This window comes from Gordonia sp. CPCC 205333, from assembly GCF_048537885.1.
In the GTDB taxonomy this organism is placed as follows: domain Bacteria; phylum Actinomycetota; class Actinomycetes; order Mycobacteriales; family Mycobacteriaceae; genus Gordonia.
Genome location: NZ_JBCLVI010000004.1, coordinates 288,357 through 345,571 on the forward strand (window position 1 = coordinate 288,357; position 57,215 = coordinate 345,571).

General features: G+C 62.2%; 55 protein-coding genes and 1 tRNA gene (2 of these 56 cut by a window edge). 29 read left to right on the plus strand and 27 right to left on the minus strand.

Annotated features, from left to right (window positions below):
* Window positions 1-1,423 carry the 3' portion of a PepSY-associated TM helix domain-containing protein gene (locus AAFP29_RS15855; RefSeq protein ID WP_419218357.1) on the plus strand. The gene continues 74 nt to the left of window position 1, outside the view, so only the last 1,423 of its 1,497 coding nucleotides appear in the window; its start codon lies off the left edge, out of view; it ends in the stop codon at window positions 1,421-1,423.
* Between the two features lie 158 nt (window positions 1,424-1,581).
* Here AAFP29_RS15855 and AAFP29_RS15860 read toward each other — a convergent pair whose 3' ends face one another.
* Window positions 1,582-2,676 carry a 3-deoxy-7-phosphoheptulonate synthase gene (locus AAFP29_RS15860; protein ID WP_419218358.1) on the minus strand — a complete coding sequence of 365 codons (1,095 nt, stop codon included), beginning with the start codon at window positions 2,674-2,676 and terminating at the stop codon, window positions 1,582-1,584.
* A 241-nt stretch (window positions 2,677-2,917) separates the two neighbouring features.
* Between AAFP29_RS15860 and AAFP29_RS15865 the strand changes: the two genes are divergently transcribed.
* The gene (locus AAFP29_RS15865; protein WP_419218359.1) at window positions 2,918-3,505 is read left to right on the plus strand and encodes a histidine phosphatase family protein; all 588 of its coding nucleotides are present in this window, start codon (window positions 2,918-2,920) and stop codon (window positions 3,503-3,505) included.
* A gap of 432 nt (window positions 3,506-3,937) precedes the next feature.
* On the opposite strand, the gene AAFP29_RS15870 is transcribed toward AAFP29_RS15865, so the two are convergent.
* From AAFP29_RS15870 to mca, 3 genes are read right to left on the minus strand one after another with little or no spacing between them, the layout of a single operon-like run.
* Window positions 3,938-5,902 (minus strand): thioredoxin domain-containing protein, encoded by a 1,965-nt coding sequence (locus AAFP29_RS15870; protein ID WP_419218360.1) that lies wholly within the window; start codon window positions 5,900-5,902, stop codon window positions 3,938-3,940.
* 49 nt (window positions 5,903-5,951) lie between these two features.
* Complete coding sequence (locus tag AAFP29_RS15875) at window positions 5,952-6,227, minus strand: hypothetical protein (protein WP_419218361.1); 276 nt, start codon at window positions 6,225-6,227, stop codon at window positions 5,952-5,954.
* Window positions 6,227-7,081 carry a mycothiol conjugate amidase Mca gene (mca, locus tag AAFP29_RS15880; RefSeq protein ID WP_419218751.1) on the minus strand — a complete coding sequence of 285 codons (855 nt, stop codon included), beginning with the start codon at window positions 7,079-7,081 and terminating at the stop codon, window positions 6,227-6,229. The genes AAFP29_RS15875 and mca overlap by 1 nt, the downstream gene beginning before the upstream one ends.
* A 32-nt stretch (window positions 7,082-7,113) precedes the next feature.
* Here mca and AAFP29_RS15885 point away from each other — a divergent pair, with 32 nt between their 5' ends.
* The 4 genes from AAFP29_RS15885 (at window position 7,114) to AAFP29_RS15900 (ending at window position 9,510) form a co-directional block, all read left to right on the plus strand.
* Entirely contained in the window at window positions 7,114-7,590 is a 477-nt protein-coding gene (locus tag AAFP29_RS15885; protein ID WP_419218362.1) for a DUF4307 domain-containing protein, read from the plus strand.
* Window positions 7,587-8,360: a queuosine precursor transporter gene (locus tag AAFP29_RS15890; RefSeq protein WP_419218363.1), complete on the plus strand. Its 774-nt coding sequence runs from the start codon at window positions 7,587-7,589 to the stop codon at window positions 8,358-8,360. The genes AAFP29_RS15885 and AAFP29_RS15890 overlap by 4 nt, the downstream gene beginning before the upstream one ends.
* A 154-nt stretch (window positions 8,361-8,514) precedes the next feature.
* Window positions 8,515-9,009: a transcription elongation factor GreA gene (greA, locus tag AAFP29_RS15895; protein ID WP_419218364.1), complete on the plus strand. Its 495-nt coding sequence runs from the start codon at window positions 8,515-8,517 to the stop codon at window positions 9,007-9,009.
* A 168-nt stretch (window positions 9,010-9,177) separates the two neighbouring features.
* A complete protein-coding gene (locus AAFP29_RS15900; RefSeq protein ID WP_419218365.1) occupies window positions 9,178-9,510 on the plus strand; it encodes a hypothetical protein in 333 nt (110 codons plus the stop codon).
* Between the two features lie 19 nt (window positions 9,511-9,529).
* Here AAFP29_RS15900 and AAFP29_RS15905 read toward each other — a convergent pair whose 3' ends face one another.
* Entirely contained in the window at window positions 9,530-9,886 is a 357-nt protein-coding gene (locus tag AAFP29_RS15905; protein ID WP_419218366.1) for a helix-turn-helix domain-containing protein, read from the minus strand.
* Between the two features lie 87 nt (window positions 9,887-9,973).
* On the minus strand, window positions 9,974-10,339 hold the full coding sequence (locus AAFP29_RS15910; protein WP_419218367.1) for a helix-turn-helix domain-containing protein: 366 nt from the start codon (window positions 10,337-10,339) through the stop codon (window positions 9,974-9,976).
* Window positions 10,340-10,477: 138 nt separating this feature from the next.
* Between AAFP29_RS15910 and AAFP29_RS15915 the strand changes: the two genes are divergently transcribed.
* From AAFP29_RS15915 to AAFP29_RS15925, 3 genes are all read left to right on the plus strand, one after another.
* A complete protein-coding gene (locus AAFP29_RS15915) occupies window positions 10,478-10,972 on the plus strand; it encodes a hypothetical protein (protein WP_419218368.1) in 495 nt (164 codons plus the stop codon).
* 76 nt (window positions 10,973-11,048) lie between these two features.
* Window positions 11,049-11,663 carry a ClpP family protease gene (locus tag AAFP29_RS15920; protein ID WP_419218369.1) on the plus strand — a complete coding sequence of 205 codons (615 nt, stop codon included), beginning with the start codon at window positions 11,049-11,051 and terminating at the stop codon, window positions 11,661-11,663.
* Window positions 11,660-12,247: a ClpP family protease gene (locus tag AAFP29_RS15925; protein WP_419218370.1), complete on the plus strand. Its 588-nt coding sequence runs from the start codon at window positions 11,660-11,662 to the stop codon at window positions 12,245-12,247. Before AAFP29_RS15920 ends, AAFP29_RS15925 begins: the two co-directional genes overlap by 4 nt.
* A gap of 26 nt (window positions 12,248-12,273) precedes the next feature.
* Here AAFP29_RS15925 and AAFP29_RS15930 read toward each other — a convergent pair whose 3' ends face one another.
* Entirely contained in the window at window positions 12,274-12,630 is a 357-nt protein-coding gene (locus AAFP29_RS15930) for a helix-turn-helix domain-containing protein (RefSeq protein ID WP_419218371.1), read from the minus strand.
* 141 nt (window positions 12,631-12,771) lie between these two features.
* Between AAFP29_RS15930 and AAFP29_RS15935 the strand changes: the two genes are divergently transcribed.
* Window positions 12,772-13,758, plus strand: coding sequence for an ATP-binding cassette domain-containing protein (locus tag AAFP29_RS15935; protein ID WP_419218372.1), 987 nt, complete (start codon window positions 12,772-12,774; stop codon window positions 13,756-13,758).
* A 2-nt stretch (window positions 13,759-13,760) separates the two neighbouring features.
* Window positions 13,761-14,600 carry an ABC transporter permease gene (locus AAFP29_RS15940; protein WP_419218373.1) on the plus strand — a complete coding sequence of 280 codons (840 nt, stop codon included), beginning with the start codon at window positions 13,761-13,763 and terminating at the stop codon, window positions 14,598-14,600.
* A 36-nt stretch (window positions 14,601-14,636) separates the two neighbouring features.
* Here the strand turns inward: AAFP29_RS15940 and AAFP29_RS15945 are convergent, their stop codons facing one another.
* On the minus strand, window positions 14,637-17,849 hold the full coding sequence (locus tag AAFP29_RS15945) for a BTAD domain-containing putative transcriptional regulator (protein ID WP_419218374.1): 3,213 nt from the start codon (window positions 17,847-17,849) through the stop codon (window positions 14,637-14,639).
* A gap of 34 nt (window positions 17,850-17,883) precedes the next feature.
* Here AAFP29_RS15945 and AAFP29_RS15950 point away from each other — a divergent pair, with 34 nt between their 5' ends.
* The gene (locus AAFP29_RS15950; RefSeq protein ID WP_419218375.1) at window positions 17,884-18,390 is read left to right on the plus strand and encodes an SRPBCC family protein; all 507 of its coding nucleotides are present in this window, start codon (window positions 17,884-17,886) and stop codon (window positions 18,388-18,390) included.
* A gap of 311 nt (window positions 18,391-18,701) precedes the next feature.
* Here the strand turns inward: AAFP29_RS15950 and AAFP29_RS15955 are convergent, their stop codons facing one another.
* The 3 genes from AAFP29_RS15955 to AAFP29_RS15965 all read right to left on the minus strand — a co-directional run bounded on the left by AAFP29_RS15955 (window position 18,702) and on the right by AAFP29_RS15965 (window position 22,607).
* Entirely contained in the window at window positions 18,702-19,874 is a 1,173-nt protein-coding gene (locus AAFP29_RS15955; protein ID WP_419218376.1) for a cystathionine gamma-synthase, read from the minus strand.
* Between the two features lie 27 nt (window positions 19,875-19,901).
* Window positions 19,902-21,305, minus strand: coding sequence for a cystathionine beta-synthase (locus tag AAFP29_RS15960; protein ID WP_419218377.1), 1,404 nt, complete (start codon window positions 21,303-21,305; stop codon window positions 19,902-19,904).
* 72 nt (window positions 21,306-21,377) lie between these two features.
* Entirely contained in the window at window positions 21,378-22,607 is a 1,230-nt protein-coding gene (locus tag AAFP29_RS15965; protein ID WP_419218378.1) for an SMI1/KNR4 family protein, read from the minus strand.
* Between the two features lie 125 nt (window positions 22,608-22,732).
* Between AAFP29_RS15965 and AAFP29_RS15970 the strand changes: the two genes are divergently transcribed.
* Together AAFP29_RS15970 and AAFP29_RS15975 are read left to right on the plus strand one after the other, a co-directional pair.
* A complete protein-coding gene (locus AAFP29_RS15970) occupies window positions 22,733-23,686 on the plus strand; it encodes an SGNH/GDSL hydrolase family protein (RefSeq protein ID WP_419218379.1) in 954 nt (317 codons plus the stop codon).
* A gap of 49 nt (window positions 23,687-23,735) precedes the next feature.
* On the plus strand, window positions 23,736-24,959 hold the full coding sequence (locus tag AAFP29_RS15975) for an acetyl-CoA C-acetyltransferase (protein ID WP_419218380.1): 1,224 nt from the start codon (window positions 23,736-23,738) through the stop codon (window positions 24,957-24,959).
* Window positions 24,960-25,028: 69 nt separating this feature from the next.
* Here AAFP29_RS15975 and AAFP29_RS15980 read toward each other — a convergent pair whose 3' ends face one another.
* The 4 genes from AAFP29_RS15980 to AAFP29_RS15995 form a co-directional block, all read right to left on the minus strand.
* A complete protein-coding gene (locus AAFP29_RS15980; RefSeq protein WP_419218381.1) occupies window positions 25,029-26,537 on the minus strand; it encodes an MDR family MFS transporter in 1,509 nt (502 codons plus the stop codon).
* A gap of 165 nt (window positions 26,538-26,702) precedes the next feature.
* A complete protein-coding gene (locus AAFP29_RS15985) occupies window positions 26,703-27,584 on the minus strand; it encodes a Bax inhibitor-1/YccA family membrane protein (protein ID WP_419218382.1) in 882 nt (293 codons plus the stop codon).
* Window positions 27,585-27,685: 101 nt separating this feature from the next.
* Window positions 27,686-28,396, minus strand: coding sequence for a TetR/AcrR family transcriptional regulator (locus tag AAFP29_RS15990; RefSeq protein WP_419218383.1), 711 nt, complete (start codon window positions 28,394-28,396; stop codon window positions 27,686-27,688).
* Window positions 28,393-30,612, minus strand: a complete 2,220-nt coding sequence (locus AAFP29_RS15995; RefSeq protein ID WP_419218384.1) for an MMPL family transporter — start codon at window positions 30,610-30,612, stop codon at window positions 28,393-28,395. Before AAFP29_RS15995 ends, AAFP29_RS15990 begins: the two co-directional genes overlap by 4 nt.
* Before the next feature lie 204 nt (window positions 30,613-30,816).
* Here AAFP29_RS15995 and AAFP29_RS16000 point away from each other — a divergent pair, with 204 nt between their 5' ends.
* The 3 genes from AAFP29_RS16000 to AAFP29_RS16010 all read left to right on the plus strand — a co-directional run bounded on the left by AAFP29_RS16000 (window position 30,817) and on the right by AAFP29_RS16010 (window position 34,691).
* Window positions 30,817-31,947 (plus strand): phosphotransferase family protein, encoded by a 1,131-nt coding sequence (locus tag AAFP29_RS16000; protein WP_419218385.1) that lies wholly within the window; start codon window positions 30,817-30,819, stop codon window positions 31,945-31,947.
* Window positions 31,944-33,059, plus strand: coding sequence for a hypothetical protein (locus AAFP29_RS16005; protein WP_419218386.1), 1,116 nt, complete (start codon window positions 31,944-31,946; stop codon window positions 33,057-33,059). The genes AAFP29_RS16000 and AAFP29_RS16005 overlap by 4 nt, the downstream gene beginning before the upstream one ends.
* Before the next feature lie 114 nt (window positions 33,060-33,173).
* Window positions 33,174-34,691, plus strand: a complete 1,518-nt coding sequence (locus AAFP29_RS16010; protein ID WP_419218387.1) for a multicopper oxidase family protein — start codon at window positions 33,174-33,176, stop codon at window positions 34,689-34,691.
* A gap of 5 nt (window positions 34,692-34,696) precedes the next feature.
* On the opposite strand, the gene AAFP29_RS16015 is transcribed toward AAFP29_RS16010, so the two are convergent.
* Both AAFP29_RS16015 and AAFP29_RS16020 read right to left on the minus strand, forming a co-directional pair.
* A complete protein-coding gene (locus tag AAFP29_RS16015; protein WP_419218388.1) occupies window positions 34,697-35,332 on the minus strand; it encodes a response regulator in 636 nt (211 codons plus the stop codon).
* Complete coding sequence (locus tag AAFP29_RS16020) at window positions 35,329-36,507, minus strand: sensor histidine kinase (RefSeq protein ID WP_419218389.1); 1,179 nt, start codon at window positions 36,505-36,507, stop codon at window positions 35,329-35,331. The genes AAFP29_RS16015 and AAFP29_RS16020 overlap by 4 nt, the downstream gene beginning before the upstream one ends.
* Window positions 36,508-36,552: 45 nt before the next feature.
* Between AAFP29_RS16020 and AAFP29_RS16025 the strand changes: the two genes are divergently transcribed.
* A tRNA-Leu gene (locus tag AAFP29_RS16025) sits at window positions 36,553-36,626 on the plus strand.
* Between the two features lie 980 nt (window positions 36,627-37,606).
* Here the strand turns inward: AAFP29_RS16025 and AAFP29_RS16030 are convergent.
* Complete coding sequence (locus AAFP29_RS16030) at window positions 37,607-38,845, minus strand: acyltransferase (protein ID WP_419218390.1); 1,239 nt, start codon at window positions 38,843-38,845, stop codon at window positions 37,607-37,609.
* 218 nt (window positions 38,846-39,063) lie between these two features.
* Here AAFP29_RS16030 and AAFP29_RS16035 point away from each other — a divergent pair, with 218 nt between their 5' ends.
* Window positions 39,064-39,642, plus strand: a complete 579-nt coding sequence (locus tag AAFP29_RS16035; RefSeq protein WP_419218391.1) for a beta-class carbonic anhydrase — start codon at window positions 39,064-39,066, stop codon at window positions 39,640-39,642.
* On the opposite strand, the gene AAFP29_RS16040 is transcribed toward AAFP29_RS16035, so the two are convergent.
* Window positions 39,639-40,838 carry a PQQ-dependent sugar dehydrogenase gene (locus tag AAFP29_RS16040; protein ID WP_419218752.1) on the minus strand — a complete coding sequence of 400 codons (1,200 nt, stop codon included), beginning with the start codon at window positions 40,836-40,838 and terminating at the stop codon, window positions 39,639-39,641. The genes AAFP29_RS16035 and AAFP29_RS16040 overlap by 4 nt on opposite strands.
* Before the next feature lie 349 nt (window positions 40,839-41,187).
* Between AAFP29_RS16040 and AAFP29_RS16045 the strand changes: the two genes are divergently transcribed.
* Window positions 41,188-41,814 carry a hypothetical protein gene (locus tag AAFP29_RS16045; RefSeq protein ID WP_419218392.1) on the plus strand — a complete coding sequence of 209 codons (627 nt, stop codon included), beginning with the start codon at window positions 41,188-41,190 and terminating at the stop codon, window positions 41,812-41,814.
* Between the two features lie 3 nt (window positions 41,815-41,817).
* Here AAFP29_RS16045 and AAFP29_RS16050 read toward each other — a convergent pair whose 3' ends face one another.
* From AAFP29_RS16050 to AAFP29_RS16060, 3 genes are all read right to left on the minus strand, one after another.
* Entirely contained in the window at window positions 41,818-42,534 is a 717-nt protein-coding gene (locus tag AAFP29_RS16050; protein ID WP_419218393.1) for a DsbA family oxidoreductase, read from the minus strand.
* An 86-nt stretch (window positions 42,535-42,620) separates the two neighbouring features.
* A complete protein-coding gene (locus AAFP29_RS16055) occupies window positions 42,621-43,130 on the minus strand; it encodes a mycothiol transferase (RefSeq protein ID WP_419218394.1) in 510 nt (169 codons plus the stop codon).
* Between the two features lie 138 nt (window positions 43,131-43,268).
* On the minus strand, window positions 43,269-43,889 hold the full coding sequence (locus tag AAFP29_RS16060; protein WP_419218395.1) for a TetR/AcrR family transcriptional regulator: 621 nt from the start codon (window positions 43,887-43,889) through the stop codon (window positions 43,269-43,271).
* A 74-nt stretch (window positions 43,890-43,963) separates the two neighbouring features.
* Between AAFP29_RS16060 and AAFP29_RS16065 the strand changes: the two genes are divergently transcribed.
* The 4 genes from AAFP29_RS16065 to AAFP29_RS16080 all read left to right on the plus strand — a co-directional run bounded on the left by AAFP29_RS16065 (window position 43,964) and on the right by AAFP29_RS16080 (window position 48,694).
* Complete coding sequence (locus AAFP29_RS16065) at window positions 43,964-45,709, plus strand: acyl-CoA dehydrogenase (RefSeq protein WP_419218396.1); 1,746 nt, start codon at window positions 43,964-43,966, stop codon at window positions 45,707-45,709.
* 33 nt (window positions 45,710-45,742) lie between these two features.
* Window positions 45,743-46,504, plus strand: coding sequence for an SDR family NAD(P)-dependent oxidoreductase (locus tag AAFP29_RS16070; protein WP_419218397.1), 762 nt, complete (start codon window positions 45,743-45,745; stop codon window positions 46,502-46,504).
* Window positions 46,505-46,662: 158 nt separating this feature from the next.
* Window positions 46,663-48,204, plus strand: coding sequence for a phospholipase C (locus AAFP29_RS16075; RefSeq protein WP_419218398.1), 1,542 nt, complete (start codon window positions 46,663-46,665; stop codon window positions 48,202-48,204).
* A gap of 19 nt (window positions 48,205-48,223) precedes the next feature.
* Window positions 48,224-48,694: an SRPBCC family protein gene (locus tag AAFP29_RS16080; RefSeq protein ID WP_419218399.1), complete on the plus strand. Its 471-nt coding sequence runs from the start codon at window positions 48,224-48,226 to the stop codon at window positions 48,692-48,694.
* Here the strand turns inward: AAFP29_RS16080 and AAFP29_RS16085 are convergent.
* Window positions 48,691-49,077: a hypothetical protein gene (locus AAFP29_RS16085; RefSeq protein WP_419218400.1), complete on the minus strand. Its 387-nt coding sequence runs from the start codon at window positions 49,075-49,077 to the stop codon at window positions 48,691-48,693. The genes AAFP29_RS16080 and AAFP29_RS16085 overlap by 4 nt on opposite strands.
* A 113-nt stretch (window positions 49,078-49,190) precedes the next feature.
* Between AAFP29_RS16085 and AAFP29_RS16090 the strand changes: the two genes are divergently transcribed.
* Genes AAFP29_RS16090 through AAFP29_RS16100 form a run of 3 tightly spaced genes read left to right on the plus strand, consistent with a single transcriptional unit; the run spans window position 49,191 to window position 51,377 of the window.
* Entirely contained in the window at window positions 49,191-50,162 is a 972-nt protein-coding gene (locus tag AAFP29_RS16090) for a pirin family protein (protein ID WP_419218401.1), read from the plus strand.
* Window positions 50,162-50,656 carry a MarR family winged helix-turn-helix transcriptional regulator gene (locus AAFP29_RS16095; protein ID WP_419218402.1) on the plus strand — a complete coding sequence of 165 codons (495 nt, stop codon included), beginning with the start codon at window positions 50,162-50,164 and terminating at the stop codon, window positions 50,654-50,656. Before AAFP29_RS16090 ends, AAFP29_RS16095 begins: the two co-directional genes overlap by 1 nt.
* Window positions 50,646-51,377, plus strand: coding sequence for a pirin family protein (locus tag AAFP29_RS16100; RefSeq protein WP_419218403.1), 732 nt, complete (start codon window positions 50,646-50,648; stop codon window positions 51,375-51,377). Before AAFP29_RS16095 ends, AAFP29_RS16100 begins: the two co-directional genes overlap by 11 nt.
* 192 nt (window positions 51,378-51,569) lie before the next feature.
* Here the strand turns inward: AAFP29_RS16100 and AAFP29_RS16105 are convergent, their stop codons facing one another.
* The 4 genes from AAFP29_RS16105 to AAFP29_RS16120 form a co-directional block, all read right to left on the minus strand.
* The gene (locus tag AAFP29_RS16105; protein ID WP_419218404.1) at window positions 51,570-52,496 is read right to left on the minus strand and encodes an LLM class F420-dependent oxidoreductase; all 927 of its coding nucleotides are present in this window, start codon (window positions 52,494-52,496) and stop codon (window positions 51,570-51,572) included.
* A 45-nt stretch (window positions 52,497-52,541) separates the two neighbouring features.
* Window positions 52,542-53,453 (minus strand): cation diffusion facilitator family transporter, encoded by a 912-nt coding sequence (locus AAFP29_RS16110; RefSeq protein WP_419218753.1) that lies wholly within the window; start codon window positions 53,451-53,453, stop codon window positions 52,542-52,544.
* Between the two features lie 116 nt (window positions 53,454-53,569).
* The gene (locus AAFP29_RS16115) at window positions 53,570-54,229 is read right to left on the minus strand and encodes an MspA family porin (protein ID WP_419218405.1); all 660 of its coding nucleotides are present in this window, start codon (window positions 54,227-54,229) and stop codon (window positions 53,570-53,572) included.
* Between the two features lie 36 nt (window positions 54,230-54,265).
* Window positions 54,266-54,946, minus strand: coding sequence for an MspA family porin (locus AAFP29_RS16120; RefSeq protein ID WP_419218406.1), 681 nt, complete (start codon window positions 54,944-54,946; stop codon window positions 54,266-54,268).
* 466 nt (window positions 54,947-55,412) lie between these two features.
* Between AAFP29_RS16120 and AAFP29_RS16125 the strand changes: the two genes are divergently transcribed.
* Both AAFP29_RS16125 and AAFP29_RS16130 read left to right on the plus strand, forming a co-directional pair.
* Window positions 55,413-56,843, plus strand: coding sequence for an LLM class flavin-dependent oxidoreductase (locus tag AAFP29_RS16125; protein ID WP_419218754.1), 1,431 nt, complete (start codon window positions 55,413-55,415; stop codon window positions 56,841-56,843).
* On the plus strand, window positions 56,840-57,215 hold the 5' portion of the coding sequence (locus tag AAFP29_RS16130; RefSeq protein ID WP_419218407.1) for a methionine ABC transporter ATP-binding protein. The gene runs 635 nt beyond the window's last position; the window shows 376 of its 1,011 coding nt (coding positions 1-376); the start codon lies at window positions 56,840-56,842; its stop codon lies beyond the right edge, outside the window. Before AAFP29_RS16125 ends, AAFP29_RS16130 begins: the two co-directional genes overlap by 4 nt.

Consider the following 57,215-nt stretch of genomic DNA (forward strand, 5'->3'; position numbering starts at 1 on the left):
AAAGCGAAATACTTCGATCGCGCCCATGTTGCGCCGGCTTCACTTCTACGCCGGCATCCTGGTGGCGCCATTCTTAGTCGTCGCGACCATCAGCGGCGCGATGTATGCGGTCGCTCCCACGCTGGAAAACCTGACCTATCGAAGCTACTTGCAGGCAGATACCGACGGGCCGGCCAAACCTGTTGCGGCCCAAGTTGAGGCCGCTCAGCGGGTACTACCCGATCTCACACCCACCGCGGTTCAACCCGGTATCGACGGACACACCACGCGGGTTCTGTTCGATGATCCGTCGCTGGGCGAATCGTTGCGACAGTCGGTATTCATCGACCCGGCGACCGCGAAGTCACAAGGCACTTTGCCGGTTTACGGGAGCTCAGGCGCCCTGCCGACCCGCACCTGGATCGACCAGTTGCACCGGAATCTCCACCTCGGCGAGCCTGGCCGCATCTACAGCGAACTCGCCGCGTCTTGGCTGTGGGTCATTGCACTGGGCGGTTTGGCACTGTGGGTCAATCGATTTCGCAAGCAGCGACGAGCCGGGACCGATGCTCGCCTACTCACTCTTAACCGGTCGGCATCGACGGTTACACCCGGCGCCAAGCTCAAGCGGACTCTGGATTGGCATGGGGTCGTTGGTATTTGGCTCGCCGTCGGGTTGGTCTTCCTGTCTGCCACCGGACTCACCTGGTCGCGATTCGCAGGAGAGAATGTCTCCGACATGCGGTCGTCGCTGAGTTGGAACTCGCCATCGGTGAATACCGAACTCACCGGCGGTTCGCCGACGGCGGCCGACGGGCATGAGCAACATGGCGGAATGGCGATGCCAGGCGAGACCACGATGTCGTCGGAGGTCCTGTCCACCAACATCTCCCGGATCGACGACGTCCTCGCGACCGCGCGCGCCGCTGGCCTCGACGGCGTCGTGGAGACGTCAATACCTGCCGATTCGGCAACCGCGTTCAGCGTCAAACAGTCTCGGGTTCCGTGGGTGTTCTCACGCGACGTCGTCGCGATCGACGGTGCGTCGAATACCGTCACCGATCTCTCTCGGTTTGCCGACTGGCCATTCGCCGCCAAACTTGCCGAATGGGGAATCCAGCTGCACATGGGCATCCTCTTCGGGATAGTCAGCCAACTCGCCTTGCTTGCCTTGTGTATCGCATTGCTGACGGTCATCGTTCGCGGATATGTGATGTGGTGGCGACGCCGTCCGACAGGTAAGGCCAACTCCGACAACGGTATTCGCGATTCAGTCGGCGCACCCCCGGCGTCGGGGGCGTGGCGCGACGCATCGTTGTGGGCAATTGCGGGCGTTGTCGCGGTCGCGGCATTGGTCGGCTGGTTCATCCCATTGCTCGGTATCTCACTGCTAACATTTCTGGTCGTCGACGCAGGGGCGCGAGCGGTCAAGCGATTGGGATAGGCCTCGTCGGCTGACCCACCGCCATCCCGACCTCACCTCGTCTTCTCGCATTCACCTCATCCACGGATGGGGTGAATGCGAGAAAAGCGGGTGAAGTTCCCAGCGGGCGGTATGGTGACCAACCCTGACGAGTGGCACTTCGGCAGCGTGAGCGAGTACTACTGGTGCCCGGCGCGCGCCAGTTTACGAAGCACAACCGTGGTCGCGTCCCAATCCATGCACTTGTCGGTGACCGACTTGCCGTAGATCAACGGCTGCGCGTCGGGCGACTGCGCACCGGCCTCTAGGAAGCTTTCCAGCATCACCCCGCTGATGGAGGTGTTGCCGGCACTGATCATGTCAGCGATCTCGCCCGCGACTTCCGCTTGCCGGAGATGATCCTTGCCGGAGTTCGCGTGCGAGCAGTCGACCATGACCCGTTGCGGCAGATCGGTTTTCGCAATAACCGCGACAGCTTGCGCAATTGAATCGGCGTCGTAGTTCGGGCCGGCGGTGCCACCGCGTAGGATGACGTGGCAGTCTTCGTTGCCAGCCGTCTCCACGACCGCACCCTTGCCGAAGTCATCAACTCCGAAGAAAACATGTTGTGCGGCAGCAGCATTCACACCGTCCACAGCCACCTGAATATTTCCGTCGGTACCGTTCTTGAAGCCAACTGGCATTGAAAGACCCGATGCGAGTTGACGATGTACCTGTGACTCCGTCGTACGCGCGCCGATGGCTCCCCACGCCACGGCGTCGGCGATGTACTGCGGACTGGTGGGTTCAAGGAACTCGCAGCCGACCGGCACGCCAAGGTCGATGATGTCGAGTAGCAATGAGCGTGCGGTACGCAGGCCTCGTTCGACGTCGAACGTGCCGTCCATACCCGGATCGTTGATCAGGCCTTTCCACCCAATTGTGGTGCGCGGCTTCTCGAAGTACACGCGCATCACGATCTTCACGCTGTCGGCGTACTCGGCGGCCAGCGGTGCCAGGAGTCGCGCGTAGTCGAGAGCGGCGATCGGGTCGTGCACCGAACAAGGGCCGACGACGACTAGCAGTCGGTCGTCATGACCGGCGAGGATCGCGGCGATTTCTTCACGGTCACGCTGCACGGCGAGCGCACGACGCGCAGTCAGCGGAAGTTCGCTGCGAAGAGTGTCCGGAGACGGAATCGCCCGGAAGGCGCGGATACGCCGATCAGATGTCGATGCGGAATCGAGAGTGGCCGTCGTATGCGAGTGATCGGACGCATCGGAGGTGGTGGTCACTGAAATGCCTTTCGTGGTTGTGCCGGATCTTGAGTCGGTTCCGGTGTCACCGCGAGAATTCCCCTGGTAGCCCGGAAACAAGAAAGCAGCAACCGAATGGTCGCTGCTTGGGGCTCCGGGGTTTGCGTGCGCCTGTCAGCGCTTCATCGTCGGCTCACCCGGAGCCTCGATAAAACGCCAATACGCGCGCGCTGTGCTGGTCACGCCGACCATGCTAACACGGCCAACTAGGATCAATTGAATGAAGTCCCTCACAGGTCATCGCATCCTTTTGATCCGTCATGGACAGACCGAGTGGGCGTTGAGTGGGCGACACACCGGTCGCACCGAAGTTGATCTCACATCTATCGGCGAAGCTGCGGCGCGCGCTCTGGGTCCCCGGATTGCCGCGCACCGACTAGACGATCCCCTCGTGATCTGCTCGCCGCGGCTGCGCGCACAACGCACCGCTCAACTCGCGGGGCTCACCCCCGATGAGACTACGGAGTTGGTCGCCGAATGGGATTACGGCGACTACGAAGGCCTAACCCGGATGCACATCCAGGCCGAGCTGGATCCGACGTGGACTATTTGGACACATGGCGCGCCCGGCGGAGAATCCCTGACCGCCATGACATCCCGCGTGGACAGTGCCATCAACCGAATCGCTGCCGTCCTGGTCGACCGCGACGTGATCGTGGTGTCCCACGGGCACTTCTCGCGGTCGCTTATTGCCCGATTCCTCGGCCAGGCAATCGAATTCGGCGCATGCTTAGCCCTTGCCCCGGCCGGCATGGCGCTACTTTCAGATGCCGAGCCGAAACGGACCTTGGACGAGTTGTCGAGCTAAGGGCCGACGCCGGAGTCGCGGGTCGAGCGCCATCCCCGCTGGTCGAGTGCCCGGTGAGGCGCCGCTCCACCGCTGGTCGAGTGCCCGGCGAGGCACCGCTCCACCGCTGGTCGAGTGCCCGGCGAGGCACCGCTCCACCGCTGGTCGAGTGCCCGGCGAGGCACCGCTCCACCGCTGGTCGAGTGCCCGGCGAGGCACCGCTCCACCGCTGGTCGAGTGCCCGGCGAGGCACCGCTCCACCGCTGGTCGAGTGCCCGGCGAGGCACCAGCCGAGCCGGGTGTATCGAGACCACCCACCCAACACCCCTACCGCACAACACCATTCACCTCACCAGGTCTCGATACAGGCGCGTCTCGCTAGCGCTCGACGAGCCCACTCGACCAACCACCAATAGCCGAGCCGGGTGTGTCGAGACCACCCACACCCACCCCCTACAGCAATCCAACCAAGTCATCGATCGACCGCACCGGCAGCGAGCAGGCCGTGCCCTTGCACACCATGACGGTCCCCGACGGCTGGTTTGCCGAAACTCCGGCCCCCGCCTCGGTCACCAGCATTCCTCCTCGTCCCAATGACCTTGCCGCGGATAGCAATTCGCTCGACGTCGCGGTGACATGGATCGGTCCACTGAGTCGCGCCTGCGTCACCGCCAGCCAATGCCCCGCCGCGCGTGGCGCTTTGGCGAGTAGCACCGCCGCGCGCCGCAATGTCGCATCGGCGAGTTCGAGATAGACGCCCGCTTTCTCCGGCGGAGCCAGCATCGACGCCGTCAACAGCGCCTCTGCCATCAGCGATCCGCCCGACGGCGTCGCGCCGTCGGCGGGATCCCGTGGCCGCGTGATGAGCCCGGCGACACCGTCAGGCGCGTCAAACCAGGATCCGTCCGCCGCCGGATCCTTGAATAGTTCAACAGCCTTGTCCAGCAATGTGATCGCCGCATCGAGCCAGCGCCGCTGTCCGGTGGCCGCGGACAGGCTCAGCAGGCCGGTTACCAATGCGGCGTGATCGTCGAGCATCCCCGGCGTAGTCCCAACGACACCGCCGAGCGATGTACGCCGCAGTTCACCGTCGACGACGTGCCGCGTCAGAATCTCGCCGGCGCACCAGGCAGCGAGATCTATCCAGTCCGGCCGAGCAAGAGCCATGCTGGCCTCGACGAGGCCGGTGATTGCCATACCGTTCCACGCGCTGACGACCTTGTCGTCCCGGCCCGGCTGCGGCCGACGCTCGCGGGCGACGCTCAACCGGTGGCAAACCGATGCGAATCGCTCAGCGTCGTCGGGATCGACGGGCAACTGCAGGGTCGACGTGCCGTGTTCGAAGGTCCCGGCATCGGTGACAGCGAAAATCTTTGCGGCCCAGTCCGAATCGTCACCAAGGAGGTCGTCGAACTCTTGCCGGGTCCAGACATATGTCGCGCCTTCGACGCCGTCGGTATCCGCGTCGAGTGACGACGCGAAGCCGCCAACGACGCGCAGATCCGAAACGAGAAAATCCACTGTCTGTCCGACTACCTTCGCCGCCAGCTCCGCGGCAGCCGAACCGACGCAGGCGAGATGAGCATAGACACGTAACAACTGAGCGTTGTCATAGAGCATTTTCTCGAAATGCGGTATCGCCCAGGCAATGTCGACCGTATACCGGGAGAATCCACCACCGAGCTGATCGTAGATTCCGCCGCGTGCCATCGCCTGTGCCGTCCGCTCGACGACGCCGAGCGCATGTACATCGCCAGTGCGTTCGTGGTGCCGCAGAAGGGCTTCGAGTTGCGCCGAAGGGGGAAACTTGGGTGCACCGCCGAATCCGCCGTGGACGCGATCCTCCTGCGCGACCAGCGTGCTCGCCGCCTGCACTGCCAGCTCGTCGTCGAGGACCGTATCGGCATCGGGCAGGCCACTCGACGCCGCACTCAGATGACCTGCCAGTTCCTGGCCCACTCGCGCGACTTCTTCTCGCCGATTGATCCAGGTGTCGGTGATCGCAGTCATCAATTCGACGAAGCCCGGTTGCCCATTGCGCGGGCGCGGTGGGAAGTAGGTGCCGCAGTAGAACGGTTGGCCTGTGGGCGCGAGGAAGCAGGTCATCGGCCAGCCGCCCTGTCCGGTCATCGCGACCGTGGCGTTCATATAGATCGCATCGATGTCGGGACGTTCCTCCCGGTCGACTTTGATGCACACGAACTCGGCGTTCATCTGGGCCGCGATCTCGTCGTCTTCGAAGCATTCGTGCGCCATCACATGACACCAATGACAGGCCGCGTACCCGACCGAAAGGAGCACGGGAACATCGCGCGCTATCGCGTCTGCGAAGGCGTCCTCGCCCCACTCACGCCAATGGACCGGATTGTCGGCATGCTGGCGGAGATACGGACTGGTCGCGTTTGTCAGCCGATTCATGTGTCCACCATCTCACGGACAAGTCGGCTCCAACGCAGTCGTTAGGGCGTCAGTCTGACGGCCGCTTCTGCAAATCCGGCACCGGCGTCGACGACTCGTCACTCACCGAATCGGTGCCCTCGTCGAATGCCTGATCAGCCTCGGGGTGTTCGGTGTCGAATGTTTCGGGCAGCTTGCGCAGTTGCTTGTTCATCGACCAGATCAGGAAAGCGGTGCCGGCGAGCAGCAGAAGGATGATCAGCAGTCCCAGCGGCGAGGCTTTGCCAAACTCCGGCCCTTTCGGGTCGACGGCCAGCACGGCCACCCTTTCCAGCGTGCCGTACATTACTCCTCGATCCCGGCGAAGAGGTCGGTCTCGGGGATCGACGTCTTCACCCGTGTCTTCGCCAACTCGAACTCCTCGGTGGGCCACAGACGTTGCTGCCACTCCAAGGGTACTGCGAAGAACACTCCGTTTGGATCTATCTGTGTCGCGTGCGCGCGCAAAGCGTCGTCACGCTGGCCGAAGTAGTCACCACATTCGACCTGAGTGGTGATCCGTCCCATCAGATCCCCGAACGCACCGCGCTCGTCCAGGCGGGCCAGCCACTCCTTGAATGGATTCTCCATATCGTTCTTCTCGAACTCGTCGGAGAATAACTGCATCCGATTCCGGATGAAGCCGTGCGTGTAATAGACCTTCGATACCGACCACGGCTCGCCGGTACCCGGGTACGCGTCCGGGTCACCAGCCTTTTCGTACGCCTCCATCGACACCTCGTGGCATCGAATGTGGTCCGGATGCGGGTATCCGCCATGCTCGTCGTAGGTGATCATGACGTGAGGTTTGAATTCGCGCACCACTTCAACGAGCGCCCGATTGGGTCCCTCGATCGGGATCGCGGCGAACGACCCCTCCGGCAGCGGCGGCAATGGATCACCTTCGGGCAGGCCGGAATCGACAAACCCGAGCCATCGCTGCGATACGCCAAGCGCCTTGGCCGCGGCAGCCATTTCGTCGCGACGGACCTGGCTGATGTTCTCTTTGATGCCCGGCCGGTCCATCGCCGGATTCAGGATGTCGCCCCGTTCGCCGCCGGTTAGCGTGACGATCAGAACTTCGTGGCCTTCTGCGGCATATCGCGCCGTCGTCGCGGCACCCTTGCTGGATTCATCGTCCGGGTGCGCATGCACTGCCATCAATCTCACCACCTCATGGTAGGTATTGACGCGTGAACAGTTCAGACGGGGGCACCGAGCAGCCCGCCACCGAGGACTCCAAACCGCGCAGCGGCCCTCGCGCCACCTACCCGGTTGAGCGTTCGCGGTCGAGCCGCAAACGCTGGTTTTACGTGCTGTCGGTTGTGGTGGTCGCCGCTGGGTTGACCATCGCCTACATCGGATATCGCCAGTTCGGCGATCCCAAAGTGTCGGGACAGGCAACCGGCTATCAGATCACCAGCAGCAATTCCATCGAAGTGCAGTTCACCGTCACCCGACAGGATCCGGGGACGGCTGTCGCGTGCGTGGTACGTGCGCGAGCCAAGGACGGCGGCGAAGTTGGACGCCGTGAGGTGCTGGTGCCAGCCGGCGAGTCGACGCAGGTCGGCGCCGGGAGTCAGGTCCTCACGTCCCGGCCGCCAGTGATCGGCGAGGTCTTCGGCTGCACGACGACGGTCCCGCCATACCTTTCGGAGCCGGCGCGATGACGTCGATGACCAAAGGCGCCGTGCCCCCGAGGCCGCGCGTCGCATTCGCCGATACCTCGGGCCGCTACTTCCCCATGCTCGTCGCGCTATTCGTCGGGGTCATGCTCATCAGCAATATCACCGGCACCAAAGGCGTCGTTCTTTTCGACGACTGGCTGCACTTGGACCTCGGCCCATTCCACCTCAATGGATTGGTCACCGACGGTGCCTTCTATCTGTTCCCACTTGCATACGTACTCGGTGATGTCATCAGTGAGGTATACGGCTTTCGGGCGATGCGGCGCACCATTTTTGCCGGATTCGCAGTGCTTTTGCTTGCGTCCCTGTGCTTTTGGCTGACCATCGAGTTGCCGGCAGCCGACTTCTACGAGGGCCAGGAGGCATTTCGGACCGTCGCGGGCGTCGTGCCGCAATTCTTGCTCGCAGGTCTGCTCGGTTACCTGGTCGGCGAATTTCTCAATTCGATCGTGCTCGTGAAAATGAAAGAGCGCACCGGCGAGAGACGTTTGTGGGCGCGGTTGATCTCATCGACCGTCGTAGGTGAGTTCGCCGATACCCTCGTATTCTGTTCCATCGCGGCCACCGCGCTCGGCATCTCCACCTGGTCCGACTTCTGGAACTACACGATCATCGGGTTCGTATGGAAGACGCTTGTCGAGCTGGTTGTCATGCCGGTTACCTATGCCTTCGTCGGATGGCTCAAGCGAGCCGAGCCGTCCTATCAGGAAGCATTACGCGCAGGCAACGACTCGGTAACGGAAGTGCCTTAAAGCACACGCGCTGGTATCCTGGACGGAAACACGACTCCGCTCGGGGTCGTGTTGCTGCATTTGGGGCGCACCCGGTGGGGTCCGCAAGGGCACTTTCGGGTCGCCGACGCATGCTGGGACAACTCACAGCATGCTCAACCGCAAAGGAGTACCAATGACCGACACACAGGTGACGTGGCTGACGCAGGAATCGCATGACCGGCTCAAAACCGAGTTGGATTCGCTGATCGCCAACCGCCCGGTCATTGCCGCCGAGATCAACGAGCGTCGCGAAGAAGGCGACCTCAAGGAGAACGGCGGCTACCATGCCGCACGTGAAGAGCAGGGACAGCAGGAAGCACGCATCCGTCAGCTGCAAGAACTCCTGAACAATGCCAAGGTCGGCGAAGCACCTACCCAGTCCGGCGTCGCGCTGCCCGGCTCGGTCGTCAAGGTCTACTTCGACGGGGACAAGTCCGACACCGAAACCTTCCTCATCGCCACCCGCGAGGCCGGCGCACAGGACGGCGAACTCTCGGTGTACTCCCCCAGCTCCCCACTGGGCGGCGCATTGATCGATGCCAAGGTGGGCGACACGCGGAAGTACAAGGGCCCCAACGGAAAAGAGTTCGCCGTGACCCTCGTGAGCGCGGAGCCGTACCACAACTGACCGCACCGTAGTCATCACCCACGGCGACCAGCGCCTGTCCGAATCAATCGGGCGGCGTAGGTCGCCGTGAGTCGTTCCCGGCGGGCAATCCAGTCTGATGACTGGGACTCACCAACTTCACAGACTCTGGCAAGTCCGACAGCAGATTTCACGGGCAATGTATGAGTTATGAAACTTCGACTCAACCGCAGCAGCATCCATCCCAACGCGCAAGACGCACCAGTTCCCCTGGTAGTGATCGGCTCCGACCCTGCCGTCGCCGACTACGCCAGACACCTGTTCGCCGTCGGAACACCTTTCGGCGTCGTCAGCGATAGCTACTCCGACATCGTGCCATTCATGCTCGGCAACAATGGCCACACCGTCGCGTTGGTCGCCGACATCGACGACGCCGCTCAACTGGCAGAGGCAATCATGTTGATAGAGAAGCGAATCGGCCGCGTCAGCCGCGTCGTACGCTACCTGACCGACCTACCTCATCCGGAGCACACCGCGGCATGAGCAGGCTCGCCGCGACGGTTTACCGGCCGGCTATCCGCGACTTCAATTCGGTTTCCACTCGAGAGACCTCGACGTCGCTGCCCTGCTCGGGCGAGCGTTCCTGCACCACCTGATCGATATCGGGCAGCAAATACGACGGCGGAACGTCGAGCGCTCGCGCAAGCCGATAGACGGTCGACAGCAACGGATCTGAGATCCCCGGCTCTCGATTGCTCACTCCCCGTTCAAGATTCGACACTTGGTTGCGATGCATTCCCGACGCGAACGCCAGCGCCTCCTGGGACAGTCCACGCTCACGGCGCACAGTCGCCAGCCGGTGCCCGAACGAAAACGCATAGGTGTCCCATTCCAGGGATCCACGAACTCGGTCAGGCACCAATCCAATCTTTCCCAACCACAACTAATTGTCTGCCCACCTTGTTGTGTAGTGAAACCGATTGTGCGAGTGGGCCAACGGCCATCGTCACCGGGTTTCCCAGACCCCCAGGCGTGCCATTTCCGCGTTGAGCTCAACCTCCACTCGCGACCACTGGCGCCATTCGCCCGATCGCGTTCCCAACACGACCGCGCCGTCAGGCATCAGAAACGTCGGCGGAATCTCCAGCGCACGTGCGAGCCGGTAGACCATCGACATCCCCGGGTCTGCGATTTTGGGCGTTCGACTGCTGGTCGCGCGTTCCAGATTTGAGATCTGGTTGCGGGAGACGTCTGCCGCGAATCCCAACTCCTCCTGCGACAATCCGCGGATCTCTCGTACGCACCGAAGGCGACGCCCGAACGACTCCGCATAGGTATCCCATTCCAGGGAACCGCGGATACGTTCAGGCACCACTCCAATCTGGACGACTCACAACTAATTGTCTGCCAATCATGTTGTGCAATCGCGGATTACCTCCGACGATACGCCTTAATACCCAGGCCGCGCCAGAACCTATCGATACCCAACGGCACACGCCATAGTCACCCCATGAACAGACCGCACCGCGGCATCGCGGCAGCTGCCATCGTGACGGCTACGCTGACCGCCGCCCTCTTAACCCCATCGCTGGCCACCGCAGCCCCGCTGGAACCTGATCCCCATCAGCCTGCCAACGGAGCCTCCGCCCCGGCTTATCGCTCGGATAACACCATCACACCGGGCTATTCACCGATCCAGGTACCCAAACCAATTGTGGCGCCAGCCGATAATCGCAGTCGCACAATCGTTTACACGGCCTATCCGTTTCTCGCATCGTGGTTGCATAACGCGATCGGGCGCCAGCCACTGGAACTACGTGGCGCTGCCCGGGTGAGTTTCGTCGACCCGGTCAGCAGACGCACGGTTGTCATCAATCCCAACGGGCACTGCGACTTCACCGATGGTCATCATGTGGGCGCTGGAAAACCTCTCCAACCGATAAGGATCGACACCGGAGCCTTCGCTGTCACAATTCATCCGATCGCTCACGTGCTGACCCACTGATCACGCTGCTCAGAGCAGATCCTCCCAGGGCAGCAAACACCCTGTTGCACAGTCCTTTTCGGGCAGACTGCGGAGTATGAGCGACAACAACGGCACAACTCTCGACGACGACCTACGCGTCAGTCTCTTCCACCAACGCGTGGTCGTCCTCGGCGATCAACTCGACGCAAATCTCGGCAACCGCCTCACCAGCCAATTGCTCCTGCTCTCCGCGCAGGACCCGCGCAAAGACATCAGCCTGTGGATCAACTCTCCCGGCGGCTCGGTGCCCGCCATGTTGTCGATCGCCGACGTAATCGGCCTCATCCCCAATGATGTCGCGACCGTCGCGCTCGGAACCGCCGCCAGCGCAGGACAATTCCTACTCTCGGCCGGCACGAGGGGCAAACGGTATGTCCTCCCGCACGCACGCATCCTCATGCATCAAGGTTCGGCCGGTATCGGCGGAACCGCCGTGGACGTCGAAGTGCAGGCCGATGATCTACGCCATACCCGCGATACCGTGCTAGCACTGATCGCTCGCTTCACCGGGCAGCCACTCGATCACATCATTGCCGACTCGCAGCACGACCACTGGTACACCGCCGCCGAAGCCGTCGACTATGGATTCGCCGACCATATCGTCTCCGACATCGACGCTATCTATCCACGAGCACACCGCCCCGCCGCCATGATGGGATCTGCGAAATGATCAGCTACACAATCCCTTACGTCACCGAACGGACTCTCAACGGCGAGCGTTCACTCGACGTCTACAGTCGACTGCTATCCGATCGCATCGTCTATCTCGGTACCGAAATAGACGATGGCGTGGCGAACGCCCTCATCGCCCAGATGCTTCACCTGGAATCGGACAGTCCTGACCTCCCGATCAACCTGTATATCAATTCCCCGGGTGGCTCACCGTCGGCGATGCTCGCCGTATACGACACCATCCAGTACATGCGCGCGGAGGTAACGACTACCTGTGTCGGTCAGGCCGCGGGCCCCGCGGCGGTCCTGCTCGCCGGCGGTGCAACCGGCCGACGATCGATCCTGGCACACGGCAAAGTCGTCCTTCATCAGCCATCGGTAGAAGGTCAGGGCACAATCCCCGACCTCATCATCCATGCCGACGAAGTAGTGCGGATCCGCGGCCAACTCGAACAGATTTTGGCCAAACACACTGGGAAGGAACCGCACACCCTGCGGCGCGATACCGATCGTGACCTCATTTTGCCCGCCGACGCCGCCGTCGCGTACGGACTCGCCGACGAGGTGATGACAACGCGCTGACCGCGCGGTGCGAGGTTGCGTGGAAGTCAGGCGACCAGATGCAGTCGTGCGCGGCCACTCGACGCGGACGGGCGTGACTCCGGCCGCGAGCCCCCTGCCGACACCACCGCTGGCACACGTGCGGCGGCGGCCAAGCTCGCCGCGATACCGGCCGTAACGTCGAACAGGGTCAGTCCCAGTGCACCCGCCACCGCGGCCAAGATCTCCGACGACGGTTCCTTTCGGCCACGCTCAATTTCGGACACATACTGCGGCGATACACCCGCCACCAATGCGACCTCGGTCAAGATACGCCGCTGACGTTGACGTTCGGCCCGCAGATACTCCCCGAGTACCTCACGCCAGAGCGCTTCGGGCGACGAGTCACGCATCACAGGTTCCATACCTTCGCAGCGTAGCGATCGTTGAACGGCCAGGTCGAAAGCTCTGCTCACAGCAGAAGCCGACCGGGGCAGACTACTCGTCATCTCGTCACGTAAGCCGACGACAGTCCCATGCAAGAGCGGCCCGGCAGAGTCTGTGCCATGACAGTCACCGACTGCGCTCGCAGCGCTTTTCATTCCGATTCACTATCGACGGACCTCGCCATCGACGCGCGTGGTCTCGTCAAACACTTCGGCGACACCGAGGCCGTCAATGGCGTCGACCTCGCTGTCCCCACTGGCTCCGTCTACGGCGTACTCGGCCCGAATGGCGCGGGCAAAACCACCACGGTCAGCATGCTCGCCACCCTCCTACGGCCCGACGCGGGCGAAGCTAAGGTCTTCGGCTACGACGTCGTCCACGACGCCGTGGCCGTTCGCTCCCTGGTGGGCGTCACCGGACAGTACGCCTCGGTCGACGAAGATCTCACCGCAAGCCAGAACCTGATGCTGTTCGGGCGACTGCTGGGCAAGTCACGGGCGCAGTGCCGCCAGCGCACCGAAGAATTGCTGCACGACTTCGGCCTCGAAGAAGCTGCCAGTCGGCCTCTCAAGGAGTTCTCCGGCGGCATGCGCCGCCGACTTGATCTCGCCGCCAGCCTCATCGACACTCCGCCGCTGCTCTTCCTCGACGAGCCAACCACCGGCCTGGATCCACGTACTCGCTCGCAGATGTGGGACACCATCCGCAAACTCGTCGCCAACGGCTCAACGGTTCTGCTCACCACCCAATACCTCGATGAGGCAGACCAACTCGCCGACCGCATCGCGGTCATCGACCGTGGCATCGTCATCGCCGACGGAACCGCGGACGAACTCAAACAGTCGGTTGGATCGTCCACGCTGCAACTGACGCCGGCCGATCGCGCCGACGCCGCCGAGGTCGCCCGCATCGTGGAATCAGTACTCAACGAAACCGCGACGCTGAGCCCGGAAGCTTCTCGGGTCACCGTTAACCTCCATCGACCCGACCTCGTCCCCGATGTGCTGATCGCGTTGCGTGGCAACGACATCGCCATCGAAGAAATCTCCGTCCAGAAGCCGAGTCTCGACGAGGTCTTCCTCACCATCACCGGCAAGGAGCAGTAACCATGACCACCACTTTGGACAAACCACTTCCGTCCACATCCATCTCGACCGCCTCCGTTCGTGCCGAGGCCAAGACGTCGATCAGTCTCATCGAGACTGTGCGACAATCATTTTCGATGGGCTACCGCGGCCTGCTGAAGATCAGACACAACCCCGAGCAGCTATTCGACGTTGTGCTGCAACCGATCATCTTCACGCTGATGTTCACCTACATCTTCGGCGGCGCGATCAGCGGAAACATCAACGCCTATCTGCCGGTGATCATCCCCGGCATCCTGGTGCAGACCGTCATCGTCACCTCCATCGTGACCGGCACCCAACTGCGCGAAGACATGGACAAAGGTGTCTTCGACAGATTCCGCTCGCTACCGATCGCGCGAATCTCACCGCTGGCTGGCGCACTGCTGGCCGATGTGGTGCGCTATCTGATCGCTACGGTGATCACCTTTGCAGTCGGTATCGCGATGGGCTGGCGCCCCGACCCGGTTGGCGTAGTCGGCTCCATGCTGCTGGTGCTCGTATGCAGCTTCGCAGTATCGTGGATTTTCGCCTTGATGGGCTGCCTGATGAGCAAAGCTTCTGCGGTGCAGGGTATTTCGATGCTCATCATGTTCCCCTTGACGTTCATGTCCAATGCCTTCGTGCCAGTCGAGACCATGCCCGGTTGGCTGCAGGGATTCGTGAAAGTCAACCCGGTCAGTCACCTCGTCTCCGCAGTTCGGGAACTCTGCAACAACGGCCACGTCGGCACCCACGTGCTGTGGAGTCTGGTTGGTGCCGCGATCATCACCGTGATCTTCGCTCCGCTGGCCGTGCGCGCCTACATTCGCAACGCGAAGTAGCCAATACCCGAAGCCGTCCTGAGTCAGTACGCTGGCTCAGGACGGTTCACTTTTGCCCACAACATGTTTCGCTAACACTGCTTTGAGCTCGGCAATTGCCGAGCGCCGCGACATCGCACCGATCCGGGCCGATTCCGCCCCCCACCGGACGTCGTCGAGACCCGATAGTTCCTGCATCCGGGCCCGCACCTCACACAGCGCCGGATAGTCCTGCCTGGCCATCAATCGCTTTCCGGTCAGCATTAACACGGCGCCGTCGAGCACGGCACCCCGTTGCGTCGAAACCGCCAGTCCGGCAGCCAAAGCCATCGCGCCGGCCTGCGGCATGTCATGCCACCCGGTCTGTGCGAATGTCGATTCGACGCCGTCGGCGACAGTCGCCAGAAACTCCCACGCGCGCGGCCCGTCTCCGCTGAGCACCAGCCCGATGACAATGACACTCAACACCATCACCGCACCCGGATCAGATGCCACCAGAGGATGTTCCCGGACTAGTAGATCTCCTGCCCGCCAATATAATTGGCCTGATGGCTCACCTCGCGTACGCGCCAACTCGCCGTGGCACACCATCATCGCGGCGATGACTTCGGGATTGCCCTGTGGGTCCGGGTCCTCCGGGCGCCAGCCACGCGACAAGACGTCCAGTTCACGTTGTGCTCCGACGAGGTCGCCCATCGCGATCAGGGTGACCACCACGTAGCCTCGCGCCTGAAGCTGGTCCTCGTCGGCCCCGATTTCTTCCAGCTGGGCGATGCCTTTTCGGTAGAACCCCAAGGCCGTCTGCCAATTCGCTTGCTGCCCATAGATACTCGCGGTGGACACGTCTATCATCGCCTGCCACGGATCCCCTGGATTTGAGCTCTCCCTCAGCGTCTCACCATCGCGTAACGCTCCGTCGAGATTGCCGAGGTTCTCACGAAGGTTCATCCGGAGGGCCAGCGCGCCGCGGCGCACCTCTGGATTATCCGACCGCGTCGCGAGGACTACCACACGCAGACCCGCATAGGCGCTGCGCGACAACAAGATCGACGACAAGAACTCCATTGGCTGATCGAGTCGATGCTCGGGACGGTGCAATATCCTCAGATACCAGCGAGCTTTGGCGAGCTGTCGAATCACCGGTTGCAACAGGAGGTGCACGCACGCCGCGGTCAGCGTCAGCTGCCATAATTCACGCACGTCGTCCGGCATATCCCGAGTCGGCGCGGGTAGCAGATCGGTCAGTCGCAGGCCCCACGAACGCACCTCGGCGTGCAGGCCGCGCATGGCCCAGAACACTGCCACCGCGGGGAAGACGGTGACAATCGTGACCGTGTCGGGCGCATGGCTCGGCTCACACGCGCGGCGCAGAACCCAGACAAGGTTCTCGGCCTCCTCCTCCATCGACGCGATGAGTGCTCGATTGGCCGATTCGTCGTAGTGAGCACGTGCCGAGCGCGAATATGCGCGGGCCCACTGCGCCATCGCGTCATTGATGCCGTCCCCGTTGCCGGTCTGCTGTAGTTTCTCCTCGCCGAACTCACGCACCATCTCCAGCATCCGATAACGCACGCGCCCACCGGATTCGGTTACCTCCAGTAGCGACTGGTTGACCAACGCGTCGAGCGTGTCGTCGAGTTCGGCACCACTGCATCCAAGCACTGCCGCGGCGGCATCGGAGCTGAATCCCGCTGGGAAGCGGCACATTCGACGCAACGCACCACGTGCGGCGTCGTCGAGTAGGTCCCAACTCCACTCGATGACGGCGTGTAGCGTGCGATGCCGGTCGGGAGCGGTGCGATCGGTAGAACGCAATAGGTCGAACCGCGCGACGAGACGCTGGGTAATCTCGTCGACAGTCATCGCGCGGATCCGCGCCGCGGCGAGCTCGATGGCAAGCGGGAGCCCATCGAGGTGGGAGCACAGTTCGGCGACCTTCCCGATGGGCAGATCGGCCGTTGGCCGCACCGAACGCGCCCGCATGACGAACAATTCCACCGCCGACGAATCCGCTCCGCCGACACGCAATACTGGCAGTGGGTAGACCTGCTCGGCTGCGATCAGCAGTGGCGAACGACTGGTAGTCACCACCGACAGTTCCGGCTCCGCGGCAATGAGATCTGCGACCACCTGCGCCGCACTCGCGATGATCTGCTCACAGTTGTCGAGTATCAAAAGGGTGGGACGGCCACGAACAGCGTCCGCTAACCGATCCGCGAGTTCACCTACGGCCAGCCGCGGTCGGCCACTGGCACTGATCTCGGTTTCGCCGACGCCGAGAGCGGTGGCGAGTGCGGCCACCACGTCGGCACCGTCACGGACCGAGGCGAGCGGAACGAAATGAACCGTTTTCCCTTGCGCCGCATACTCGTTGCCCACCGCATTGGCGATGCGCGTCTTGCCGACGCCACCCGGCCCGAGGATGGTGACCACTCGATGGGCGTCGAGCAATTCGACAATGGTGCGTAAGTCGTCATCGCGGCCCACTAGCGGCGTCGATTCCGCGCGCAGCCCGGAAGTCTTTCCGCGACGCGAGAGTCCCATCGAACCCGACGAATCAGGAGCGTCAGAAAGTAACTCGGCGTTGAGTGCGGTCGCCTCACTGCCCGGATCGACGCCTAGTTCAGTTGCCAGTGCGCGACGCAGCCGTGAGTACACCGCGAGGGCTTCGCCGCGTCTCCCCTCCCCGGCCAATGCCTTCATCAGCAGGATATGCGCAGACTCATCGAGAGGATCTGTTACACAACGCTTTTCGGCCAGCTCTCGGGCAGTGGCGTAGTCGCCCACTCGAAGCGCGCTGGCGCCGCGCGCGTCGTCGAGCTTGCCCGCTACATTGCGGGCACGGCGCCGAAGTTCCCGCACCAGTTCATCTTCTGCGCCCAGATCGTCGCCGGGAGCACCTCGCCACAGCGACGCGGCCTCGCCGATCGCGACCGAATCTCCACGGGCGAGGGCATTTTCCACCAGATCCAGATCGGTGATCACGCCGTCGAGCCGGTATCCGCTACCCACCCCGGCGATGGAGCCGTCACCCAATAGGTGCCTCAGCCGCGAAATCTGAGTATGCAGCGCTGACTGGGGAGACTTCGGCGGCGATTCTCCCCACACGTCGTCGATGAGACGGTCCGCTGACCTGGCCCGGCCACCGGCCAACGCCAACGACACCAGCAAGCGTTTGGCTCGAACACCCGCGACCTCGGCGCCGGCCACCGTAACGGGTCCCAGCAGGCCGATGATGGTCTGCTGGGCTGTGATTGGGTAGTCGGGCACTCGACTAGCCTAATGCGGCCTAGACTCGGGCGTCATGAGCAACCGCCACTCCCTCGAACCGATCGCCGACGAGACTTTCTTCGACACTGCTCCAATGCGCTATCGGATCGACGTGAACCTGCCGGTCAGTCCCGAATACGCCTGGTCGGAGTTCACTCGGCAGAACACACTCGACTGGTGTCGCGCATTGAAATCGGTGACCTATACCTCGGCGCAACCGTACCGTGTTGGCACCACTCGGTCCATCGCACTGGCACCCGGATTCGCAACCATGGAAGAGACGTTCTTCATTTGGGACGAAAAGCCCGAGACCCGCACCTACCGCCACGCATTCCACGGCGTTCGCGGGTCGATGCCCGGTTTGAAACGTTTCGGCGAGTTGACCGAAGTCTCACCGGCGGAACATGGTTGCCGATTGGTATGGCTTTTCGGCATCGAATTGGGCGGAACGGCGCTGCCGTCATGGCTTTCCTCGCCGGTATCGAGCGGGGCATTCGGCACGGTGGAAACGGATACGTTGCGGCACTTCGCCAAACGGTAGGGACGAGCGCCGTTTCGCCGATCGAGTATGACGAGGCGTCAGCCGAGGCCGTATCGAGATCCCGCAAACCGGCCTCGCCAACTCAGCCGCAATACCCTTGCCAGAGTCGAGCATTCGTCTCACCGGGTCTCGATACGGGGCCCGTCGCTTCGCTCCTGGCCCCTACTCGACCGGCGAATGAAGGTCGACCGATGAATGAGACTAATCGCCTGCGGCAGGCGGCCACTCACCCGGCCGATGAAGCTCGACCGGCGGATAAAGGCTAATTACCGAGCGGTACAAGGCCACCTAACCAGGGGATCGGGACCGACTTACCCCAGTGCGTTCTCCAGATCGCCCAAAATATCGGCGATGTCTTCGATGCCGACCGACAGGCGCACCAGATCGTCAGGTACCTCGAGCAGCGAGCCAGCTGTCGATGCGTGGGTCATCGCACCCGGATGCTCGATAAGCGACTCGATGCCACCCAACGACTCCGCGAGAGTGAAAACCTCTGTCCGCGAGCAGAATTCCTGCGCAGCTACCAGACCACCGGCAACCCGCACGGAGATCATGCCACCGAACCGTTTCATCTGCCGTGCGGCGACAGCGTGGCCGGGGTGTGACTCGAGGCCGGGGTAGAGCACCGAATCGATCTTGGGGTGCCCGGACAAGAATTCGACGACTTTCTCCGCGTTGTCGCAGTGCCGATCCATTCGCACCGCAAGGGTTTTGATGCCACGCAAAGTGAGGTAGGCATCAAACGGTCCGGGTACGCCACCGGCACCGTTCTGCAGAAAGGCGATATCGGCGTCGAGTTGCTCGTCGTCAACGACCAGCATTCCACCGACCACATCCGAGTGTCCGCCAAGGTATTTCGTCGTCGAGTGGAGCACGACGTCGGCACCCAGCGCCAGCGGCTGCTGGAGGTATGAGGATGCGAACGTATTGTCTACCACCAACTTTGCCCCGGCATCGTGTGCAACGCTGGCCAATGCTTCGATGTCACCGACGTTGAGCAACGGGTTGGTTGGCGTTTCGATCCACACCAATTTGGTGGCCGGCGTTACCGCGGCGCGCACGGCGTCGATGTCACTGATCGGCGCGACAGAGTAGGTGATACCCCACTGGCTGAAGACTTTGTCGATCAGCCGGAAGGTGCCGCCGTAGGCGTCATTGGGAATAACGAGATGATCACCGGGGCGCAGGCTCGCACGTAGCAACGCATCAGTCGCGGCCATACCGGAAGCGAAGCCGCGACCATAGGTGCCGCCTTCCAGCGCAGCCATATTCGCTTCCAACGCCTGACGCGTTGGGTTACCAGTGCGGGCGTATTCGAAGCCGCCGCGCAGTCCGCCGACGCCGTCCTGCGCGAAAGTCGACGAAGCATAGATTGGCACGTTGACAGCGCCGGTCAACGGATCGGGATCGTATCCGGCGTGGATCGCCTTGGTCGAAAAGCCTTGCCAGCGAGATGAATCCGCTGCGCTGCGCTGTTCACTCATGGGTGTTCGATCCTTTCGGTTGGTTGCCTAGTGCGCGCTGGGTGTTGGGTGGCTGGTCACGAAGGCCAGGAGATCATGACGAGTGATTACACCGATGGGTTTGCCCTCATCGACAACCATCAGCGCATCGGATTCACTCAGAGCCTTGGTCGCGACCGACACCGGCTCACCGGAGCCGATTAGCGGAAACGGCTCGCCCATATGCGCGGACACCGGGTCGGCGAGGCTGGCACGTCCCTCGAAGACCGCGGACAGCAGGTCGCGCTCGGTGACCGCGCCCGCGACCTCACCCGCCATGATCGGCGGCTCAGCGCCAACCACAGGCATCTGGGAGACGCTGTACTCACGAAGGATCTCGATGGCGTCGCGCAAGGTTTCTGACGGATGCGTGTGCACCAGATCCGGCATAGCTCCTGATTTTCCGCGCAGGACGTCGCCGACCAGCGGCTCACCCTTCTGCTTGCCGTCGAGGGTGCTGCGCAAGAAGCCGTAGCTGCTCATCCACTCGTCGTTGAAGATCTTGGCCATATATCCGCGGCCACCGTCGGGCAGCAGGACGACGACCACGGCATCGGGGCCTTCACGCTCGGCGACTTGGAGCGCGGCGACGACGGCCATACCGCATGAGCCGCCGACGAGCAGTCCCTCTTCGCGCGCAAGACGTCGGGTCATCTCGAAGGAGTCGGCATCGGAGACGGCGATGATCTCGTCGGGAATCGACGGGTCGTAGGCGTCGGGCCAGAAGTCCTCGCCGACGCCCTCGACCAGATACGGTCGGCCGCTGCCACCGGAGTACACCGATCCTTCGGGGTCGGCGCCGATCACCTTGACCGCGCCACCCGAGACCTCCTTGAGGTAACGACCGGTGCCGGTGATCGTCCCGCCGGTGCCGACGCCGGCCACGAAGTGCGTGATTTTGCCGTCGGTGTCGGCCCAGATCTCGGGTCCGGTGGTCTCGTAATGACTCTGTGGGCCAGCCGGATTCGCGTACTGGTTCGGCTTCCACGCGCCGTCGATCTCGCGGACGAGCCGATCGGAGACGTTGTAGTAGCTGTCGGGATGCTCCGGTGGCACCGCGGTCGGACACACCACCACCTCGGCACCGTATGCACGCAACACATTGCGCTTGTCCTCGCCGACCTTGTCGGGACACACGAAAACGCATTTGTAGCCGCGCTGTTGCGCAACGAGTGCGAGACCGATGCCGGTGTTGCCCGATGTCGGCTCCACGATGGTGCCACCGGGCTTAAGTTCACCCGACGCCTCGGCTGCATCGATCATCCGCACGGCGATGCGATCCTTGGAGCTGCCGCCGGGGTTGAGGTATTCCACTTTGGCTGCCACGAGACCGGATCCGGGCTCGGTCACCGAGTTGAGTTTGACCAGGGGGGTGTTGCCGACCAAGTCGATCACGTGATTGGCGATGCGCATGCTTCTATCGTCCCATCAGTGCGATGACTGGCTTTCATCGGTACCCGCCCCTCTGCGCGCACCTCAGCGTCGTCATTGTGCGCGCGGAATGTTCTTCATTGCCTCGGCCCGCCAGTAGGCGTCATCGGCGAACGCCAGAAGATATTCTCGAGCGTCGCCCCGCGATGGCTCGTAGGCTCCACTCAAAGGCGTAACCAATGGATCGTCCAGCAGGCTGCGGACCGCACCGTCTCGACGATCCACTCCATAAACCCAGTAACGAGGCACACTCGGACCGGTTATGTCCCCGGCCCGCTGGGCGACAATCTGACGATGGGCAAACGGAATCGCAGGAATTTTCGCGAGCCGACCGGTGATCTCATCCCGTATCGCGTCTTCGTCAACGCTTTCACCGGTACTTGCCGCGACCGACGACTTGATCCACAGTTGGCTATCAATCTCCGAGTCAGCCGCCGAATGCCGCAACTGCTCCCAACTATCCACGTCGGCGATTTCATCGGCTGACAAGATATGGATGTTGACATGGTCGAGCCCGTTACTCGTTTGCAGCACTGCTCGATGGGCAACGTGAAGCTCAGTTCCCAATACTTTCTCCAACTCCGCGAGTTCGGCGTCGGTCACTCCCGGGCGTCGACCGATCCGGGCGTCGCTGCCCGCCTCCGCTGATAGCTCATCGACCTTGTCGAGGATCTGCGTAACCGTTGGCGGATTGACTCGGATGTCTCGTCCCCACGTCCGAGCGTGGTCACCCTTAACCTCCCAATCAACGAATTCCCGAAACTTCGTCAATTTCGCAGACATTAGGTCATAGAAGTCCGAATGGATTCCGCCGCCGATTACGTCGAAATCGCCCAACTCGAATGCCGCTCCGGCCCGGTGTTCACCGCCGTCTGCGGTGTAGAGAAAGCATTCACCCGTCCATCCGTTGTCGTAGGCGATCACCGGCAAGAGGTGCGGCCAGTTCTTTTCGACACCGAGTTTTTCGGCGAGCCAGTCACCTTCACCGAAGAAGATCGCCAACGTTTCGCACATCGCTTCCCACCGTGGCCCTTGGCCGAGTTCGTCGGTGCCGAGAATGGACTCACCAATGTCGTAGTCATCCCACCCGTTCGCGACTGAAAGCATCGTCCGGTGGTCGTCGGGTAGTCGATAACCGAGTCTGGTCTCGGCTTCTCGAATCTGCTCTTCGGTCGCCCCGGCATTCGGTGTCGTCGCGTCGAATAGGTCGCCCGCTTGGGCTACTCGTGCGACCTCGGCCGTGTAGGCAGCCAACAATTCCCGCCACTGTTCCGGTGATGACATAACCCGCCCCTCATAGAGATAATGCACTTGAAGTCGAGGATATCGAACATCGCCCGCCGCAACACGCTCAACACCGATGCCCCACTGGCGACAGCACGCCATCGGCACCCACTACTCTGAACTTCGTGTCGCATCCAGACGGGCATGAACAGAGCCGGGTACAGACGCGGGTCCTACGCGACGTCGGCGCAACAGTGGCAGCCGCGGCCGCCAGTGCCGGGGCTTCCTGGGCGGCCTGGAACTACCTCAACAGTCAGGCCGCTGCCGCACGCAAAGTGATTCCGCATCGCACCGATAACGCGCCCGACGGTGACGGCGTCTACCTCCCACACGACGATCCGCGCGGACCAGGGCCGATTCGCTACACCCGCGGGATGGATATCGACCTGCGCCTGATGGTCTTCGGCGACTCGACGGCCGCGGGATTGGGCGTCGAGACCGCTGCCGAAACACCCGGCGCGCAATTGGCCCGACGGGTCGTCGACGAAACCGGAAAGACGGTGCGGTACAGCAACAAAGCCATCGTCGGCGCGACGTCGAAGGGCCTGGCCGCCCAGATCGACGCCACCATCGTCGCGCGCGAACGACCCGATGTCGCCGTTATTCTCATCGGCGCAAATGACGTCACGGCGAAGAACTTCCCCCGCGCATCCGCGAAACGTCTCGGCGACGCCGTTGCTCAGCTTGTTGAGGTCGGCGCCAAGGTCATCGTCGGGACCTGCCCTGATTTCGGCGTGATCACCGCGATTCCACAGCCGCTGCGCAGCGTCCTCCGCCGGTACGGCATGAGCCTGGCATCTGCTCAACGCAGTGCGGTTCGTAGCAACGGCGGTCACCCGGTTCCGATGGCCGACGTCCTCGCGAAAGAATTCCTGTCCCGCCCCGATTCAATGTTTTCACCGGACCGCTACCACCCGTCCGCTGCCGGCTACGCCCTAGCCGCCGACAATCTGCTGCCCGAGGTGCTTGCCGCGATCGGCGAATGGGGACCGGGACCGCTGCCGCAGCCGCCGGTCGTTTCGGAGGCAGTCGAAGAGAACAAGCTCGTCAACCGATTGGCCCGCAAGGTCTTGGGATAACCCCCGACCGACGAATCCACTGTCCTACGCCACGAGTAACGTAAGCCCTATGCCAGAAGCAGTGATTGTCGCCCATGCCCGTTCGCCTATCGGTCGCGCCGGAAAGGGGTCCCTCAAGGACGTCCGGCCCGACGAGTTGTCCCGCCAGATGGTGGCCGCAGCTCTCGCCAAGGTTCCCGAACTCGACCCCAAAGACATTGAGGACATCCACTGGGGCATCGGACAGCCCGGCGGTCAGGGTGGCTACAACATCGGTCGCGTCATCGCCGTGGAACTCGGCTATGATCACATCCCCGGTGTGACCGTCAACCGTTACTGCTCGTCGTCGCTGCAGACCACCCGCATGGCACTGCACGCGATCAAGGCCGGCGAGGCCGACGTCATCATCTCCGGCGGCGTCGAGAGCGTGTCGAGTTTCGGTGTAGCCGGCGCGGCCGACGGTCTGCCCAACTCAAAGAACCCGCTGTTCGCCGACGCCGAGGCGCGTACCGCTAAGACCGCCGAAGGCGGCGCCGGTACCTGGCACGATCCTCGCCAGGATGGCCTGATCCCCGACGTCTACATCGCGATGGGCCAGACCGCGGAGAACGTCGCAAGTTTCACCGGCATCTCGCGTGAAGACCAGGATCGCTGGGGCGTGCTGAGTCAGAACCGCGCCGAAAAGGCTATCGCCGACGGGTTCTTCGCTCGCGAGATCGATCCGGTGACCCTCGCCGACGGTTCGCAGGTCAGCACTGACGACGGTCCCCGCGCCGGAACCACCTACGACAAGATCAGTCAGCTCAAGCCGGTCTTCCGTCCCGACGGCACCATCACCGCGGGTAACGCCTGTCCACTCAACGATGGTGCGGCCGCGCTGGTCATCATGAGCGACACCAAGGCAAAGGAACTGGGCCTCACCCCGCTGGCACGCGTTGTCGCGACAGCGGCCACCGGACTGTCCCCGGAGATCATGGGTCTGGGCCCGATCGAGGCCATCCGCAAGGTGCTGCGGATCGCCGGACTGTCGATCAACGACATCGACCTCACCGAAATCAACGAGGCGTTCGCGGTTCAGGTGCTCGGCTCGGCAAAAGAGCTCGGCATCGATCACGACAAGCTAAATGTCTCCGGTGGCGCCATTGCCTTGGGCCACCCCTTCGGCATGACCGGTGCCCGCATCACCACCACCCTGCTGAACAACCTGCAGACCCACGACAAGACGCTCGGCATCGAGTCGATGTGTGTCGGCGGCGGCCAGGGTATGGCGATGGTGCTTGAGCGCCTGAGCTGAGCCTCGTAAGCCGACAATTCGGCCCGACTGACAACTTGTCAGTCGGGCCGAATCTCGTTGGACAGCAAGCTAGTTCACTGCGACCTTATTGTCGGCGCTGCCATCGAGATCATCAGTGCCGTCGAGCTCTTCCGGTCCAGATACCGATCCGTCGGACGCTGCGGGCCGACGCACCAGTAGGCCGAGCGCGATCAACACGATGCCCATCACACCGGCGACGATGAAGACCGTCTGCACGCCGTCGGCGATTGCCTGCGCCGACGGCACCCCGGCCTCGCGGTGGTTGGTCGCGACCACGGTCATCACTGTGATGAACAATGCGGTGCCAATAGCGCCGGCCACTTGTTGCAGGGTTCCGACCACCGCCGATCCGTATGAATACAGTTGCGGCGGAACCGAACTCAGGCCAAGCGTCATCAGCGGCGTGAATGTTGCCGCGAGGCCAAGGCACAGGACCAGATTCGCCGCGAGCAACTGCCAGATCGAGGTGTCGACGCTGACCGTTGTGAGCATCCAGGCGCCAGCGGCGACGAGGATCGTGCCCGGAATGACGAGCGGTCGCGGCCCGCGCAGGTCGTAGATCCGACCGATCAGCGGCGACGCCACACCCATGACCACTCCACCCGGCAACGTGATCAGTCCGGTTTTGAACGCGTCAAGTTCGAGGACGGTCTGCGCGAAATATGGCACGACGATGAATGTGCCCATCATCGTGGCCATTCCAGTCAGCATCACAATCACCGACAAGGTGAACGCACGGGACCGAAAGACCCGCAGATCCAGCAAGGCGCTGTCGGTCCGTTGCAGAATGATCTGCCGCGTCACAAACCCGCCCAGAGCCACGGTGCCGACAACGAGCGGTATCCACGGCGTCACGGGTGCGTCACCTTCGACTGACTCGCCGATAGCGGCCAGTCCGTAGACGATGCCACCGAAGCCGAGGACGGCCAACGGGATCGACGCCAGGTCCATCGGCGACGACGATCGCTCACCGACGTCGCGGATGACCGATGCCCCGATGACGAGGGCCAGCACCGCGATCGGGGCGACGACGTAGAAGATGGTGCGCCAACCGAAGTGATCGAGAATGAATCCGGACAGAGTCGGACCGAGCGCCGGGGCCACCGCGATCACCACCGAGATATTGCCCATCATCACGCCGCGCCGGTCTTCGGGCACGAGCGTCATCACCGTCGTCATGAGCAACGGCAACATGATGGCTGTGCCCAGGGCCTGGACGACCCGCGCTACGAGCAGGACCTCGAATCCCGGTGCGGCGGAAGCGAGAACCGTTCCGGCGGTGAACAGTGTCATCGCCGCAATAAACATGGTGCGAGTACCGAAACGCTGAATCAGGTAACCGGTGAGCGGAATGACGATCGCCATGGTCAGCATGAACGCGGTGGTGAGCCATTGCCCGACGCTGGGTGCGACGCCGAGACTCTTCTGCAGCACGGGGATCGCCACGCTCATCACGGTCTCGTTGAGAATGACCACGAAACTCGCGACCAGCAGTGTGCCGATGACGGTCATATCCGACCGGGATAGTCGGTGGGGCGCAATCTGTTCGGCAGGCATGCTCGAGTCCTCTCGTTTGGTGTTCGCCAAGACAGACCCCCATCGCTGACGAAAATCATCGGTGAAACTAGCATCGCCGCCGCATGTCACGCGAGTGATTTTCAGGCAGGCACATGACAACGCCCCCATCCGCCGAAGCGAATGGGGGCGTTGGGCAACCTCCGACTAGTCGGAGTTGAAGTAGCTGAGCAGTCGCAAGATCTCGACGTAGAGCCACACCAGGGTGACAGTCAGGCCGAGGGCCACGCCCCACGCAGCCTTCGACGGTGCACCGGCGCGAATCAGACGGTCAGCCGAGTCGAAGTCGAGCAGGAAGCTGAACGCCGCCAACGCGATGCAGACGAGGGAGAAGACGATTGCGAGCGGACCACCACTACGCAGGCCGATACCCTCGCCACCGTTGAAAATGCCGATGACCAAGTTGCCGACCATCAGCACTAACACGCCGACCAGTCCGGCCAGCAGCATCCGGGTGAATCGCGGGGTGACGCGGATGGCGCCGACCTTGTAGACGATCAGCATGCCGAAGAACACACCGAAGGTGCCCAGGATGGCCTGACTGATCATCGCCCCGGCGGAAGTGTCGTTGGAAACGATCATGTTGGCGAAGACGAATGAAATCGCGCCGACGAACAGGCCCTCGAACGCCGCGTACGCGAGCACGATCGCCGGATTGTCCTGTTTACGCCCGAACGATGCGACCATCACCAACGCGAAGCCGACCAGGCCGCCGACGAGTGTCAGCGGCATTGCCAGCGAATTGTTGGAATCGACCACGAAATACGACGCGATCGCGGTCAGTGTGAGCACCACCAGGGTGATCGCGGTCTTGGTGACGACATCGTCGATCGTGAGCTGGCGTCCGACGACCGGTGCCTGCTGCTGGGGATAGGGCTGCTGTTGGCCGTACTGATTGGCCATCGCGCCGGCACCGGCCATGCCAGCACCGAATCCGGCGTAACCACCCTGGTTCATTCCAGGTTGCTGGTAGCCGGTCTGGTTATCGCGGACAACGCCGCGCATAACCGGGTTGCTACTTTCTCGCACCTTGACTCCTTAGGTGTAGATGCTCAGGTTCAATTGGGGGCGAACACTTACTCAGACAACGGTGTCTTGCGCTGTTGAGTTCCGACTTTACCTTCTCTTGACTATTTGGGCTCGTCCAGTGTCATTCGGGCGACGTCACGCAGCGCGGCGAGTGCGGCCCGCGCATCGTCCTCGGTGGGTCGACTACCGAAGACGGCAATCGACGCCCGACCGAAACACACCGCGCGGAGGACATTCTCGGCGAGCGTCAGGTCGTCTCCCCAGGGCAGATGCGGCTTGCTGATCATCAACGAAGCCACACCATGCGACGCCGACCACAGCTCCAGAGCCGCCCCAACCACATCACCGGGCGGATAGAAACCTTCGTCGATGAGCGCCTGCACCGTGCGGGAGAGTCGAAGGAATGCCGCGGTCGCGAGTACTTCGTCCACCATCGAACCGTTGTCACACGTGGCGGGGTGAGTGAAGGCCAATTCGTAGAGCACCGGATTGGCAATTGCGAAGCGCACATAGGCCATCCCTTCGGCAAGGGCCCGTTCGAGCGGATCATCGATACCCACCCCCGCTGTCGACAGAACATCGTCGAGTTGTTCAAACGCCTGCGCGGTGACGGCGTCGAGCAGTTGATCTTTGTCGGCGAAATGGAGATAGATCGACGGCGGAGTCACGCCGACTCGACCGGCGACGGCGCGCACCGACACTGCATCGGAGGAACCTTCCTCGGCGAGTAATTCCATTGCGGCCGAGATGATTTCACCACGCAACTGCTCACCAGAACCGCGTGGTGAACGTGCCCGACGGCCCAGCGTCACGTTTTTGCGCCCTCCTCGGACAGTCCAATGCGGTCGTGCAACCGGCGTAGCGGGCCCGGAGCCCACCAGTTAGCGCGGCCGGCGAGTTTCATGAATGACGGCACCAACAACATCCGGATGAGTGTCGCATCCATCAACACCGCGAGCGTCAGACCCACGCCGAACATCCGCATGAACGACACCTGCGAGGCGATCATTCCGGCGAATACGATGCTCATCAACAGCGCGGCGGCGGTAATGACCCGTCCGGTGCTGGCCAGCCCGAAGGCGACGGCATGATCACTGTCCTCGCGCGTCCGGTCCGACGACAACCATTTCTCCCGAATCCGCCCGAGCAGGAAGACCTCGTAATCCATCGACAGACCGAACGCCACGCAGAACATCAACACCGGCATTGTCGACACCAGATAGCCGGTTGAGGTGGTGCCCAGCCCACCCAGGTGCCCCTCCTGGAAGAAGAACACCATCGCCCCGAAGGTTGCGGTCAACGAAAGTACGTTGAGCACCAACGCTTTTAGCGGTAGCACCACACTCCCGGTGAAGAGGAACAGCAGAATGAAGGTCGCGATTCCGATCCACGCGAGAACCCATGGCAGCGCGCCGTAGATCGAGTCGACCGTGTCGACATTCCGCTGGCCGAGGCCGGTGAACAATACCTCCGAACCTGGCCTTGTCACGTCGCGGAGCGCGGTCAGCTGGTTCTCGCCGTCCTCGCTCGTCGGAGTCGCGTTGGTCGACAGGGTAATGATGCTCAGATCTCCCCTCGTATCGGCGGGTGATCCGGGCGCTTTCTGCTCGCCGCGGATATAGCTTCCGCTCGACGACGACACCGAGTTGATGCCGTCGACCTTCGAAAGATCCGCACTGTAACGCGACAAGTCCTGCGCCGACGCACCGCGAACGACGACGGTCACCGTCGAAGACAAGTCTTCGGCGTAGTCGCGCCGGATTTCGTCCTGCACCGATCGTGCGGTCGCCGACGTCGGCAGCACCCGGTCGTCGGGGAAGCCGAATTTCATCGACAGGAACGGCGCTCCGAGTACGAGTAAGAAGATCACCACGACCAGGGCGATAGGTGCCGCGTGCCGGAGAACAAACTGCACCGCGCGGTACCACCACGTCTCTTCGGCGACGCGCACCGTCGGCGCCCCCAAGCCGAGTCGTCGTCGGATCGGGCGGCGCAGATCGAGGGCATCGACGCGATCGCCGAGCAGCATCAACAACGCGGGGGTGAGGATCAGCGCGGCGACCAGTGCCACCACGACGACGCCGATGCCCGCGTAGGCGAACGACTTGAGGAAATACATCGGAAATAGCACCAGGGCCGACAGCGACAAGCCGACGGTGACCGCGGAGAACATGACGGTTCGGCCTGCGGTGGCCATCGACGCGACGATCGCATCTGGACGATTCCGACCTCCGGCCACTTCCTCGCGATAGCGGGAGATGATCAGCAGCGTGTAGTCGATCGCCAGCGCGAGACCCATCGCAGTGGTCAGATTCAGTGCGAATACCGAGACGTCGGTGAAGGACGAGATGATGCGCAACAACGCGAAGGTGCCGATGATCGAGGCGATGCCGACGATGATCGGCAGGCCGGCGGCCACCAGACCGCCGAATACGACGATCAGCACCACAAAACTGATCGGGATGGCGATGGCCTCCGCAATCAACAGGTCGCGCGAGGTTTGCGTATTGACTTGACCGAATACCAATGCCTGACCGCCAACGGTCAGTGTGATGCCCTCCCGTTCACCGGTCAGTTGGTCATCGATTTCTTCAGCGTGTGCGGGCGCCTTGCCTTCGCCACCGGCGAGTGTCGCGATGATGATCGCCGAGTTGCCTTCCCGGCTCTGCAGCGCGGCGGCGGCAGCGGGGTTGTGCCAGACGGACAGGATCGGCCGCTGCACAAATGAATGGGCTTTTAGTTGTTGGATGACTTGCTCGCCGACGCGGCGCGCGGTCGGATCGGTTGCCATATTGACGTTCGGCGCGGCATCGAGTTTGACGACCACCTGCAGGCCGCCGCGAGCGAACTCGTCGTCGAGAATGGTGTTGGCGCGTTCAGATTCTGAATGCGGATCGCTGTATCCGCCCGCGAGCAGCCCCTGCGCCGCACCGGCGCCGAATATGCCCCCTAGTACCAATACGATCAACGCGCCGACCAGCACTACTTTCGGTGCACCGATCACGATGCGGGTAAGGCGGACAAGCATCAGGACTCCCCCAGATTGTCGGACGGCGAACTTGTATTATCAGCGTTAAGTTAACACTCGTAAGTTCGCTGGTCAACGATCATTAGCATCGCTGTCGGTCAATCGACTTGGACGGATGTCCGCAGGTAGATCCGGTATTTCGGCCCATATCCTCACTGGAACGTGTTCTACTTTCGGCAGAGTTGCCGACCTGAGAGTGGACCAATGCCCAACGATGTTGAAAATCCCAGCGACATTGTGAACGCCGACGAGCTCGCGCGGCCGTCGTCGTCGCGTCGCGACCCCGAACTGCTCCGCGAAGCGATCACCGCCTGGCTCGCGACCAAGGTCGACGGCGACGCGTGGGTGACGGACGTGCAAATCCCCTCGGCGAATGGAATGTCGAGTGAGACGATCCTGATCGATGCCGACTGGGCCGGGCGCTCACATCATCTCGTCGCTCGCATCGCGCCGCAACCCGACAGTGATCCAGTCTTTCCGCATTACGACCTCGATCGACAATTCCGCGTCATAGCCCACGTCGCCGCAGCGACCGATGTCCCTGTGCCCGCGTTGTACTGGTCCGAACCCGAGCCGGGCTTCCTCGGCGCTCCGTTCTTCGTGATGGGCCGGGTCGAGGGCGAAATACCTCCTGACGTCATGCCCTACACTTTCGGGTCATGGGTGGGTGACGCGTCCGACGAACAACGCGCGCTGCTACAGACCGAGACGATTCGCGTACTCGCTCAGATACACCAATGTCCGGTGCCCGGCGGCCTTGATATGCCACACGGCGACGAAACGCCGCTGCAAGCGCACATTCGTCGGCTACGCGAGTTCTACGAATGGACAATTAAGGGCCGCAACGGTTCTCCGCTGATCGACCACGGGTTGACGTGGGTCGCAGACAACCTGCCGGAGGAGTCCGACGCGGTACTCACCTGGGGCGACGCTCGAATCGGCAACGTGATCTACACCGACTTCCAGCCGAGCGCCGTGCTCGATTGGGAGATGGCGGCCTACGGACCACGGGAACTCGACATCGCATGGCTCATCTTCTTGCACAGGTTCTTTCAAGATCTAGCCGAGTCAGCCGGGATGCCAGGGCTGCCCGGACTGCTACGCCGTGAGGATGTCGCGGAAGAGTACGCCAAGATCAGCGGGCACCACCCTCAAGACCTCGACTTCTACACCACCTATGCCGCACTGATCCACGCGGTTGTGATGTTTCGTATCCAATGTCGCGCAATCGATTTCGGCCAGGCGCACGCGCCATTCGATCCCGACGACATGATTCTGCATCGTGCCACCCTCGAAGCCATGCTGGCCGGTACCTACTGGGAGAATGTCAAATGATCACCGCGATGGATGAGTTCCCGATTCATCAAGTACCCCAACCGATCGCCTGGCCGGGATCGTCGGACCGCAACTTCTACGATCGGTCCTACTTCAACGCCCACGATCGAACCGGCGACATCTTCGCCATCGCCGGTCTGGGCTATTACCCCAATCTCGGCGTCAAGGACGCGTTCTTCGGAGTTCGCCGCGGCGACACCCAGACCGCGGTCCATTTATCCGATGGCATCGACGGCGATCGCACCAACCAGCGGGTCGGCGGGTTTCGGATCGAAGTGTCCGACCCACTGCGGTCCCTGCGTGTGGTCCTCGACGAAACCGAGGGCATCGCAGCCGATTTGACCTGGACCGGACTCTTCGACGTCGTCCAGGAGCAGCGTCACCTGATGCGACAAGGCTCGAAGGTGACCCTTGACGCACAGCGATTCGCACAACTCGGATCGTGGGCCGGCACCATCGCCATCGACGGCGACGAGATCAACGTCGATCCGTCGACGTGGCTAGGCTCCCGGGACCGATCGTGGGGTATCCGCCCGGTCGGCGAACCCGAACCCGCCGGGAGACCGGCCGATCCGCCGTTCGAGGGTATGTGGTGGCTCTATCTCCCAATAGCTTTCGACGATTTCGCACTCGTCATGATCATTCAGGAGTCGCCGGACGGATTCCGTACCCTCAACGATTGCACGCGAGTGTGGGCTGATGGTCGGGTGGAACAACTCGGCTGGCCTCGAGTGACGATTCACTACACGCCGGCGACGCGTATGCCGACCGGCGCGACGATCATTGCGACCACCGCCGACGGTTCGCCGATCCGATTCGACGTTGAGTCCAAATTGGCGATGCCGCTCCATGTCGGCTGCGGCTACGGCGGTGACCCGGACTGGACGCATGGACTCTGGAAAGGCGACAAATTCGTCGAGCGAGTCACCTACGACATGACCGACCCCGCTGTCGTCGGGCGATCGACCTTCGGCGTCATCGACCACGTCGGTCGCGCAGTTTGTCACACCGATGACGGTGCGACACAAGAGGGTTGGGGAATGTTTGAGCACGGCGCGCTGGGTCGGCACGATCCGTCGGGATTCGCCGACTGGTTGTCGGTGGCGCCGTAGGGTCGAGGGAAGGCTAGTAGCTCACAACACTCCATCGCGCCTCGTCCTTTCGGAGGATAAAGTCCCGTCCCCGCAGAGGATTCGCCACTTTGATCCGCGCCGAACACTGGAGGCATGCTCTCCCGACGCACGATACTCAAGACTCTCGCGGTAGCGCCGATCGTAGGCACGGCCGCATGCACCATTCAGTCAGCTCCACGCACCGCCGCGGTCGACACCCTTCGACCGCTGCCCATTCCACCTCTCGCGCCGTCGGCGGTGGGCAGCGATGGCGTACGACGGTTCACCTTGCGTGCGACGTCGGGCAATTCGGAAATGATCACCGGAAAGCAAACCGCCACCTGGGGATTCAACGGCGCCGTCCTCGGGCCAACTTTGCGAGCGCGGCGGGGTGAGCGCGTAGCGGTCGCGATCACCAACGACCTCCCCGAGCCGACCACAGTGCATTGGCACGGAATGTCGATCCCAGCCGAATTCGACGGTGGTCCCCACCAGATGATCCCGTCCGGCTCGTCCGCCGAACCACGGTGGACTATCGAGCAACAAGCGGCGACGCTGTGGTATCACCCGCACCCCCACGGCACCACTCAACGGCACGTCCTACGCGGCCTATCGGGACTATTTCTGGTCGACGATGCGGACTCCGACTCGCTCGATCTTCCCAAAACCTATGGGGTGGACGATATTCCGGTGATCATCCAAGATCGCCGCTTCACTGCCGAGGGCGCGATCGACGAGGCCGACAACTCCGACATCGGCAGCCTCGGCGACACTATCATCACCAACGGAATTTCCAACGCCTACCTTTCGATTACCACTGGCGCGGTGCGCATGCGAATCCTCAACGGATCCTCCGGCCGCATATACAACCTCGGAATGTCGGATAACCGCAGCTTCGATGTTGTCGGTTCCGACGGCGGCCTACTGCCTTCCCCAGTCACGATGCGACGGATCCAGCTGAGTCCCGGCGAACGCGCCGAGATCGTCATTCGGATATCGCCGGGCGAAAATGTAACTCTCACTTCTAATCCGATCTCAGACCACGGTGGGGTGAAGAAATCCGACGCGGCACAATTCGGAATGGTGGATAGGTTCGATATTCTGCGACTGCGGTGCCGACCGACTCTGGCGCACCGGTCACCGACACCGACCGCTCTGGTTCCCGCGACCCGTATCGTCACCGACCGGGCGGTGCATCGATATTTCGACCTTCAATGGTTCATGATCAATCGGAAGCGAATGGATATGAGCCGCATAGACTTTGAGGCCCGCGTCGGCGGCACCGAGGTGTGGACGGTGCGAAACAAGGACAATTGGCCCCACAATTTCCACGTTCATGACGCGCAGTTCCAGATCATCGATATCGATGGCGACCGGCCACCGGCATATATAGCCGGCCGCAAAGACACCGTCTACATCCCGCCCGGAGGCAGCGTCCGCTTTGCACTGCGCTGGTCAGATCACGCAGATCCAATGTATCCGTACATGTTTCACTGCCATCTGCTGATGCACGAGGACCAGGGCATGATGGGCCAATTCCTGGTGTTGCGGCCCGGACAGCAGGCCGAGCCGATGACTGCGATGCCGGGGATGGGCTCGATGCCGGAGACAGGAGCAGCGCACTCACACTGATGCGCTCACTGACTGCGCAGATGGAAAATCGCGAGCCGTACCCGGTTGTCGCAACCGGTCTTCGACAAGAGATTCGCGACGTGAGTCTTCACCGTCGTGACCGAGAGGTGCAGACGCTCGGCGATTTCGCCGTTACTCATTCCTTCTGCCACGAACCCGAGCACTTCGGTTTCCCGGCCGGTGAGCGAAATCTGTTCATCGGCAACCTTTTCCGTGCGACCGGTACTGACCGCCCGGTCTACCACTCGCTGTAACAACACTGGCGAGAAGACCATTTCACCGTCGGCGACCCGACGGATCGCAACCAATAGCTCTGCTGGTTCGGAGTCTTTGACGACGAATCCCGATGCCCCGGCGGCCAGTGCGGGGTACAGATGATCGTCGTCGTCGAAGGTGGTCAGAACGAGAATACGGCCACGCCGGGCTGTTCCGGCGATCTGCTCGGTAGCACCGATCCCGTCGAGGCCCGGCATCCGTAGATCCATCAGGATCACGTCTGGATCGAGTTCGGCCGATTGCGCGACTGCCTCGACACCATTGCCGGCTTCACCGAGGATCTCGATATCCGGCGCGGACTCACATAACATGCGCAGCCCTGCGCGCACCAACTTCTGATCGTCCGCGATCAACACTCCGATCATCGACCAATCTCCTTGTTGCTCAACGGAATTTCGGCCAGCGTGCGCCAGCATCCAGCATCGGTCGCGCCCGTTGCGAATGTACCGCCGGCCAGATGGACGCGTTCGCGCATGCCGACGATCCCGTGTCCGGCTCCATCGCTGCTGGATGTGCTGTGATTACAGATATCTACGCGAAGCCCGTCGGATCCACCGATGACGGCCACCGATACCGGCCGATCCGCGTCGGCGTATTTGACGACATTCGTCATGGCCTCCTGGATCACACGGAGGACCGCGAGTCGACCGAGCGCGTCAATTCCGTTGAGTTCTGTCGCATCTACGGGCAGCTTTGCCGTCACTGTGAAACCCGATTGGCGCGCCCGGTCGATCGCGGAGATGATCTCCGGAAGAATCTGGTCCGCCTCCACGAATGCGACATCGGCCAGATCCGGATCTCGTAAGGCTTCGAGCAGGCTGCGAATGTCGGCCAACGCGTCCGATGCTGTGTCGTGGACGTCCTCCAGCACTGTTCGGATGGCCTCATCCTCGGGCTTCAGAACATGCTGAGCCACACCGCTTCTCAAGATGATCGACGCTAGCTGGTGAGCGACGAGATCGTGCAATTCTCGTGCCAGTGCGATCCGCTCGTCGGTGCGGGCTTGTTGCCGCACAAGTTCACGTCGCGCTTCGGCGTCGATGGCGCGTTCGCGGTACGACGCAGCCAAGTCGTGCTGCCCGCGCAAGTAGAGGCCGAGTAGGACCGGAAGTCCGACGTAGGCAAGTATCTTCACCGCACTTGCCACCGGCCATGGAGCTGCGTACTCATCGAACACAGCGTCGGCAACCACGGCAGCGGCCCAGGCGACCGCGGCCAGGGCTCCTCGCCTCCATGAACGAGTGCGAGTGATGACGTCGACTACGGCGACCGCGCCGAGATACGGAACCAGTTCAGATAGCCCCCACGCTTCGGTGGCGAACATCGGCACCGCGAGTAGAGCCAACGTGACCGACGCTGCCGTCGGCCACCACTTCCCCGCGATGAATACCGCGACGGCCGCGATCGAGAGCAACCAATAGTGGACAGGCACGCTGTACCGGCCCGGAAAGGAGCTCGCGAGGAGCAGAAGGGGTACGACAATGGCCAGCACATACCGAAGCGATGCGACTACTCGCTCGGCAGTAGGTTCTCTGGCCACCTGCCGAGCCTATCGGTCGAACCAGGACGCTATCGTTACCCGCAAGCCCCTATAGCCCAATTGGCAGAGGCAGCGGACTTAAAATCCGCCCAGTGTCGGTTCGAGTCCGACTGGGGGCACAGGTGAGCGCAGGTTGACGCTCTATTGCTCGCACTCATGCCGCGCGGCGCCTCGACAGTCACATACTAAGAAACAACCCGTTGTCTGCTCACGGCTGCACCGACGCTGTGACCGCAGTCAATCAGCGGTTTGGCCGCACTACTGCACACGGAGTTGTCAAAACTGATCGCGTCTGCCGAACACGACTCGGAAAAACGATCCGGTACGGCGGCGCCCCGACGCAGCACGCACTCTTGACTAAACTAACTATAAAGTATAGGTTCGCAAAGGTGCGCTGAGCCGAGTCGAGACGCAAGGGTGCCAAATGAGGAGCAGGCGGGGCTACATCGGTATCGCGAAGGCGATGCTGCACCTAGGCGTGTTCGGAGCGGGCAACGCACATATGACGGTTCAGAAATGATGGAACACCAGGTTGCCACTTCATTGCTGACGGAAGTCTCCCAGTCGGCTCAGCGAACAAGATCACGCAAAGCTGTCTGGCTTCTATCGCTGGCACTGATCGTATGCGGCGGAGTACTGACTATTCACCAAGTTGTACTACTACAGCTAATCGTGGTTGGCGGCACTCTCTGCGCCTACTGGATCTACGCACTGTCATGTTGGCGCTCAGATCGAAAAGGTTGAGTGGGGAGCGGACTCAAGATCCGCGCAGTGCCGATTCATATCCGAAACCCGCACCCCTACCAACCCCAACGACGTCGACCTGTTGCCCGGGCCGGGCGCTCAGCTGATTCAATTCCCCTACCGCACAATCGGATTCGGCTCACCGGGTCCCGATACACCGGCGAACTCGCAAGCTCGCACGACGGCACTCGACCAGCGACTAGTCGCTAGCCAAGCCACCGCCGGTCGAGCGCCCGACTAGTCGCTAGCCAAGCCACCGCCGGTCGAGTGCCCGACTAGTCGCTAGCCAAGCCACCGCCGGTCGAGTGCCCGACGAGGCGCCAGCCGAGGCGGGTGTATCGAGACCACGCAACCCCTACGACGGCCGAATCAATCCCGCATAGTGCGGAATTCGTACCCTTCCCGGAATCCTTTTGCGCGCCACCAAGATCTGGCTCAGCGATGTGCGCAAGAGTAGATCGACCATCAGTAGCGACCCGGCAAGTACCACGACCACTAGGATGATCGCGCGCGTCGCGCCCGACTGAGGAAACCAGGAGAACAACCCGGTGAGGAAGCCTGCCCGCCCCAGGACGTCGATGACCAGTGGATGTACCGCGAAGACACCGAATGCGCGCGGAGTCGCGTACGCGACGACTCGTCCGACCACGCCGTTACCAGTGCCGCGGTGGTTATTCCAGGTCATCGCCACCAGCCAGAGCATCGCGAAACCCCCTACTAGCCAAGGTAATAGCGTCAAGTTCCACGGTGTCGTCGTCGAACCTGGCACATAGCCCGGCGACGTAGCCGTCACATAGGCGGCCACCGTGATCGCCGTGCCGACCGCTGCCGCCAGAACGACGCCGATCACGTGATCATCCAACCACCGCTGCACCGTGTCCAGGTGCTGGGCACCGACGGCACCAATCACGATGAACAACGCGTACATCGGCAACGTCTTCCATGCGTGCTCGTAGACGATGTCCCAGACCGCACCTGTCGGGCGCGGGAGGTATTGATAGATCACGAACATCAGCAGCTGGACCGCGGCGCCACCAATCAGCAACTGCCACGGGCAATTCCGATACCGGCGCAGCAGCCACGTGACCACGGGGAAGACCAAGTAGATCTGCATCGAAATCAGCAAGAAGTACAACTGGTACTTGCCGTCACCGGTGAGTAAATGCGCGCCAAGCGTACGGAAGTACTCACCGGGACCGGTGAACGGATTGCCTTCGATAATGACGTGGTCGGTAATCGAATAGATCACCGTCCATGCCAGGTATGGCCACGCCACGAGCCCAAACCGCTTACGCCAGAACATGATCGGCAACATCTGCGTCTTCTGCGTGCTGAGCACCAGAACGAATAGCGTCACCGCCACAAACCCGTACCGAGTCAGATGGCACAGGGTTCCGACCAGCCCGGCCGGTTGGGCGGTCTCGGGTGTAATGATGCCGTTGACGCAATGTGCGACGACGACCCAGGTGAAAAGCACTACTCGGACGAAGTCCGCCGTATGCGCACGAGTTCGAGGCTGCCGAGTCTGAGGCCGAATGTGTCCGACCGCGTCGTCTTCAATTGTGCCCAGTTCCACCGTGCTGTTGCGCAACATTACCCACTTGTTCCGTATTAGATGCTTACCTCGGCGAAGTGTACGTATCCTTCCTGTGCGTTCGCTGGACGCCGCCCCTGCAGCACTCGCATAAGTGAACGATTGCGCTCCCGGTGGGTGAAAACATAGGTGCCAGAACGACGAAACCCTAGGTTGATGCCGACACATGCGTATATGCGAATGCGCCGGTCGCCTCACCCAACCGAAGGATCCGCCTCATGTCTGTTCTTCCCGAAGTTCTCGCCAGCAACGACGCTTACGTCGCCTCCTTCGGTGATAAAGGATCGCTGGCGCTGCCGCCCGCCCGCGCCTTCGCGATCCTCACCTGTATGGACGCCCGACTCGACCCTGCTAAGTACGCCGGACTGTCTGAGGGCGACGCGCACGTCATTCGCAATGCCGGCGGGCGCGCCAGCGATGACGCGATCCGTTCGCTTGTCATCTCCTACAAGCTGCTCGGCACCAAAGAGTGGTTCGTCATTCACCACAGCAATTGCGGCATGGAGTTCTTCACCGACGAGGTGATCCGGGGCCTACTGGCAAGCAGCCTCGATACCGCCGAACTGCGTGAGGACGGCTTCCACGACGTCGGCGCGGGACCCGGCTCACCGGAGGCCGACTACGTGGACTGGCTGACCATCCGCGATCAAGCCGACAGCGTTACGGCCGACGTCGCGCGGATCAAAGCGCACCCGCTGGTCCCAGCACGGATTCCGGTCTATGGATACATCTATGACGTAGTCTCGGGCAAGCTCATCGAGGTCCCCACGGCAACCGAGGCGGGTAAGGCGGCCTAACCCGCGAACCGAACGCGGAGGATCTTGTCGTCGCTGCCGTTGTCGGTGCTGATCAACAGTGAACCGTCCCGGTCGATGGCCAGGCCACGGAGCCGTCCGTACTGGTCCTGCAGAGCTTCACTGGTCCGCACCACACGACTGCCATCCGCGGACAGTTTGACGAAGACCAGGCGCTTGCCCTTCTGCGCGGAGATGACCGCGGCACCGCCCCAGTCTCCCCAACCCGACGTCGGCAGGAATCGGAGTCCGGGTGTCGCCAACGTCGGCGAGCCCGATCGCCACACGGCGCCAATCGCGCCGGGCACCCGGGCCGGGTCGGTCATCGGCACCGATTCGTCGTAGATGAAAGGCGCGCGGTCCGGTCGATAACCGTAGTTGCCACCTGAACGCAGCAGGTTCAGTTCGTCGTCGACGGAAGTACCTTGCTCGATCGCGTACACCCGGCCCGATGGAGCGATCGCGACATTTTGCACGTTGCGATGGCCAAGAGTGTAGATCGGGCTGCCTGCGAATGGATTGCCGCGAGCGGGTGTTCCATTGGCGTTGATATGAAGGACCTTGCCGCCCAGAGCTTTTCGATCCTGCGGCATCGATCGCACCGCATTGTCACCGGTGCCGATCCACAACGTGCCGTCGGAGGCCGCGGTTATGCCGCAGCCCGCGTGTCGACCACCTGAGTTGACCGGGATACCGGAGAGAACCGTCCGCTCGCGGACCATGCGATTCCAGTCCGCGCTGACGAGCCAGGAGACCACATTGATGACCTGCCCCGTATTAGGCAGCGGCACAGGCAGATTGGCCAGATCCGGCGGCACCGATGATCCGTTGCCGCCGCCGGTCTTCTCGGCCTGGCAGGAGTAGACGCGGCGCGTCGTAGAGAAAGCCGGGTCTATCGCCAACCCCATCAGCCCGGCTTCTTTGGTCGCGAAGACTCGGGACAGATCCGCCGAGACCTGCTTCGCGTCGCCACCCGGCGTGACTGCGACGAAACGACCGGCCCGTTCGCCGGTCAAGATGGTGCCATCGGGCGCGACCACCATATTCCAGGGGACGGAGAGACCAGAGGCGACCGTCGTCACCGACAACGGCGGGCCGGCCGCAGCCGCGGGTCCGGCACCGAGCAGCCCCGATAGGAGCCCGCCCACGAGGACCGTTGTCGCGAAAATGCTGACTGTGCGCTGTGTTCTCGTCGCCATGGTTACCGAACCTAACGCCCAACCACCCTCGATCTTCGCGTTCACCGACTGATCGTGTTCTGGCCGTTACCCAAGGGCCGCAATTCTTTTGGAGCGCGAAATGCCAAGTTCAGTCGTGTGCACGGGATGCCGCACTACGACAGGGAAAATATGGCCCGAATCTGCGGATCCGAGCCCTCCCAGGAGACAGGCCCCTCGGTCGCCACGACGTCGCAGACTCCAGTCGTCACCTCGACCAGCGTCCCATCCACCACCCGAATGACTGGCTAGCGATACGCCTAACGATCGAACAACCTCGACCGACATAGGTTGTGAGCAACTCAAACATTCCCCGACCGTGGAGGTACCCGTGAATCACCGCCGTATTCTCGCCGCCATCGCCTTTACGCCGCTCATCGTGGCCGCAGCCGCGTGCAGCGCCACCGACTCGACGCCGGCGGCACAGTCGCCGCAGCGGACGGTAACCGTCACCGCCCCCGGCGGCGACGATGCCGCAACGAGCGCCGGCCACGCCGAATCGGCTGACGTGCCAACAACACCGAGCGCCCCAACCGCGGGCATCCCCACCAAGCCCAGCCGCGACGATGCGAATGTCGACGCGCGCGCCTTCCAGACCGCGCCGGGCGAATACGGTTTCATCTCGCCGACGGGCAACGTGTGGTGCGCGATCCGCACCAACGCCACCGCGGGCGAACTCCGGTTCGGATGTCAGGCACGCAAATCGGTACCCGGGTCGTCGGGCGTCACCTGCCGCAACGCGGACAATCACGCATACGCGGTTCGCATCGAGGGCGACCGAGTCACTCAGTTCTGCACGTCCCAGGGCATCTTCGCCACCGAGAACGCGCGAACCCTCAAGTATGGCGAAACCATCATGGTGCAAGGCGATTCATGCACATCCACCACAGCAGGCATCACCTGCTACGAAGGCGCGGGGTTCATCATCTCCCGCGACCAGAACAAGATTCTGCCGTAGCGCTTAAACGCCTGGCACCGCACACCCATCGGGTCCGCACGCATCGCTGTCGGCGGACCCGATGAGCTGCACAACTGGCTCACGTTCGGACCACGCCCTCTGGAGCACACTGCTGAAAGTTTCCGGTGGCTGCGCGCCGGATACACCGTATTTCCGATCGAATACGAAGAACGGAACGCCATTGGCGCCCAACGCCGCCGCCTCTGCTTCATCCGCCCGTACCGCATCCGCGTACGCGGTTGGATCGCCGAGAACAGCCCGCACGGCTACCTCGTCGAACCCGGCCGAAACAGCAACGGCGACAAGTCGTTCGGAATCACCGAACAGCGGCGCGGCAGCGGCGAAGTTGGCCACGTACAGGGCGTCGAGCAGAGCTTCCTGACGCCCCTGCTCGTGAGCGAAATGCAGCAGTCGATGCATGTCGAAGGAGCTTCCGTAATCGCGCCCCGACGTTAAGTAGGTGAGCCCGGCGTCCTCGGCTTGGGCTGCGATGCCACGCTCATTGGCCTCCGCTTGCGCTTCACTGATGCCATATTTGGCCGCGATTTTCGCGGCGACCGGCCCACTCGTATCCGATGGCAGGCCCGGATCGAGTTCGAATGACCGGTGAATCACCTCGACGTCATCGCGGTGAGGGAACTCTGCCAGCGCGGCAGAGAACCGAGCCTTGCCGAGATAGCAAAACGGACAGTTGATGTCGGTCCAGACTTCGACCTGCATGTGGGGTGACTCTTTCGTGCGATCTTTCGCACCGCGTCGTCGCGGCACTTCAAGATCAACCACGCCCGACAGCGTGTTGTTCCCCGCTACAGGAGGCCGCGAATATATGCCGCCTGGCCGATATGTTGTGCGTCATCGTCGAGGACGCTGACCAGCCGCACGCCCATCGTGACCGGCGGGTTCCAGTGAGTGTCGACCACGGTATTCAGATCGTCGTCAGTGATCGTCGCCAGGAAATCCTGGGTAGCGGCGTGCGTGGCGTCGTAGTAGTCGACGAGATCGCGCGCTGACGCCCGCACCGCCGACACCTCGTCGATGGTGTGACCGTAGCCGGTGGCCGACTCGTCGAACGGCAAGGCGAACCGTCGAGCGAATCCCCCAGTGCGCCACACCTGTTCACGCGGACTGCCAGCGAGCGGCAGGTTACTCACGTGGTCGTCTTGCACCCGAGTCAGATGCCATACCAACCAGGCGATCGTATTCGCCTGTGGTCCAGGCTGATAGGCGAGCTGGCCGACGTCCAGACCGGTCACCACGGCGTGCACGTTCTCCTGGACCCGACTGAAACCGTCGGCGAGTACATCGGTTGCTCTCATCCTCAAACCTCCCGTAACCACGTTGATCAGCTTGCCGCTCTCATTCGCGGCAGTACGTCAAAATCAAGGCTCTTCCACACCGATGAACGGCACCATAGGTTCCGTCACAACAGCGATCGCGATGATCGAGCACGCTTGTCACCGTAGTCGCGATTCCACCAGGCTCGCAGCGAGATTCGCGTAGACCGCACCAACCACTTCAGGATTGCGGTAGCCGCGTGCGGGAAACCAGCGACACACGTCCACACACAGGGACATGATCGCGAGCACAGCGTCGCCGCCGTCTTTGACACCGAATTCGCCCGCCACAATGCCACCGTCGACCAGGTCCGCGACGAGCGCCGTGGTTTCCTCGCGGATGGCCGCGATCTCGTGGAAATGCTCCCGCGACAGCGAACGCATTTCGTATTGCACCACTCGCGCGAGCCGACTCTCCCGCGCCTGCCATTGCGCGAAAGCCGCGACCACCCCGCGCAACCGCGAAGTCCAGGTAGCTCCCGACAAGGCCCGCGCCTGCGCCTCCGCCGCACGCATCGCGTCGAGCACCAGCCGATGCCCCTCCGACGCGATGGCGAAAAGCAACTCTTCCTTCGATCGGTAGTGCGGGTACATCGCCGTCGCCGACATGCCGAGATGCCCGGTAATCGCGCGGGTCGAGGTACCCGCATAGCCAGCTTCGGCGAATGCCTCAATGGCCGCTTGGCGGATGCGCGCCGCGGCTGCTGACGAGGGCGATCGTTCGCTTGACGTGTTGACCATCACCAGGCATTGTAAGCAAGTGCTCACAAAATTAGCGAGCGCTTAGTAAACTTCGACTCAAAGGATATTCCGCGATGGCCGCCCCCCTGTCTCGCCGCGACATCGATTTCCTGCTCCACGACTGGCTGAACGTCGCCGCACTCACCGAACGCGAGCGCTTCACCGACCATTCCCGCGAAACCTTCGACGGCATCATGGACGTCGCACAGGACATGGCGGTGAAACTCTTCGCACCCCACAATAAGAAGGCCGATCAGAATCAGCCCTACGTCGGCGACGACGGCAAAGTGGTACTGATCAACGACGTCAAACTCGCGCTCGACGAGTTCGCCAAGGCAGGACTCATCTCCTGCGGGTTCGACGAATCACTCGGCGGCATCGCGTTGCCAACCGTCGTCAATCGCGCGGCCATGGCCTGGTTCCAGGCTGCCAATCCGGGCACGTCGTCGTATCCGTTCCTCACCGTCGGAAACGCGAATCTCCTTGCCACACATGGAACTGCGGAACAGATCGACACCTGGGTCCGACCGATGCTCGAAGGCCGCTACTTCGGCACCATGTGCCTATCCGAACCTGACGCGGGGTCGTCACTGGCCGATATCACCACCAAGGCCGAGCCCGCGGCCGACGGCACCTACCGCGTCACCGGCACCAAGATGTGGATCTCCGGCGGCGACCACGAACTAACCGAGAATATCGTTCACCTGGTCTTGGCCAAGGCTCCCGGCGGTGGCCCCGGTGTCAAGGGCATCTCGCTGTTCATCGTGCCGAAGGTCCTCGACGGTGACCGCAACGGCGTCGAACTGGTCGGACTCAACCACAAGATGGGTAACCGCGGCACCACCAACACCCTTCTCGAATTCGACAGTGCGACAGGATATCTGGTCGGCGAAGAACACCGTGGCCTGTCCTACATGTTCCATATGATGAATGAGGCACGCATCGGTGTCGGATTCTTGGCGACATCGATCGGCTACGCCGGATATCTGGCGTCATTGGAATACGCGAAGGTACGCACCCAAGGACGCAACGTGGCGTCGAAGGACCCGTCCGCACCACCGGTCCCCATCATCGAGCACCCCGACGTCAAACGAATGCTGTTGGCACAGAAGGCCTATGTGGAGGGCGCACTGGCACTGGGTCTCTATTGCGCGAAACTCGTCGACGAGGAGAACACCGCGCACAGTGACGCCGCCGCGCGTGCGCACACCCTGCTCGAGGTACTCACACCGATAGCCAAAGCCTGGCCGTCGCAGTGGTGTCTGGAAGCCAACAACCTGGCCATCCAGGTGCACGGTGGGTACGGCTACACAACAGAATTCGACGTCGAGCAGTACTACCGCGACAACCGGCTCAACCCGATTCACGAGGGCACCAACGGGATTCAGGGGCTCGACCTCCTGGGCCGCAAGGTCGTGCAGGGCGGCGGCGCAGGGCTGGTCGTGTTGGCCGAGACAATCGGCGCAACCATTGCCCGCGCGCGCGACGCGGGCGGCGAGGCCGCCGACTATGCCACCAGCCTGGCGGATGCCCTGCGACGCCTGACCGAAACCACCGCCACTCTCTGGAAGGGTCTCGATCCCGCAGTGGCGCTGGCCAATTCGGCTGTGTACCTGGAGGCTGCCGGTCATGTCGTCGTGAGCTGGATCTGGTTGGAGCAGCTACTCGCCGTTGGCGAGTCCGCCGGCAACTTCTACGACGGAAAACGCGCCGCGGCCCGTTACTTCTTCCGCTTCGAGCTGCCTAAGACCGGACCGCAGTTCGACCTTCTGACGGCTCTGGACCGCACTACCCTGGACACCGATCCCGCCTGGCTATAAGAGACAAGACATTTCGAAATCAAGGAGATATGAATGTCAGTACTGGACCTGTTCTCGGTAGAGGACAAAGTCGTCGTGGTAACCGGCGCGTCGTCGGGGCTGGGAGTGGCCTTCGCTACCGGTTTCGCTGAAGCGGGTGCCGATGTGGTGCTCGCGGCCCGCCGCGAGGATCGTCTTGCGCAAACCGCCGCCGCGATCGAACCGACTGGGCGCGCATCGCTGTCGGTCGTCACCGACGTCACCGATCCCGCGCAATGTCAGGCCGTCATCGACGCAGCGATGGAGCGCTTCGGTCGAGTCGATGTCGTCGTCAACAATGCCGGCATCGGCACCGCGGTTCCGGCTACCCGCGAGACCCCCGATCAGTTTCGCAGTGTCATCGACCTCAACTTGAACGGCTCGTACTGGATCGCCCAGGCCGCCGGGCGGGTGATGCAACCGGGCAGCTCGATCATCAACATTTCGTCCATCCTTGGCATCACCACTGCGGGACTGCCGCAGGCCGCCTACGCGGCCAGCAAGGCAGGAATCATCGGTCTTACCCGCGACCTCGCTCAGCAGTGGACCGGCCGAAAAGGTATCCGCGTCAACGCGATCGCTCCCGGCTTCTTCAAGTCTGAGATGACGGACAACTACAACGACGGCTACCTCGACAGCCAGGCTCCCCGCATGCTCGCGGGGCGGACCGGCGATCCGGCCGAACTCGCCGCCACCGCGATCTGGCTGGCCAGCGCGGCCAGTGGATATGTCACCGGCCAAACGATCGCCGTCGACGGCGGTATCACCATCACCTAGTCACCAACCGGCGGAACCCCAATCGTCTTGGCTCGCCGGGGGAACCTCCCCCGGCGAGTCGGCATTCTCCAGAGTTTCGAAAAAGACAGTGGGCGCGTTCGAATCACGCATCACCGGCATTCGAGCGCGGTGCGCGTGACACCGTGGTATCAACAGATGTGTCGTCTAGCCCCTTCGCAGGTCTGTCTCGTCGTGAATTCTTCGCCAAAGTTGCGGCCGTCGGCGGTACCGCCTATCTCGCGTCATGGGCCGATCCAATTATTTCGCGCGCATACGCCGCGGACCCAATGGGCACCGGATCCCTCAATGACATCGAACATTTCGTCTTCTTCATGCAGGAGAACCGATCCTTCGATCACTACTTCGGCACGCTCTCGGGCGTACGCGGATTCGACGACGAGTCCGCGGCGTGGAAGCAGAAGGGCTGGGCGCCGAGGATCGGTCCGACTCGAACGGGCCACACTGTCCCGTTCCGACTAGACACCACCCGTGGCCCCTCGCTCGACGGTGAGTGCATCAACGACCCCGACCATTCGTGGGGCGGCATGCACAAAGCCTGGAATGGCGGCAAGAACAACGGCTGGCTGCCGATGTCGATCGACTCCGTCGGGCCGGGCAACGCACCGGCTCTGATGGGGTACTACACGCGGCAAGATATCCCGGTCCACTATGACCTCGCCGACGCCTTCACGATTTGCGATAACTACCACTGCTCGGTGATCGGGCCAACCGACCCCAATCGGCTCTACTGGATGAGCGCCAGCATCGATCCGGACGGTTCGCACGGCGGCCCCCTACTCGAAACACCAACGCTCATACCGAAATTCGTCTACTCCTGGCGCACGATGCCGGAAAATCTACGCGACGCCGGAGTGAGCTGGAAGATCTACAACAACCGTGACGTCGGGCCGCTGTCGTCGGTGTTGCTCGACGGCATGATGGGCTGCTTCAAGCAAGCACAGAATCCAAACTCTGAGTTGCACCGCCGCGGCATCGACCCCACCTATCCCAACGACTTCCGAAGTGACGTCAAGAACAACCGACTCCCCAAAGTGTCCTGGGTGATTCCATCACTCCTCGAATGTGAGCACCCTGCCCTGCCCGCGGCTCTCGGTGCCGTCGGACTGGTCCAGGTTCTCGACATCCTGACGTCCAACCCAGCGGTGTGGGAGAAGACCGCACTCATCGTGAGCTACGACGAAAACGGTGGCTTCTTCGATCACGTCACGCCACCGACCGCGCCGAAAGGAACCCCGGGCGAATACGTCACGGTGCCCAATATCGGCAAGGTGTCATCGTCGGAAGGTATTCGCGGACCCATCGGACTGGGCTATCGCGTTCCGGGACTTGTGATTTCGCCTTACAGTCGAGGAGGGCTGGTCGATTCGACGATCTTCGACCACACCTCACAACTACGGCTGATCGAGAAGCGGTTCGGTGTCGAGGTACCCAACCTGACCAAGTGGCGACGGTCGGTGACCGGCGATATGAGCACTGCATTCGATTTCGCCAAGAAACCCAATTCACGTCGCCCCCACCTGCACGACACCAAGCCCAAAGTCGACGCGGCCATCGCGCAGTGCGGACCGAATGTCGCGGCCGGTTATGTGAATAAGGGCGCTCCATATCCGGTGCCGCCCAACAGAATGCCAAAACAAGAACCCGGAAGTCGCCGCCGACCCAGCGGTGCCGTCAACTAATCTGACCTAGGTTGAACAAATGCCACGCTCCATCGTGCTTGCCCGCTCGACAATACTGCCCCGCCCGCCGGCCGAAGTGTTCACGCCGACGCTGGTTCTTCCTCTCCCAGCCCTGTTCTCAACCTGGTTCGGCCCCATCCCACCGATCCGAGAAGTACTCGATCAGACCGACGACTGGCAGCACGCGGGACAGACGCGCACCATCAAACTGTCCGGGGGCGGTCAGATGACCGAGCGATTGACCGAAGTGAATGAACCGGCGAGGTTCCGCTATCAGCTCAGTGATGTCAAAGGAGCGATGGCCCCGCTCGCGTCGTCGATCGACGGCGAGTGGCGGTTCGAGTCGTCGAATGCCGGCACAACCGTCACCTGGCAGTGGGAGATTCACGCGAAAAGCGTTGTGTCCGGATGGATTCTGCCGGCATTCGGCAAACTCTGGAACGGCTACGCCGATCGCGCACTCAAGCGGCTGGGGTCGTTGGTCGCCTAACGTTTGCCTACGATTCCGAACCGCGAAGCGATCTGCCGACCGGCGGATTCAATCACGCCGATCGGCGACAACGCGACTTCGACAATCACCACCAGCTTTTCGGCTCGCTCGACAATCGCCTCCATACGCCCCAGGATTACATTGAGGCGCTGCGCCATTCCGTCGACACGATCCATCGTCGTCGACAATCGGGTCAGCGACTCGTCGAAGGTTCCCAGCGTCGTATCCAAGGCGCCCATCGTTGAGTCCATGCCGCCGAGGACCTCGCCCATATCGACCAGGATGGTTTGTACCTGCTCGACCGTCATGTCGGCATTCATCGCGGCCTGCGCCAGTTTGCGTAGCCGCTGACGCTCTGGTGGACGCGCGCCTGTCTCTGCCATGAGGCCGATTATCGCCGACCGGTGACTCCGGCACGGGAATAACTCGAAGATGAGCCTGGTTGGACCCACTATAAGTTGCTCAAATCTGAGTGACTTGGCCCGAAGGAGACACTATGCCCGCCGTCACCGCCGACACACTCACCCTGCCGCGCGTCACCACCGCAATCGACGCCGCCGAGCGTCCGGTCAAATCGGTAACCCGGGGCCCACGCGGATACGAAGGTGAAGGTTTCCCCGTTTTACGGGCCTTCGCCGGAGCGAGCGCCACCGATCTCGATCCCTTCGTTCACATGGACCAGATGGGCGAGGTCGAATACGAACCCGGCGAACCTAAGGGAACGTCATGGCACCCACACCGGGGCTTCGAAACCGTCACCTACATGATCGACGGACGGTTCCAGCACCAAGACTCGACCGGTGGTGGCGGCATCATCGAAAATGGTGCGACGCAATGGATGACGGCCGGTGCCGGCATTCTGCACATCGAAACGCCACCCGCGGAACTGGTCGAGTCGGGCGGCACATTCCACGGGATCCAGCTGTGGGTCAACTTGCCAGCTTCGGACAAGTTCCTCGCGCCCAAGTACCAGAACCTCGAAGCGAGCCAGACCACCCTAATAGCGTCGGCCGATGGCGGCGCGCTGGTGCGCGTCATCGCCGGTGATATCGGCGGGCATGGCGGACCGGGCGCGACGCATACCCCAATCACGTTCGCACATGCGACAATCGCGGCTGACGCAACGCTATCAGTGCCGTGGCGCGCCGACTTCAACGCGCTGGCCTACGTCCTGTCCGGACACGGCACCGTTGGAGTCGAGGGTCGTCCGATCAGTCAGGGAAACCTTGTCGTCTTCGGCAAAGGTGACGCATTGACCGTCTCGGCAGATGCGACGCAAGATTCCAACAGTCCGGCCCTGGAAGTTCTTCTGTTGGGCGGCAAGCCTATTCGGGAGCCCGTAGTCCAATACGGGCCGTTCGTGATGAACACCAAACAGCAACTCATCGAGGCAATCGAAGACTTCAATGCCGGACGCCTGGGCGTCATACCGGCAGACGCGCTGATGCCACACACCTCGAGCAACTGATGGTCACCCAAAACACATCCACTCACTCGACGCTGCCAATCGATGAAGTCACCGACCCGCGGTGGGCCGCATGGCAACCATTCATCGAGACCAGTGTGCATTTGCAAACTCTGCTGGACGAGGAGTTGCGCGCGACGTCGAATATGAGCCTCGCCGATTACCACGTCTTGCTCTTGCTGGCCAAGGCGTCGGATCAGCGGCTTCGCATGAATGAGTTGGCGCGGTCGATGGTGTTCTCCTCATCGCGCCTGTCGTACCAGATCGATTCCCTGGCCAAGAAGGGATGGGTAGCTCGCGAAGCTGTGCCTACCGACCGACGGGGCAGTTTCGCGTGCCTTCGCCCGGCTGGGGGCGGTGCGCTCGCCGAAGCGGGCAAGATCCACCTGCGCTCGGTGAAACGCCTCTTCGTCGATGCTCTCGACGAAGAAGACGGTGCGTCGTTAGCTGTTGCACTGCGACGGATCGCAACCGCATTGGAGAAACATGACTACTGAAATCATTAGGTCCGATGACCGCCACCAGTGGAATAACGAGTGGCTCGATTCGCGTCAATCCTTTCCTGCCACCGGCAATTTCGACCTGTACAAGAATGCTCACGGCATATTGATGGTGCATAACGACGACACCGTCCTCGCCGGTGAAGGACTGGACCGTCACCAGCACCGTAACGCCGAAATCCTTACTTGGGTCCTCAATGGCTCGGTGGTCCATCGTGATTCACGGGACGCCGAAGGCGAGATCACGCGCGGTGTCATCCAGCGCATGACCGCTGGCCGCGGAATCGCTCACTCCGAGCGCAACGGATCGTCACGCAAGGACAATATTGAGCTGCGTGTGATCCAGATGTGGGTCGCGCCCGACACCGACGATCTCGATCCTGACTACGAAGAGCGCGATCTTACTGCCGAGCTCGCCAGCGGAGAATTGTTCGTCGCGGCGTCGGGTATGGCACGGGATCGCACGACGTCGGCGGTGCGAATCGCCAATCGCTTTGCCGCACTGCATATCGCGGCCCTTCCGGCGAAGATGTCGGCAACGCTTCCGGCGGCGCCGTTCGGTCATCTCTATGTCGCGCGGGGAGCGATCACCTTCGACGGACAGACATTGACCGAAGGCGATGCGGCCCGATTCGCCGACGTCGGATCCGTCGAGGTCACCGCAGTCGAAGACAGCGAGATCCTGTACTGGGAGATGCACGCGGGTTTCGTTGTGTAGTTGTAGGACAGTTTCTTACGACTCACCGGGGTCTCGATACACCTCGTCGCTAGCGCTCCTCGGCACTCGACCAGCGGTGGGGTCTCGGCCCACCGGCTGGTCGAGTGCCCGGCGAGGCGCTAGCCGAGACGGGTGTACCGAGACCACCCACACTTGCCGATCATGCTGTACCACAGCAGATTTTGGAGGACTTCACACCTGCGGCGCGACCTCCGCGGCCACCAACTCCAGATGGTCCAGGTCACCGAGATCCAGCGTCTGCAAATAGATTCGACTGATCCCCAGGGCGCGGTATTGCTCGATCTTCGCGACCACTTCGGCCGGCGATCCGGCAGCGCCGTTAGCACGCAACTCCTCGACGTCGCGGCCGATACTCGCAGCGCGAGAGGCCAATTCAGCATCGGTGCGTCCGGCGCATAACACCAGGGCGGCCGACAGCACGAGCTCGTCCGGGTCACGTTCGGCTGCGGCACACGCCTGGCGAACCCGGTCGATCTGCGTCGCCGCATCCTCGATCGAGACGAACGCGACATTGAACTCGTCGGCGTACGCCGCGGCCAGTGCCGGAGTCCGTTTGCGTCCCATGCCACCAATGATGATCGGCGGCCGCGGGCTCTGCACCGGCTTCGGCAGAGCCGGTGAGTCGGCCAATTGATAGTGGGCGCCCGCGTAATCGAATGTCTCACCGACGGGTGTGCTCCACAGGCCGGTAATCACAGCGAGACTTTCCTCGAGTCGGTCGAAGCGCTCCCCCAAAGCCGGGAACGGAATGCCGTAGGCTTTGTGCTCGGCGTCGAACCAACCGGCACCGATACCCAATTCAATTCTCCCACCGCTCATCTGGTCGGCCTGCGCCACCGCGATGGCCAACGCGCCGGGAAATCTGAACGTCGCCGACGTGACCAGCGTGCCGAGCCGAATCCGGGACGTCTCCCGGCCCAACGCGGCGAGCGTCAGCCACGCATCAGTCGGACCGGGTGCGCCGTCGACGTTCATCGCCAGGTAGTGATCTGATCGGAAGAACCCGTCGAAGCCAAGCTCTTCGGTGGCTTTCGCCACGCGGAGCAGATCGTCGTAGGTCGCACCCTGCTGCGGTTCGGTGAAGATTCTCAGGTCCACGTCCACCGACCCTACCCAACTTTCGTCACCGAGGGCGCACGTCGATCACAAAGTCAGGCTGTCTTCGTCCTCGGTCGACAGTGTGAGCACCGCTTCGACGATGGCGTCGTGATTCTCCACCTGTGCCTCCAGATTTCGCAGGCGGCGCGCGACGTCGTGTTCGGGCGCATCGCCAACGAGGTCCACCGCGGCGACCAAGTAGTACTGGGCAGGTCCGACGAACTCGGCATGTAGATAGGTGACTCGCTGAACTTCGTTGTGCGCCAATAGATGTTCGAGCATCAACGAGCGGGCCTGCGGCTGCGCCGCCTGCCCCAGCAGAAACTCGCCGTTGCGTTTGATCAACACGATGGCGATGACACCCAGCAGCAACCCGACCCCGATGGACCCCAGCGCGTCCCATACCGCGGAGCCGGTGATTTGGTGCAGCGCCATCCCCAACGCGGCGATCAGCAAACCGATCAGAGCCGCGGCGTCTTCGGCGAAGACGGCACGCAGGGTCGCCTTCGACGTGCGCAGGACATAGCGCACCGGGTGTAGCGACCACCGTGCCGCGTCTCTTCTCGCCTGACGGGCCGATTGGAGAAACGAAATACCTTCCAGCACAAAGGCAATGCTGAGCACGATGTACCCGACGAGATATTCCGACTCGGCTTCGGGTTCGCTCAGCGCGGAGATTCCATGCATTACCGAGACCACCGCGCCGACGGTGAACAGTCCAAACGCGGCGAACATCGACCAGATGTAGGTTTCGCGGCCATAACCGAACGGATGGCGCCCGTCGCGCCCTCGTGCCCCTCGGCGCTCAGCGATCAGCAGGAATATCTCGTTGCCGGCGTCCGCCCACGAGTGCGCCGCTTCGGCCACCATCGACGCCGAGCCGGTGACCGTCGCCGCAACTGTCTTAGCCAGGGCCACAAGGATATTCACGGTGAACGCGATGACGACGGTAAGCATCGAATCGCCGCCGGCGGAATCCTCGCGCTCAGTCACCTACCCATGGTCGCACAACACGAACGCGGTGTGCCTCCAGACTTGGAGACACACCGCGCGCGATCGGCTGGGGAGAGGGGTCAGCCGAGACTGAAGGGACGACCGTAGAAGGTCAGGATCTGGCGGGCGTTATCGGTGTCGACCGACACGTTGGCAATCGAACGCGCCTGTGCGTAACCGCCGCAGCCATTGACCATAATGGTCTGGTTGGTGTAGCTCAACCGGCCATGATCGGTCTTCTTGTAGTTGATCTTCGTGCTGTGGCTGTCGTTGCCGAAGTCATCAGCGGTTTCCCGGTCGAAGACCCAGTAGTTCACGGCCTGACCCGGTCCGACGGTGATGGACTCACCGGCGCCGACCGATGCGGTGGGGGTGCCACTCGACGGCACCGAACCCGAGCCGTTGCCGCTATTGGTCAGGCTGTTGAGGTTGACCTGGCACCCGACGATATATCCCGCCTGCACCTTGATGGAGTTGACCTTCTTGGAGGTCTTGACGTTGTACACGGCCGATACCCAGGCGTTGCGGTGCAACGGAGTACCACCCAGCGACGGGTTGATGTTGGCGCGCTCATTACTGCGCGACAAAGTCACCTTGGTGCCGTCACCGAGCGTCTGGGTCCCGGTCTGCGCAGGCAGCACGACTTTGACGTCGGCGCTGGCAACAGCAGGCGTGCTAATCGCCACCGCCGCGGCAGACAGCCCGGCCACGGCCAGAGCAACAGAACTGATCTTCTTCATGGAGATTCCTTGTCTCAAATTCTTGTCTGGGGGCGGTCAGCCGATGGAGAAGGGCTTGCCGTAGAGGTTGACCTTCTGGTGGTTCTCACCCGAGGTCTCGACGGTCACGAAGGATCGGGCCTGGGCGTAGCCCGCGCAGTTCTGAATCTGCAGCTGGGTGTTCTTCCAGCTGAAGTAGTAGGTGCCCTTCTTCTTGATGTTCTTGTAGTCGAGTTGGGCGAACACAACCTGACCGGGCGAGATGGGGAGGCTGATGCTGCCGGTGCCACTCGGCGTACCGGTCTGGTTGATGCTTCCGCTGATGCCGGCGCTCAAGTTGCCGATCTGCACCTGGCAACCAACGATGTAACCGACCGACAGTGTCGCGGCAGAGCCGTCATTGAAGGTTCCGTTGGTGCCCGGCGACGCTGATTCACCAAGCGGACCGTTATTCGGCTGCGTTTCGGTCGACTTCAAATTGGGCGCCTTGAGAACGACGTTGCCGGTGACCCACGCGGTGCGGCCGAGGCCGTTGCCCGACAGCGATGGTGAGATTCGGGCCGACTCTCCGTTGCGTATCAATTGCAGTCCGTCTCCAGCCTGCGATCCGCTCGGCAAGCGGACGAATGCGTCGGCATGCGCCGGGGCAACGCCGGTTACGGCGATGCCGACGGCGGCCGCGCCCGCCAGAACGCCCGCGAACGCGCCGCGTCGAACGGACGATTTGTTCGTGCTCATGAATTCCCTCCAGGGCTGTTTGTCTCGTTGCCGTCTGCGACGACATCGCGGCGAACGATACTGGAGGATTTCCAAACGAAAGGGAAACGCAATATGGACGTAACCCGTGGATCAGCGACACATTCAACAAACACCCAGGTAAAAGGTCTCGAGAAGATATCGGTCAATAATTCAATCGGGGTGAACTAATGTCCGACTTCTTACATTGCAACTCATTCAAACAACCATCTTTAGCCTAAGTCAAGAAAAATGCGCCCATTCGCATTTGACAGCTCGCGGCCACGAAATGTTGCCCATGTCACATCACTTTATACTTGCGCGCCGCCACATCAAAGTCTGCTTTCGCAGCGTGCGATTCTCATCTCTGGATGCTGACGGCGTCGCGGATGCCTGTCAGGGACAACAGATTCCGCCCAGCATGGGCACAAAGGTGGTCTGCCCGGCCCGGCGCCCCGACGATGGTCGAATGTCTCGACATATCCGATTCAACGCGTTCGACATGAACTGTGTCGCCCATCAGTCTCCTGGTTTGTGGCGCCATCCCGCGGACCGATCCTGGGATTACAACACTCTTGACTACTGGGTGGATTTGGCTAAATTGCTCGAATCCGGACATTTCGACGGCTTGTTCATCGCCGACGTTCTCGGTACCTACGACGTATACGCCGGAAATGACGAGGCCGCTATTCGCGAAGGCGCTCAGATACCGGTCAATGATCCCCTCTTGCTTGTCTCGGCAATGGCATATGCCACCGAACATCTCGGCTTCGGCATCACCACCGGAACCGGCTTTGAACATCCCTATCCGTTCGCCCGACGCCTGTCCACCCTGGACCATCTGACCAGAGGACGCATCGGCTGGAATGTGGTCACCGGATACTTGCCAGCAGCCGCGCGCAATATGGGCGACGATTCGCATTTGGCTCACGACAGCCGCTACGACCACGCCGACGAGTACCTCACCGTGCTCTACAAGCTGTGGGAGGGTTCGTGGGAACGCGACGCCGTACGCCGCGACCGCGCTGCGGGAGTCTTCGCCGATCCGGCCAAAGTTCATCACATCGGGCATAGCGGAGAACATTTCCGGGTGCCCGGCATCCACCTGTCCGAGCCGTCGCCGCAAGGCTCGCCGGTGATCTACCAGGCAGGCGCCTCACCGCGAGGCCGACGTTTCGCTGCCGAGAACGCTGAAGCGATCTTCGTCGCCGCTCCCACCAAAACTATTCTGCGCGAAGTTGTTTCGCGAACGAGAGAAGAGCTTGCCGCAGTGGGGCGAGATCCATATGACGCCAAGATCTACACACTGATCACCATCATCACCGATGAAACAACCGAAGCCGCACTGGCCAAGGCCCAGGAATACCGGCGCTACGCCAGTGAACAGGGCGCGCTCGTATTCATGTCCGGCTGGATGGGTATCGACCTGGCGGCCTACGACCTCGACGATCCGATCGGCTCCGTCGAATCGAATGCCATCCAGTCGGCGGTCGCGGCGTTCGCGCAGGCCGACGAGTCCGGGAAACCCTGGCGGGTAGCAGATATCGCCGAGTGGGGCGGTATCGGCGGAATGGGGCCGGTATTCATCGGCTCTGGTGAGGATATCGCGACGACGTTGCAAGACTGGGTCGCCGACACCGACGTTGATGGGTTCAACATCGCCTACGCGGTCACGCCCGGCTCATTCGAGGATATTGTGCGTCACGTCGTGCCTGCCTTGCAAAAGCGCGATGCCTACCCGACCGGCTACACACCGGGTACGTTGCGGCACAAGCTATTTGGCCAGGGCGACCTTCTGCCGGCCACCCACCGTGGCGCCAGTTTCCGGGTCGGCGGTTCGGGATCGACCATCGATGACTCCATCCGCCATACCTTTGCCGACAGTGGCTCGCACCGATGACCATCACCATTCGGAATCTGACCAAGACATTCGGCGAAAAGGACACGGCGTCAACTGTTCTCGACGACGTCTCATTCAGTGTCGAGTCGGGCGAGATTTTCGCAGTCGTCGGGCCATCCGGCGCTGGAAAATCCACTCTGGCCCGCTGTATCAATCTACTTGAGCAGCCGACCTCCGGTGAGGTAATCGTCAACGGCGACAGCCTGACTCAACTGACTTCGGACGGTCTCCGGCAGGCCCGGCGGCGTATCGGCACCGTCTTTCAGTCCTCGAGTTTGCTGTCCCGGCGCACCGCGGCAGCGAATGTGGCTCTGCCGCTTGAGTATCTGGGCGCCACCAAGGCCGCGACCAAAGCTCGCGTCGCCGAACTAC

Coding starts and splice junctions, on each gene's coding strand:
- AAFP29_RS15950 (WP_419218375.1), top strand. CDS start 17,884: ATGAGCAACCGCCACTCCCTCGAACCGATCGCCGACGAGACTTTCTTC.
- AAFP29_RS15995 (WP_419218384.1), bottom strand. CDS start 30,612: ATGCTTGTCCGCCTTACCCGCATCGTGATCGGTGCACCGAAAGTAGTG.
- AAFP29_RS16055 (WP_419218394.1), bottom strand. CDS start 43,130: ATGAGAGCAACCGATGTACTCGCCGACGGTTTCAGTCGGGTCCAGGAG.
- AAFP29_RS15975 (WP_419218380.1), top strand. CDS start 23,736: ATGCCAGAAGCAGTGATTGTCGCCCATGCCCGTTCGCCTATCGGTCGC.
- AAFP29_RS15930 (WP_419218371.1), bottom strand. CDS start 12,630: ATGGAACCTGTGATGCGTGACTCGTCGCCCGAAGCGCTCTGGCGTGAG.
- AAFP29_RS16065 (WP_419218396.1), top strand. CDS start 43,964: ATGGCCGCCCCCCTGTCTCGCCGCGACATCGATTTCCTGCTCCACGAC.
- AAFP29_RS16070 (WP_419218397.1), top strand. CDS start 45,743: ATGTCAGTACTGGACCTGTTCTCGGTAGAGGACAAAGTCGTCGTGGTA.
- AAFP29_RS16090 (WP_419218401.1), top strand. CDS start 49,191: ATGCCCGCCGTCACCGCCGACACACTCACCCTGCCGCGCGTCACCACC.
- AAFP29_RS16115 (WP_419218405.1), bottom strand. CDS start 54,229: ATGAAGAAGATCAGTTCTGTTGCTCTGGCCGTGGCCGGGCTGTCTGCC.
- AAFP29_RS15900 (WP_419218365.1), top strand. CDS start 9,178: ATGAAACTTCGACTCAACCGCAGCAGCATCCATCCCAACGCGCAAGAC.
- AAFP29_RS16010 (WP_419218387.1), top strand. CDS start 33,174: ATGCTCTCCCGACGCACGATACTCAAGACTCTCGCGGTAGCGCCGATC.
- AAFP29_RS15875 (WP_419218361.1), bottom strand. CDS start 6,227: ATGTACGGCACGCTGGAAAGGGTGGCCGTGCTGGCCGTCGACCCGAAA.
- AAFP29_RS15980 (WP_419218381.1), bottom strand. CDS start 26,537: ATGCCTGCCGAACAGATTGCGCCCCACCGACTATCCCGGTCGGATATG.
- AAFP29_RS15890 (WP_419218363.1), top strand. CDS start 7,587: ATGACGTCGATGACCAAAGGCGCCGTGCCCCCGAGGCCGCGCGTCGCA.
- AAFP29_RS15865 (WP_419218359.1), top strand. CDS start 2,918: ATGAAGTCCCTCACAGGTCATCGCATCCTTTTGATCCGTCATGGACAG.
- AAFP29_RS16060 (WP_419218395.1), bottom strand. CDS start 43,889: ATGGTCAACACGTCAAGCGAACGATCGCCCTCGTCAGCAGCCGCGGCG.
- AAFP29_RS16120 (WP_419218406.1), bottom strand. CDS start 54,946: ATGAGCACGAACAAATCGTCCGTTCGACGCGGCGCGTTCGCGGGCGTT.
- AAFP29_RS16050 (WP_419218393.1), bottom strand. CDS start 42,534: ATGCAGGTCGAAGTCTGGACCGACATCAACTGTCCGTTTTGCTATCTC.
- AAFP29_RS16125 (WP_419218754.1), top strand. CDS start 55,413: ATGTCTCGACATATCCGATTCAACGCGTTCGACATGAACTGTGTCGCC.
- AAFP29_RS16085 (WP_419218400.1), bottom strand. CDS start 49,077: ATGGCAGAGACAGGCGCGCGTCCACCAGAGCGTCAGCGGCTACGCAAA.
- AAFP29_RS16000 (WP_419218385.1), top strand. CDS start 30,817: ATGCCCAACGATGTTGAAAATCCCAGCGACATTGTGAACGCCGACGAG.
- AAFP29_RS15935 (WP_419218372.1), top strand. CDS start 12,772: ATGACAGTCACCGACTGCGCTCGCAGCGCTTTTCATTCCGATTCACTA.
- AAFP29_RS16100 (WP_419218403.1), top strand. CDS start 50,646: ATGACTACTGAAATCATTAGGTCCGATGACCGCCACCAGTGGAATAAC.
- AAFP29_RS16095 (WP_419218402.1), top strand. CDS start 50,162: ATGGTCACCCAAAACACATCCACTCACTCGACGCTGCCAATCGATGAA.
- AAFP29_RS16110 (WP_419218753.1), bottom strand. CDS start 53,453: ATGCTTACCGTCGTCATCGCGTTCACCGTGAATATCCTTGTGGCCCTG.
- AAFP29_RS16080 (WP_419218399.1), top strand. CDS start 48,224: ATGCCACGCTCCATCGTGCTTGCCCGCTCGACAATACTGCCCCGCCCG.
- AAFP29_RS16030 (WP_419218390.1), bottom strand. CDS start 38,845: ATGTTGCGCAACAGCACGGTGGAACTGGGCACAATTGAAGACGACGCG.
- mca (WP_419218751.1), bottom strand. CDS start 7,081: ATGGCAGTGCATGCGCACCCGGACGATGAATCCAGCAAGGGTGCCGCG.
- AAFP29_RS16015 (WP_419218388.1), bottom strand. CDS start 35,332: ATGATCGGAGTGTTGATCGCGGACGATCAGAAGTTGGTGCGCGCAGGG.
- AAFP29_RS15960 (WP_419218377.1), bottom strand. CDS start 21,305: ATGCGCATCGCCAATCACGTGATCGACTTGGTCGGCAACACCCCCCTG.
- greA (WP_419218364.1), top strand. CDS start 8,515: ATGACCGACACACAGGTGACGTGGCTGACGCAGGAATCGCATGACCGG.
- AAFP29_RS16005 (WP_419218386.1), top strand. CDS start 31,944: ATGATCACCGCGATGGATGAGTTCCCGATTCATCAAGTACCCCAACCG.
- AAFP29_RS15915 (WP_419218368.1), top strand. CDS start 10,478: ATGAACAGACCGCACCGCGGCATCGCGGCAGCTGCCATCGTGACGGCT.
- AAFP29_RS16035 (WP_419218391.1), top strand. CDS start 39,064: ATGTCTGTTCTTCCCGAAGTTCTCGCCAGCAACGACGCTTACGTCGCC.
- AAFP29_RS15925 (WP_419218370.1), top strand. CDS start 11,660: ATGATCAGCTACACAATCCCTTACGTCACCGAACGGACTCTCAACGGC.
- AAFP29_RS15870 (WP_419218360.1), bottom strand. CDS start 5,902: ATGAATCGGCTGACAAACGCGACCAGTCCGTATCTCCGCCAGCATGCC.
- AAFP29_RS16040 (WP_419218752.1), bottom strand. CDS start 40,838: ATGGCGACGAGAACACAGCGCACAGTCAGCATTTTCGCGACAACGGTC.
- AAFP29_RS15940 (WP_419218373.1), top strand. CDS start 13,761: ATGACCACCACTTTGGACAAACCACTTCCGTCCACATCCATCTCGACC.
- AAFP29_RS15920 (WP_419218369.1), top strand. CDS start 11,049: ATGAGCGACAACAACGGCACAACTCTCGACGACGACCTACGCGTCAGT.
- AAFP29_RS15965 (WP_419218378.1), bottom strand. CDS start 22,607: ATGTCATCACCGGAACAGTGGCGGGAATTGTTGGCTGCCTACACGGCC.
- AAFP29_RS15955 (WP_419218376.1), bottom strand. CDS start 19,874: ATGAGTGAACAGCGCAGCGCAGCGGATTCATCTCGCTGGCAAGGCTTT.